The sequence below is a fragment of the Methylomicrobium sp. Wu6 genome (genome assembly GCF_035916875.1).
In the GTDB taxonomy this organism is placed as follows: domain Bacteria; phylum Pseudomonadota; class Gammaproteobacteria; order Methylococcales; family Methylomonadaceae; genus Methylomicrobium.
On record NZ_JAXUHN010000090.1, the window covers coordinates 1 to 55557 of the forward strand.

Annotated in this window: 60 protein-coding genes, 2 tRNA genes and 1 pseudogene (1 of these 63 only partly in view); 24 read left to right on the plus strand and 39 right to left on the minus strand. The window is 53.0% G+C overall.

Annotation, left to right across the window (positions count from 1 at the left end):
- The 9 genes from U2W12_RS15650 to U2W12_RS15690 all read right to left on the minus strand — a co-directional run.
- On the minus strand, positions 1-487 hold a 487-nt coding region (locus U2W12_RS15650; RefSeq protein WP_326501630.1), incomplete at its 3' end, for a DDE-type integrase/transposase/recombinase.
- A 339-nt stretch (positions 488-826) separates the two neighbouring features.
- Positions 827-2206 carry an L-serine ammonia-lyase gene (locus U2W12_RS15655; protein ID WP_326501631.1) on the minus strand — a complete coding sequence of 460 codons (1380 nt, stop codon included), beginning with the start codon at positions 2204-2206 and terminating at the stop codon, positions 827-829.
- A 297-nt stretch (positions 2207-2503) separates the two neighbouring features.
- Positions 2504-3199 (minus strand): DUF2959 domain-containing protein, encoded by a 696-nt coding sequence (locus U2W12_RS15660; RefSeq protein WP_326501632.1) that lies wholly within the window; start codon positions 3197-3199, stop codon positions 2504-2506.
- A complete protein-coding gene (locus U2W12_RS15665; RefSeq protein WP_326501633.1) occupies positions 3192-3743 on the minus strand; it encodes a uridylate kinase in 552 nt (183 codons plus the stop codon). Before U2W12_RS15665 ends, U2W12_RS15660 begins: the two co-directional genes overlap by 8 nt.
- On the minus strand, positions 3740-5119 hold the full coding sequence (gene pabB / locus U2W12_RS15670) for an aminodeoxychorismate synthase component I (RefSeq protein ID WP_326501634.1): 1380 nt from the start codon (positions 5117-5119) through the stop codon (positions 3740-3742). Before pabB ends, U2W12_RS15665 begins: the two co-directional genes overlap by 4 nt.
- Positions 5120-5400: 281 nt before the next feature.
- Positions 5401-6807, minus strand: coding sequence for a C13 family peptidase (locus U2W12_RS15675; RefSeq protein WP_326501635.1), 1407 nt, complete (start codon positions 6805-6807; stop codon positions 5401-5403).
- A 77-nt stretch (positions 6808-6884) separates the two neighbouring features.
- The gene (locus U2W12_RS15680) at positions 6885-7355 is read right to left on the minus strand and encodes a hypothetical protein (RefSeq protein WP_326501636.1); all 471 of its coding nucleotides are present in this window, start codon (positions 7353-7355) and stop codon (positions 6885-6887) included.
- A gap of 129 nt (positions 7356-7484) precedes the next feature.
- Positions 7485-7859, minus strand: a complete 375-nt coding sequence (locus U2W12_RS15685; protein ID WP_326501637.1) for a DUF3368 domain-containing protein — start codon at positions 7857-7859, stop codon at positions 7485-7487.
- A gap of 7 nt (positions 7860-7866) precedes the next feature.
- Positions 7867-8106: a UPF0175 family protein gene (locus tag U2W12_RS15690; protein ID WP_326501638.1), complete on the minus strand. Its 240-nt coding sequence runs from the start codon at positions 8104-8106 to the stop codon at positions 7867-7869.
- Positions 8107-8775: 669 nt separating this feature from the next.
- On the opposite strand from U2W12_RS15690, the gene U2W12_RS15695 reads away from it, so the two are divergent.
- Positions 8776-9249, plus strand: a complete 474-nt coding sequence (locus U2W12_RS15695; protein ID WP_326501639.1) for a cyclic nucleotide-binding domain-containing protein — start codon at positions 8776-8778, stop codon at positions 9247-9249.
- A gap of 443 nt (positions 9250-9692) precedes the next feature.
- Here the strand turns inward: U2W12_RS15695 and U2W12_RS15700 are convergent, their stop codons facing one another.
- The 10 genes from U2W12_RS15700 to U2W12_RS15745 form a co-directional block, all read right to left on the minus strand.
- Positions 9693-10811, minus strand: coding sequence for an alkene reductase (locus tag U2W12_RS15700; protein WP_326501640.1), 1119 nt, complete (start codon positions 10809-10811; stop codon positions 9693-9695).
- Between the two features lie 17 nt (positions 10812-10828).
- Positions 10829-11410: an HdeD family acid-resistance protein gene (locus tag U2W12_RS15705; protein WP_326501641.1), complete on the minus strand. Its 582-nt coding sequence runs from the start codon at positions 11408-11410 to the stop codon at positions 10829-10831.
- 246 nt (positions 11411-11656) lie between these two features.
- Positions 11657-11962 carry a DUF3240 family protein gene (locus U2W12_RS15710; RefSeq protein ID WP_326501642.1) on the minus strand — a complete coding sequence of 102 codons (306 nt, stop codon included), beginning with the start codon at positions 11960-11962 and terminating at the stop codon, positions 11657-11659.
- The gene (locus tag U2W12_RS15715) at positions 11959-15018 is read right to left on the minus strand and encodes a CusA/CzcA family heavy metal efflux RND transporter (protein WP_326501643.1); all 3060 of its coding nucleotides are present in this window, start codon (positions 15016-15018) and stop codon (positions 11959-11961) included. Before U2W12_RS15715 ends, U2W12_RS15710 begins: the two co-directional genes overlap by 4 nt.
- Complete coding sequence (locus U2W12_RS15720; protein WP_326501644.1) at positions 15018-16175, minus strand: efflux RND transporter periplasmic adaptor subunit; 1158 nt, start codon at positions 16173-16175, stop codon at positions 15018-15020. The genes U2W12_RS15715 and U2W12_RS15720 overlap by 1 nt, the downstream gene beginning before the upstream one ends.
- A complete protein-coding gene (locus U2W12_RS15725) occupies positions 16172-17473 on the minus strand; it encodes a TolC family protein (protein WP_326501645.1) in 1302 nt (433 codons plus the stop codon). The genes U2W12_RS15720 and U2W12_RS15725 overlap by 4 nt, the downstream gene beginning before the upstream one ends.
- Positions 17474-17608: 135 nt before the next feature.
- Positions 17609-18007 carry a hypothetical protein gene (locus tag U2W12_RS15730; RefSeq protein ID WP_326501646.1) on the minus strand — a complete coding sequence of 133 codons (399 nt, stop codon included), beginning with the start codon at positions 18005-18007 and terminating at the stop codon, positions 17609-17611.
- A gap of 206 nt (positions 18008-18213) precedes the next feature.
- Positions 18214-18801, minus strand: a complete 588-nt coding sequence (locus tag U2W12_RS15735) for an HD domain-containing protein (protein ID WP_326501647.1) — start codon at positions 18799-18801, stop codon at positions 18214-18216.
- Between the two features lie 115 nt (positions 18802-18916).
- Entirely contained in the window at positions 18917-19462 is a 546-nt protein-coding gene (locus tag U2W12_RS15740) for a Slp family lipoprotein (protein ID WP_326501648.1), read from the minus strand.
- Between the two features lie 94 nt (positions 19463-19556).
- A complete protein-coding gene (locus tag U2W12_RS15745) occupies positions 19557-19793 on the minus strand; it encodes a hypothetical protein (RefSeq protein ID WP_326501649.1) in 237 nt (78 codons plus the stop codon).
- 398 nt (positions 19794-20191) lie between these two features.
- Here U2W12_RS15745 and U2W12_RS15750 point away from each other — a divergent pair, with 398 nt between their 5' ends.
- The 7 genes from U2W12_RS15750 to U2W12_RS15780 all read left to right on the plus strand — a co-directional run bounded on the left by U2W12_RS15750 (position 20192) and on the right by U2W12_RS15780 (position 25924).
- Positions 20192-20314 (plus strand): hypothetical protein, encoded by a 123-nt coding sequence (locus tag U2W12_RS15750; RefSeq protein WP_326501650.1) that lies wholly within the window; start codon positions 20192-20194, stop codon positions 20312-20314.
- Between the two features lie 155 nt (positions 20315-20469).
- The gene (locus U2W12_RS15755; RefSeq protein ID WP_326501651.1) at positions 20470-20685 is read left to right on the plus strand and encodes a hypothetical protein; all 216 of its coding nucleotides are present in this window, start codon (positions 20470-20472) and stop codon (positions 20683-20685) included.
- A gap of 225 nt (positions 20686-20910) precedes the next feature.
- Positions 20911-23319, plus strand: coding sequence for an endopeptidase La (gene lon, locus U2W12_RS15760; protein WP_326501800.1), 2409 nt, complete (start codon positions 20911-20913; stop codon positions 23317-23319).
- Positions 23320-23510: 191 nt separating this feature from the next.
- Positions 23511-23783: an HU family DNA-binding protein gene (locus U2W12_RS15765; RefSeq protein WP_326501652.1), complete on the plus strand. Its 273-nt coding sequence runs from the start codon at positions 23511-23513 to the stop codon at positions 23781-23783.
- 13 nt (positions 23784-23796) lie between these two features.
- Positions 23797-23872, plus strand: a tRNA-Val gene (locus U2W12_RS15770).
- A 6-nt stretch (positions 23873-23878) separates the two neighbouring features.
- A tRNA-Asp gene (locus tag U2W12_RS15775) sits at positions 23879-23955 on the plus strand.
- Positions 23956-24043: 88 nt separating this feature from the next.
- On the plus strand, positions 24044-25924 hold the full coding sequence (locus U2W12_RS15780; RefSeq protein WP_326501653.1) for a SurA N-terminal domain-containing protein: 1881 nt from the start codon (positions 24044-24046) through the stop codon (positions 25922-25924).
- Positions 25925-26001: 77 nt separating this feature from the next.
- Here the strand turns inward: U2W12_RS15780 and U2W12_RS15785 are convergent, their stop codons facing one another.
- Positions 26002-26784 carry an enoyl-ACP reductase gene (locus U2W12_RS15785; protein ID WP_326501654.1) on the minus strand — a complete coding sequence of 261 codons (783 nt, stop codon included), beginning with the start codon at positions 26782-26784 and terminating at the stop codon, positions 26002-26004.
- Between the two features lie 125 nt (positions 26785-26909).
- Here U2W12_RS15785 and U2W12_RS15790 point away from each other — a divergent pair, with 125 nt between their 5' ends.
- From U2W12_RS15790 to U2W12_RS15805, 4 genes are all read left to right on the plus strand, one after another.
- Complete coding sequence (locus tag U2W12_RS15790) at positions 26910-29105, plus strand: ABC transporter substrate-binding protein (protein ID WP_326501655.1); 2196 nt, start codon at positions 26910-26912, stop codon at positions 29103-29105.
- Entirely contained in the window at positions 29102-30079 is a 978-nt protein-coding gene (locus tag U2W12_RS15795) for an ABC transporter permease (RefSeq protein WP_326501656.1), read from the plus strand. The genes U2W12_RS15790 and U2W12_RS15795 overlap by 4 nt, the downstream gene beginning before the upstream one ends.
- A 187-nt stretch (positions 30080-30266) precedes the next feature.
- The gene (locus tag U2W12_RS15800; protein ID WP_326501657.1) at positions 30267-30653 is read left to right on the plus strand and encodes a cupin domain-containing protein; all 387 of its coding nucleotides are present in this window, start codon (positions 30267-30269) and stop codon (positions 30651-30653) included.
- Positions 30653-31531 carry a TraB/GumN family protein gene (locus U2W12_RS15805; protein WP_326501658.1) on the plus strand — a complete coding sequence of 293 codons (879 nt, stop codon included), beginning with the start codon at positions 30653-30655 and terminating at the stop codon, positions 31529-31531. The genes U2W12_RS15800 and U2W12_RS15805 overlap by 1 nt, the downstream gene beginning before the upstream one ends.
- Before the next feature lie 8 nt (positions 31532-31539).
- Here U2W12_RS15805 and hslO read toward each other — a convergent pair whose 3' ends face one another.
- On the minus strand, positions 31540-32406 hold the full coding sequence (gene hslO, locus U2W12_RS15810) for an Hsp33 family molecular chaperone HslO (protein WP_326501659.1): 867 nt from the start codon (positions 32404-32406) through the stop codon (positions 31540-31542).
- An 84-nt stretch (positions 32407-32490) separates the two neighbouring features.
- Between hslO and msrA the strand changes: the two genes are divergently transcribed.
- The 3 genes from msrA (at position 32491) to U2W12_RS15825 (ending at position 35721) form a co-directional block, all read left to right on the plus strand.
- The gene (gene msrA / locus U2W12_RS15815) at positions 32491-33132 is read left to right on the plus strand and encodes a peptide-methionine (S)-S-oxide reductase MsrA (protein ID WP_326501660.1); all 642 of its coding nucleotides are present in this window, start codon (positions 32491-32493) and stop codon (positions 33130-33132) included.
- 659 nt (positions 33133-33791) lie between these two features.
- A complete protein-coding gene (locus tag U2W12_RS15820; RefSeq protein ID WP_326501661.1) occupies positions 33792-35180 on the plus strand; it encodes an ATP-binding protein in 1389 nt (462 codons plus the stop codon).
- The gene (locus U2W12_RS15825; RefSeq protein ID WP_326501662.1) at positions 35173-35721 is read left to right on the plus strand and encodes a response regulator transcription factor; all 549 of its coding nucleotides are present in this window, start codon (positions 35173-35175) and stop codon (positions 35719-35721) included. The genes U2W12_RS15820 and U2W12_RS15825 overlap by 8 nt, the downstream gene beginning before the upstream one ends.
- Positions 35722-35864: 143 nt before the next feature.
- Here the strand turns inward: U2W12_RS15825 and U2W12_RS15830 are convergent, their stop codons facing one another.
- The 8 genes from U2W12_RS15830 to atpD are packed head-to-tail and all read right to left on the minus strand — an operon-like array spanning position 35865 to position 41892.
- Positions 35865-36668 carry a FoF1 ATP synthase subunit gamma gene (locus tag U2W12_RS15830; RefSeq protein ID WP_326501663.1) on the minus strand — a complete coding sequence of 268 codons (804 nt, stop codon included), beginning with the start codon at positions 36666-36668 and terminating at the stop codon, positions 35865-35867.
- Positions 36652-38139 carry a F0F1 ATP synthase subunit alpha gene (locus U2W12_RS15835; protein WP_326501664.1) on the minus strand — a complete coding sequence of 496 codons (1488 nt, stop codon included), beginning with the start codon at positions 38137-38139 and terminating at the stop codon, positions 36652-36654. The genes U2W12_RS15830 and U2W12_RS15835 overlap by 17 nt, the downstream gene beginning before the upstream one ends.
- On the minus strand, positions 38096-38851 hold the full coding sequence (locus U2W12_RS15840) for a F0F1 ATP synthase subunit delta (RefSeq protein ID WP_326501665.1): 756 nt from the start codon (positions 38849-38851) through the stop codon (positions 38096-38098). The genes U2W12_RS15835 and U2W12_RS15840 overlap by 44 nt, the downstream gene beginning before the upstream one ends.
- An 18-nt stretch (positions 38852-38869) precedes the next feature.
- Positions 38870-39136, minus strand: a complete 267-nt coding sequence (locus U2W12_RS15845; protein ID WP_326501666.1) for a F0F1 ATP synthase subunit C — start codon at positions 39134-39136, stop codon at positions 38870-38872.
- Entirely contained in the window at positions 39133-39837 is a 705-nt protein-coding gene (locus U2W12_RS15850; RefSeq protein ID WP_326501667.1) for a F0F1 ATP synthase subunit A, read from the minus strand. Before U2W12_RS15850 ends, U2W12_RS15845 begins: the two co-directional genes overlap by 4 nt.
- Positions 39834-40109: an AtpZ/AtpI family protein gene (locus U2W12_RS15855; RefSeq protein ID WP_326501668.1), complete on the minus strand. Its 276-nt coding sequence runs from the start codon at positions 40107-40109 to the stop codon at positions 39834-39836. Before U2W12_RS15855 ends, U2W12_RS15850 begins: the two co-directional genes overlap by 4 nt.
- Before the next feature lie 5 nt (positions 40110-40114).
- Positions 40115-40522, minus strand: a complete 408-nt coding sequence (locus tag U2W12_RS15860) for a F0F1 ATP synthase subunit epsilon (RefSeq protein WP_326501669.1) — start codon at positions 40520-40522, stop codon at positions 40115-40117.
- Positions 40519-41892, minus strand: a complete 1374-nt coding sequence (gene atpD, locus U2W12_RS15865; RefSeq protein WP_326501670.1) for a F0F1 ATP synthase subunit beta — start codon at positions 41890-41892, stop codon at positions 40519-40521. Before atpD ends, U2W12_RS15860 begins: the two co-directional genes overlap by 4 nt.
- A gap of 303 nt (positions 41893-42195) precedes the next feature.
- On the opposite strand from atpD, the gene U2W12_RS15870 reads away from it, so the two are divergent.
- Positions 42196-42537, plus strand: a complete 342-nt coding sequence (locus tag U2W12_RS15870; protein ID WP_326501671.1) for a zinc ribbon domain-containing protein YjdM — start codon at positions 42196-42198, stop codon at positions 42535-42537.
- A 199-nt stretch (positions 42538-42736) separates the two neighbouring features.
- Here the strand turns inward: U2W12_RS15870 and U2W12_RS15875 are convergent, their stop codons facing one another.
- Positions 42737-42997, minus strand: a complete 261-nt coding sequence (locus U2W12_RS15875; RefSeq protein WP_326501672.1) for a hypothetical protein — start codon at positions 42995-42997, stop codon at positions 42737-42739.
- A gap of 96 nt (positions 42998-43093) precedes the next feature.
- Positions 43094-44026 carry a histone deacetylase family protein gene (locus U2W12_RS15880; RefSeq protein WP_326501673.1) on the minus strand — a complete coding sequence of 311 codons (933 nt, stop codon included), beginning with the start codon at positions 44024-44026 and terminating at the stop codon, positions 43094-43096.
- A 116-nt stretch (positions 44027-44142) separates the two neighbouring features.
- Here U2W12_RS15880 and U2W12_RS15885 point away from each other — a divergent pair, with 116 nt between their 5' ends.
- From U2W12_RS15885 to U2W12_RS15900, 4 genes are all read left to right on the plus strand, one after another.
- Positions 44143-44463, plus strand: coding sequence for a multidrug efflux SMR transporter (locus tag U2W12_RS15885; RefSeq protein ID WP_326501674.1), 321 nt, complete (start codon positions 44143-44145; stop codon positions 44461-44463).
- Complete coding sequence (tusB, locus tag U2W12_RS15890; RefSeq protein ID WP_326501675.1) at positions 44463-44753, plus strand: sulfurtransferase complex subunit TusB; 291 nt, start codon at positions 44463-44465, stop codon at positions 44751-44753. Before U2W12_RS15885 ends, tusB begins: the two co-directional genes overlap by 1 nt.
- Positions 44744-45076 (plus strand): TusE/DsrC/DsvC family sulfur relay protein, encoded by a 333-nt coding sequence (locus tag U2W12_RS15895; protein ID WP_326501676.1) that lies wholly within the window; start codon positions 44744-44746, stop codon positions 45074-45076. Before tusB ends, U2W12_RS15895 begins: the two co-directional genes overlap by 10 nt.
- Positions 45077-45459: 383 nt before the next feature.
- Positions 45460-45816: a hypothetical protein gene (locus tag U2W12_RS15900; protein WP_326501677.1), complete on the plus strand. Its 357-nt coding sequence runs from the start codon at positions 45460-45462 to the stop codon at positions 45814-45816.
- An 804-nt stretch (positions 45817-46620) separates the two neighbouring features.
- On the opposite strand, the gene U2W12_RS15905 is transcribed toward U2W12_RS15900, so the two are convergent.
- The 4 genes from U2W12_RS15905 to rraA form a co-directional block, all read right to left on the minus strand.
- Positions 46621-49539: a hypothetical protein gene (locus U2W12_RS15905; RefSeq protein ID WP_326501678.1), complete on the minus strand. Its 2919-nt coding sequence runs from the start codon at positions 49537-49539 to the stop codon at positions 46621-46623.
- Between the two features lie 341 nt (positions 49540-49880).
- A complete protein-coding gene (locus U2W12_RS15910; RefSeq protein WP_326501679.1) occupies positions 49881-50279 on the minus strand; it encodes a S4 domain-containing protein in 399 nt (132 codons plus the stop codon).
- A complete protein-coding gene (gene ispH, locus U2W12_RS15915) occupies positions 50280-51230 on the minus strand; it encodes a 4-hydroxy-3-methylbut-2-enyl diphosphate reductase (RefSeq protein WP_326501680.1) in 951 nt (316 codons plus the stop codon).
- A 36-nt stretch (positions 51231-51266) separates the two neighbouring features.
- Positions 51267-51752, minus strand: a complete 486-nt coding sequence (gene rraA, locus U2W12_RS15920; protein ID WP_326501681.1) for a ribonuclease E activity regulator RraA — start codon at positions 51750-51752, stop codon at positions 51267-51269.
- 79 nt (positions 51753-51831) lie between these two features.
- Here rraA and U2W12_RS15925 point away from each other — a divergent pair, with 79 nt between their 5' ends.
- Positions 51832-51972, plus strand: coding sequence for a hypothetical protein (locus U2W12_RS15925; RefSeq protein WP_326501682.1), 141 nt, complete (start codon positions 51832-51834; stop codon positions 51970-51972).
- 10 nt (positions 51973-51982) lie between these two features.
- Here U2W12_RS15925 and dtd read toward each other — a convergent pair whose 3' ends face one another.
- Positions 51983-52423 carry a D-aminoacyl-tRNA deacylase gene (gene dtd, locus U2W12_RS15930; RefSeq protein ID WP_326501683.1) on the minus strand — a complete coding sequence of 147 codons (441 nt, stop codon included), beginning with the start codon at positions 52421-52423 and terminating at the stop codon, positions 51983-51985.
- Positions 52420-52653 (minus strand): annotated as a pseudogene (locus U2W12_RS15935) (gamma-glutamylcyclotransferase family protein); the annotation flags it as partial. The gene dtd and the pseudogene U2W12_RS15935, both read right to left, overlap by 4 nt.
- Positions 52654-52728: 75 nt before the next feature.
- Between U2W12_RS15935 and U2W12_RS15940 the strand changes: the two are divergent.
- On the plus strand, positions 52729-52953 hold the full coding sequence (locus U2W12_RS15940; RefSeq protein WP_326501684.1) for a hypothetical protein: 225 nt from the start codon (positions 52729-52731) through the stop codon (positions 52951-52953).
- Here the strand turns inward: U2W12_RS15940 and U2W12_RS15945 are convergent.
- Positions 52950-53993, minus strand: a complete 1044-nt coding sequence (locus U2W12_RS15945) for a P63C domain-containing protein (RefSeq protein ID WP_326501685.1) — start codon at positions 53991-53993, stop codon at positions 52950-52952. The genes U2W12_RS15940 and U2W12_RS15945 overlap by 4 nt on opposite strands.
- A gap of 145 nt (positions 53994-54138) precedes the next feature.
- On the opposite strand from U2W12_RS15945, the gene U2W12_RS15950 reads away from it, so the two are divergent.
- A complete protein-coding gene (locus tag U2W12_RS15950) occupies positions 54139-55020 on the plus strand; it encodes a DDE-type integrase/transposase/recombinase (protein ID WP_326501686.1) in 882 nt (293 codons plus the stop codon).
- A gap of 4 nt (positions 55021-55024) precedes the next feature.
- On the opposite strand, the gene U2W12_RS15955 is transcribed toward U2W12_RS15950, so the two are convergent.
- Entirely contained in the window at positions 55025-55213 is a 189-nt protein-coding gene (locus tag U2W12_RS15955) for a gamma-glutamylcyclotransferase (RefSeq protein WP_326501687.1), read from the minus strand.
- A gap of 81 nt (positions 55214-55294) precedes the next feature.
- Between U2W12_RS15955 and U2W12_RS15960 the strand changes: the two genes are divergently transcribed.
- Positions 55295-55557: the beginning of a thermonuclease family protein gene (locus tag U2W12_RS15960; RefSeq protein WP_326501688.1), read on the plus strand. Its footprint extends 559 nt past the window's final position; only the first 263 of its 822 coding nucleotides appear in the window; the start codon lies at positions 55295-55297; the stop codon falls past the right edge of the window.

Here is a 55557-nt window from a genome sequence, read left to right on the forward strand (position 1 = left end):
TGGAACTGAAAGCCGCCTTTAGGCGGCTATTGAACTGGGGCCGCGTTAGCGACCCCACGTACCGCTTTGAGCGGTTCACAACATAAAGCCCCCGGCTTTGCCGGGGGATATTTACTTGGCGACTACCCTGGTCCGTGTTGACGATCTCGGGTGTGCCGTACCGTCTGAACGTTTCCTCAAGGAGATCGACAACATGACAGGCTTCGAGGGTAATCGCCAATTCGGCCGCCAAGACTTTGCGACAGGCCCAATCCACCACCGCCGTCAGGTAAGCGAAACCTTTGGTGAGACGAGTAGGGGGCGTATCCAGAGTCCAGACCTGATTGGCGCGATGGGTCGTCATGCCGAACAACAAGTAATGATAGATTTCACGTCCCGTCCGCTTCTTACGGGTGGGGCTTGCGATACAACGCCTCAATACCCATCCATTGCACTTGTGTACTGTGGGCTCAGGGCTCAGGGTTTCGACATACTTGCGAGTCGCCACACGATGCCTTGCGCATGCCATTAATCTGGTAACAGTCTGGCACCCATTAACGGGTGTTTCAATACAGTCATCCAATTGACGCACTTGAGCCCTTTCGGTATCACGCCCAAATTACGGTCCGAAACGGGCTTGGGCAAATAATAGACGCTCCCTCAAATGCTATTGAGTGAGTCTGCTTGACGACGAACGAAAGTATCGAGTGATGGTCTATCATCGCTTTGCGCTTAGCAATCCCGTCTTGTTAAGAGCACTAACGTCCTTCTGGACATGTTAAAGTAACAAGAATTCCACTTAACCGTCTGTTCAATTCTTCGGCGCCACCTCTGCCAACGCAGGCTTTCAACATTCGATCAAATTCACCGCCAAACCTCCACGCGAGGTTTCTTTGTATTTGGTTTTCATATCGGCGCCAGTTTCGCGCATCGTCTTGATGACCTTATCCAGCGACACGAAATGTGTGCCGTCACCGCGCAATGCAATCCGCGCGGCGTTTATCGCCTTGACCGACCCCATCGCATTGCGCTCGATGCAGGGTACCTGCACAAGGCCGCCAACCGGATCGCAGGTCAGGCCCAGATTATGCTCCATGCCGATTTCGGCCGCATTTTCGACCTGCTCCGGCGTGCCGCCCAGCACTTCCGCCAAGGCACCGGCGGCCATCGAACAGGCCACCCCCACCTCGCCCTGGCAGCCGACTTCGGCCCCGGACAGCGACGCATTCTCCTTGTATAAAATCGCGATCGCGGCCGCGGTCAGCAAAAAGCGGATTACGCCGCCTTCGTTCGCGCCTTCGCAAAACCGCCAGTAATAATGCAGTACCGCCGGGATAATGCCTGCCGCACCGTTGGTCGGCGCGGTCACGACACGTCCGCCGGCGGCGTTTTCCTCGCTGACGGCCAGCGCGAACAGATTGACCCAGTCCAGCGTTCCGACCGGCACGCCCGGCGTCTGCCGGGGGATTTCGCCGATCAATTGCCGGTAAAGATTCGCGGCCCGGCGCTTCACCTTCATGCCGCCCGGCAAGGTGCCTTCTTCATGCATGCCACGCTCGACGCAGGACTGCATCACCCGCCAGATGTTCAGTAGGTTTTGACGAATTTGCTCCTCGTTCAGCCAGGCCTTTTCGTTGCTCATCATCAACGCGCTGATCGGCATGTCATGCGCCGCGCAAAGCTTTAACAGCGCATCGCCGGTTCTGAACGGGTATGGCAGACGGGTGTCGTCATGGGTCAACCTGTCAACTGCCGCATCCGCGCCGGTCACCACGAAGCCGCCGCCAACCGAGTAATAATCGGTTTGCAGCAGTTCCCTTCCGGTTGCGTCGAAAACGTTGAAGCGCATACCGTTGGAATGATAAGGCAAGGCCTTGCGGTGAAACAGCAAATCGGCCTTCTCGTCGAAACGCACCGGATAGCGCCGCAACAGTCGAATGGCTCCGATCTCCCGGATCGCCGCCAGCCGTTCCGGAATGATCGCGGTATCGATCAGATCGGGCGCCTCGCCCTCCAGACCGAGCAGCACCGCCTTATCGGTGCCGTGCCCCTTGCCGGTCGCGCCGAGAGAGCCGAACAACTCAACCTGGAGACGATCGACTTTGTCGATGATGCCTTGCTGCTCCAGCTTATTCGCGAAGGTCATCGCCGCCCGCATCGGTCCGACCGTATGCGAACTGGAAGGGCCGATTCCGATTTTAAAGATATCGAAGACGCTAATCGCCATGATTGCCCTCTGAATGCTGCAATAAAGAGAAGGGATTCAATAAACTGAAGTGTGAATTCTACAAATGTAAAGGCAATGATCATGCCATTGTAGAGAATATATTGAATCTTAGACCAAGCCGCGCCGGCGAGTTCCCATCAAAAATCTGGGCGGGATGGGGTTTGAAACTCCGTCCCAAACGTTTTATCGGTGCCATTATTTTTGAGCACCACGAAAACTCTGTGGACGGGGCAGCCCGCCGCTTCGGCTCCGCTCAACTAACGGCAAGAAAGAAGGCAAAAGCCTTCCGCCATCAACTTACGGGCTCGGCAACGCTTTCCGGTCAGACAGCACCGCCACAAAACTGCTGGCTTCGGCAATCGTTTTTTCCATCGCCTGGATCAATTGCGCGATGTCGATGCCGATTTCGATGAATTCATGTTGCAGCGCGGCGATCGCCTGCGCGTTCAGATTATGTTTAAGATACAGCACCTGATCCTTGAACGCGGACAGCACCGGCTGGATCTTCGCTTCGGCCATGCGCAGCGCCTTGATAAGCCGGGCATAATTCTGCCGGGCCAGCTTGAGCTGCTGCTTACTGTGATTTTTCAGTGCACGGTTGCTGTATTCGTCCAGCTCCTTGTCCCATTCGGCAAACAGCGCCTCGCTAACTTCCTCGATCGCCCGGATACGCGCGCTGACCGCTTCGGACTTCGATTTGCAGAACAGGTATTTGCGGTTCAGCTGATGATAGCGGTGTTCGAGCGCCGCATCGTTCACGTTGACCAGCATCTTGAAGCGCTGCAACGCATCCTCGAATTCGTTGCGGGTTTCCTGCAGATTGACGCAGGCCTGTTCGACTTGGTGCACCACGATCGATCGTTTGTGATCGCCGCCGATCGATTCCCTGGCATTGTAATAAACAGATTTGATTTGTTTTACAAATAAGCGCCGGATAAACGACAAGGCATAAGTCACCAGATCGCCGCTCTCCGTTTTGTTTGGTTCAGCCATTCAATGTGTGTTGATTAATTATTGTAATTTTATAACGCGCTTCCGCTGAGTAATCGCAAAACGCCTTATCGAGAATCTGCCGCGCCGTCAGTTCCGACAGACCTTCACTCCCCTCTATCGCGGCAGATTTTACCAAAATTAATTCGCCGGCCGATACCTGACCCGCAAGCCAGGCCGCAAGGCTGTCGGAAGTGATGTCCCAACTGGCGGCGACGCCGGCCCGATCGAGTTCATTCGGGTCCGGCGACCAAATCCGGATTGACGGCAGGTTTTGCAGATCGGCAACTCGCCGGACAATCGGCCAATGCGGTTTCAATCCGTTGAACAATAGCGCCATCTGCTGCATCGCCAACAGCGCCATCCGATGCGCGGTCACATCGTCGAACCGCCATTGCCGCTGCGCGAGTCTGACCTGATCCGCAAACAGCCCGCCGCCCGGAACCACGACGACCGCACTGCCCGCGAATTTCCGCTCGATCGAATCGAGACAGTTCGCCAAGGTGCCGGCCGCCGCGAGACTGCCGCCGAGCTTCAGCACGATCATCGTGTGGCCGTAAACTGCCTGAGCAGATCGAGTAAGGCCGCCGCCTTGTCGAAACACTCCTGATATTCCTCTTCGGCAACCGAATCGTTCACGATGCCGCCGCCGGCCCAGAAGCGGATCTCGCCGTTCGAATGCACGAGCGTCCGGATCACGATATTGCTGTCCATGTTGCCGTCGAAACCGATATAGCCGATCGAGCCGCAATAGACGCCGCGCCGGCAGGGTTCGAGTTCTTCGATGATTTCCATTGCACGAATTTTCGGAGCGCCGGTAATCGAGCCGCCAGGAAAACAATGTTTCAACAAATCAAGCGCATGTTTGCCGTCCGCTAACAATCCAGTAATCGTGCTGACCAGATGATGCACGGTTGCATAAGATTCGACCGCAAAAATTTTCGGCACCTTGACCGAACCCTGCTTGCAGGTCTTGCCGATGTCGTTACGCAGCAAATCCACGATCATCAAATTTTCCGCACGGTCCTTCGGGCTGTTGCGCAAAACGTCCATTTGCAGAAGATCTTCGTTCGGGTCCGCCTTGCGCGGCCGCGTTCCCTTAATCGGTTTAGTGGTGACCTTGCCATTGATCAACCGTAAAAAGCATTCGGGCGAGGAACTCAACACCTGCACGTCTGGCAGATTCAGATAGGCGCTAAACGGCGCGGCATTCAGTTCGCGCAATTTACGATAAGCCGTCCACGGAGCGCCCGCGCACGGCGCCGAAAACCGTTGCGATAGATTGATTTGATAGCAATCGCCTTCGGCCAGGTAATGTTTGATTCGATCGAAAGCCCGGAAATAACCGGTCTTGTCCATGTTGGTCTTGATCTCGCCAAGTACCCGGAACGGTGCTTCCGCACGCGGATTCGGCAACACGCTGAACTGATCGATCAGCTTCTGCCAATATTCCGGATCGTGCGCGATGCCGGCCAGATAGCTTTTTTGCTTGCGATGATCGACGACGACCGCCCATTCGTAGATGCCGACGGCCATTTCCGGGATGTGCTCCAGATCGGCCGCAATCGAATCCAGATGCTCGAGCCGTCTGGCCAGATCGTACGCGAAATAGCCGATTGCTCCACCTTTGAACGGTAACTCATTTTTTGACTGCTGGATTTTACCCAGTTCATGCTTGACCAGCTCAAACGGATCGGCCGGCGATTGGACGCTGTGGCCGTCACGGGTAATTTCTGTGATGCCTCCGCGCGTGACTAATGTGCATATCGGTTCAGCCACCAGAATATCGTAGCGATCCAAAGCACAAGCCGGATAACCGCTATCCAAAAAGACCGACCAGGGCTTTCCGGCGATCAGCGAAAATAATGCGGCACTGTCCGCGAAATACGGCAAGGAATCCTTGCGCAAATTAGCTTGAAGCATTGAGGCGGCTGGCTCTGTTAAGGCTAACGCAGTTGGATTGAGCTGGAATCGGGCTCATTATGCAATATAACGCAAGGTTTGATGAATGTTTCTGATCTGATGGCATCGAGGGTTCAGTGCCTCCTGCAACGCAACCGCAAATTTTGGAATCAGAAGTGTCGGCAAAGAGGCTTGAATTGGCGGCAAAGCGCAAGCGGTATGATGAAAGCGGACGATCGCGTGTCGTGAATGGCGGCTATTGTAACATTGTTTGGCACAATGCTCGACGCCGGTTCGCGCATTCAGCACGCCTTCGCCTTGTCCCGCTCGGCTCCGCATTGCAGCTGTGTTAGCGATTTTTCGAGCGCGGCAAGATGCGGCGCTATCGATGGACCGACCGACAATTGGGGTTTGGACGCTTCCAGTTGCTCATGCTGCTCGCGCTTGGCGATCGAAACCGCCGCGTCCCTGAACGCCGAAATCAACGAAAACCGATTCTGCAACTGCTCCTTGAACACCGCTTCGCCGAAATAGGTGAAATCCGATTCGGAACCGCAGCCGAACGAGGTGCGGTCGGCGGCCGCGGCGGTCGCGACTAGCGTGTTCGGCCCTTTCAGCGCATCGACAAAGCCGCCGGAATAACAGGCCGACACCACGATCACCCGCCATTTGATGCCGGCCCGATCGAGCATCGCCTTCAACCGTTCGGGCGTCAGGTCGTGCAACGGCAGCGGCCAGAATTCGACCGAGAGCGTATGATCGCTGCTGCCGTGGCTGGTCAGGTACAGGAACAGCACGTCTTCATCGCGGTTCATGATCTTGCCGATCCCTTTCAAGGCGACTTCAAGATTGGTAGTGGTAGCCAGCGGCGTATCCGCGAGCGTGTCGAGATGGTTGACCAGATTCAAGGAATGCCCTGCGGTGTCGAAACGTTGATCGAACAGGCGTTTGATGTAATCGACCTCGATCGAAAACACGTCCTCGGTCGCGAAGCCCGCAAAGCCGACATAAAACAGGTCGACATGTTTTTTACGCTCGGGCCGCAGCCGGTTCAGCGCCTCGCCAAGCAATGCCGGCTGCCGGTACAGCAGCGCTTCGGCGTCCAGGTCCTTATACTTTACATAGGAGTCGCTTCTTTCCGAATCCTGTTCGTCGGGCGGATACCAAAAATCGCGGTAATCGGCAAACCACCATTCGGCGGGATCGATGGACAAGAGCACCAGCACCACGCTGATCGCGGTGGTCGGCAGCCGGTCGCAGACCAGATACAATCCTCGCCCGAGCAACACCAGAAGATAAACGGCAGCCGTCCCCCCAACCCACAGCCCGAGGTCCGGCCAGCCGGCAAACTCATGCTCATTCAAATAGCGCGACAGTGTCTGCAAAACGATCAGCACCGGCGCCAGGCTGTATATCACGACAGCGATCTGCAACACCGCGTTCTCACGCCGGATGATCTTCGCGACCAAATAAATCGCGATCAAAAAACAGGCCAGATCGAAGGTATAGACCGGCAATGCATATATCTGAAACGTCGGCGCCGGCAAATTCAATAAATAGCCGGAGCCGATTTCGAACAGCAGATCGAGCCCCAGAAGCAGCAAAAACTGGTCGTGGCTGCAAATAAAGCCTTCGAGTTTGCATTGACGGAAAAACGCCAGTCGTAAGCCGTTTTGCAGATTGGCCAATAAGATTGGCAAGGGATTCATACGAAGATCGGTAAAATGGCCGTTGGCGGCGGTTTATGCATTGCGATCTATTTTAACCGCTCGCGCCGCCGATTCGATCATTTTTCCTCGCGGAGTGACCGACCGACGACGACATACCGAGTCGTCCCTTTGATGCTCGGGCAGCACGAGGCGTCGTCCGGGCCATTGGTCAACGTATCGAGACGGATGCCGTTACCATCGACCGCGGCCAATTCTACCGAGCGCAGCGATTTACCGCCGACCTCCGCGTGCGCCAGCGGCACCAGCCTGCCATGCCGCCTTGCGAAGACAGCCAGGTATTGCCCGAAATTATTCGTTCCCTGCTGGCTCTCGATCGTGTACAGAACCACCGCGTCGGCCGCGCCATCGCGGTTAACGTCGCCATCGATCCGTTGCCGCGCCTCTTTATACTCTTCGCCGCGTTGTTGCCGTGCTTGCTTCGAAATATAGGCGTCTATCGCCTTGGCTTCTTGGTCTTGTTGGGCAAAGGCAGTAGAGACGAAGCCGGCGATGGCGAGCATGATCGAAGCTGAAATTGTGCGTTTCATGGTGGATTCCTCTGCGGCGAAATATGACCTTAATCGCCCGATCTGATTCCAAAACTTCGTAAACCAGATGGTGTTGTTTGTTGATATTCGATTGTTGGATTTGATGCAGCAACGTCGCAATTTCCGTAATTAACCTGTTTCTTTTGCGACCAGCAGAACGCCTAGCGAACCAATGGTACTGATTCGGTTGATCTTAGCGACTTTGCGGCCGCACCGATCATCGATCAACAACTTATCGGCGTTCAGTTGTTTATAAAGCAGCATCGCCTCGGTTTCGCCTGCGTCGGCAAACGCATCCAAAAACACATAAGACTGCAAATCGACCTGCCGTACCTTGCCTTGCAAAAAGGCTTTCAGTACTTGGGCTTGTTTCTTATCGGGCTGGACCGCTTCGTTATAAACGGTTTCCGGCACAAAAACGGAATCAAACAACCGTTCCAGCAAACTCAAACCATCGCAGACCGCCAGCGCGATCAGCGCGGAACAATCCGCCACCAGAATCATAGCGATCTCATGCCGGCCGCTCTTCTTGCAATTCCTCCTTGCTGATATCGATCACCGCCACTTCGTTCTGTTTACAGGCTGCCATGAAATCGTAAATATTCAGTCCCATCAACTCGGCCGCTTTCGCCAGTGTCACCCGGCTGTTTTTGAACAGACACAGGGAATAACTAAAGCGCATGTCTTTTTCGATGTCGGCAGCGGATTGGAACGCGACAAAATCACTCGGTAAATTGACGGCGATTTGCATGGGTTTTTCCTTTAATTTCTATGACAGTAACAATAGGATTCGGCTTTTTCCAATAATGCTTTGTTTTTCGGGCGCGGGTTCTTTGAATGGGTTCAAAATAAATGAGACATACAGATATTAAGTGCTTCGCAAGAGGTTCGTTTGCAATCGTAATTCGATAAATCAATGGGTTACGCTACCCAGGTAACGCAAACGGATTTTCTGCTGGCCACTTATCTCGGTTTGACTACGCTATTTCCGCCTGCTTGAGCAAATTTTTTCCGTGGCAAGCAATGCCATGTCCGGAGGATAGCCGAATTGCCGCAAAGTCCGTTTCACGATGACTTGTAGCTTGGCTCTGACGCATTCTTTAATCGTCCAGTCAATCGAGGCATTTTCCCTGACCTTTTGCGTTAAGATCACCGCCAATTTTTAGCAAAAGACAAGACCGGCTTTCTCTCGAAGCCGACTGGAATGACTATATGTCGGCAATGACGGATGCGGGAATTCTGCACAACTCCGGGTGAAATTGAATTTGGTGCGTCAGGTATGCAAACGGCCGTTTCTTGTTGTCCGGCGTTGACTGATAAATCGGTGGCAGGGAAGAGTTACCTGTCAGGCTTTCATAATCAATAAGGGTACGTTAGAATTCCGTTATCCATCCAAATCATTCATTTTTGAAAATAAACAATGAGCAATCAATCAACTGCCGAGTATCTATCGTCCCACGAGTTTTTTTCCGAATTAAACGATGACATTTTGAAATTCCTGTGCGAGTGCTCAAGCATTCGCGAGATTAAAAAGGGGGAGATCCTGTTTCGCCAGGGCGAAAAAGCGGACAAGTTCTATGTGATCAGAAAAGGTTTCATCTCCATACAGATTCCGGCGATCATGGGCCCGGCCCTGGAGATCGAGACTTTGGGCAGGAACGATGTCCTGGGGTGGTCCTGGATGATTTTACCCTATAAATGGCATTTTCAAACCAGGGCGGAAGAGGATTCGGAATTGCTTGCCTTTGACGGAGCCGCCATACTGATACGCTGCGAGCAAGATCCGAAATTCGGTTACGAATTGTTAAAGAAATTTGCGGGATTGATGTCGGTGCGTCTGAATGCGGCACGCCAGAAGATGATGGAAGAATGGAACCCGACCGGGTTTGCTTAGGGGCTGTTGCCGTTTTACATAGGTAACCAAAAGAGAGCGCAGGCTAGAGCGATACTGCTTTCAAAATTGCGTTGAACGAGTACAGGAAACGTAACGGTAGTGGAGCGGTGTACGACGTCCCCCTCCCCCCGTAGCCGTAGGGGGCGGGTGTTTTGACGAAATTGGAGCGCGAGCGGAAGCGGAGTCAAAATACAAGGCCATCCGACACGGCGTCAAGTCATTGTGGGAGCCCATGGATGGCCCACGGCGAACCCGGAGGGGAGTCGTGCGTCGTGGCGGACACAGGACGAACGCGGGCCGCCGAAGGCATTAACCGCCAGCAAATTTTTCGCTACTGAAATCGGACGGATCCCATTTCAGCTTTCGCGAAAAATGCTGGCGCTCCTGTTTGTGATTTCATGGCAGTGAATCCTCAATCGGATTGTTCTTGAATCGAGCTTAAACTACGAGGCGTTTGCATCAAGCAGCGGCCAATCGGTGTAGCCGTGTTCATCGCCTCCGTACCAGGTTTCCCGCGGGGCTTCGGTCAATGCGGCACCGCTCTTCAGTCTCTCCACCAAGTCCGGGTTGGCGATAAACGGACGGCCAAAACAGATCAGTTCGGCTGTGCCGTTGCGACGCGCGGCCAGCGCAAGCTCAAGCGTGTAGCCGTTATTGGCCATGTAAGGGCCCAGGAACAGTGCGCGCAATTTTTCAAGACTGATACCCTCCGGCACTTCGCGCGACATGCCGGTCGCGCCTTCGACGAAGTGTAAATACGCCAGATTGAAGCGGTTCAGTTGTTCTATCAAATAACCGTAAGTGGCCATCACGTTGCTGTCCAGCGGCGTATTGCCAGTGTTCGGGGTGACCGGCGCCAAGCGTATCCCGACCCGACTACCATCGCCCCAGATCGCGACCACGGCTTCGACGACTTCCAGCACCAGACGTGCCCGATTCTCGATGCTGCCGCCGTATTGATCTGTGCGTCGGTTAGTGGAATCCCGGATGAACTGATCGAGCAAATAGCAATTGGCGGCATGTATTTCGACCCCGTCGAAACCAGCTTGTTTGGCGCATGCTGCGGCATGGCGATATTGCTCGACGATGCCTGGCATTTCGCCGGTTTCCAGTGCTCGCGGCGTGGGTACCTTGCGCAGGCCTTGTTCGGTAAAAGTCTCGCCTTCCGGCGCAATTGCCGAAGGCGCGACCGGCAATGCGCCGTCGGGTTGCAAGGAGGGGTGCGAGAAACGCCCGACATGCCAAAGCTGACAAACGATTTTGCCGTGTTGTTGATGCACGGCATCGGTGACCTGTTTCCAGCCGGCAACTTGTGCGTCGTTGAAGATACCGGGCGTGAACGCATAACCGCGCCCTTGCGGGGAGATATTGGTGGCTTCGCTGATGATCAAACCCGCGCTGGCGCGCTGCGCATAATAGGTGGCTTGCAAAGCGCCGGGAATGCCATCGTTCTTAACCCGGCACCGCGTCAGCGGCGCCATCACGATACGGTTAGCCAGTTGCCAGGCGCCTATTGTGACGGAGTCGAATAAGTCGGTGTCGGCATGATAGGTCTTAGTCATCTTCATTGCTCCGGAAGTTAATGAATTTCTTTGTGATGCAGGCTGATTTTAACCAGCGACGCCCCCAGGAAAATCATATTAATCCCTAGGAACAAACCCAATAGCCAATGCGATGTTTCAGACCAACTGATCGCGATGATCAGCGCAAAAACCAAAGCCGTCATGCCACTGAAAAGAATTAAACCCCAGTTGGCCAAAGGACGCATCATGAATGCCAAAGAAATTTTAGCAATGCCTTCAAAACCAAAAAATAGCGCCATCAGCATCGTTAACGTTAAGATGCCATTGGCTGGCTGAGCAATAAACAAATAGCCCACGACAACTTGCAAAATGCCCATGAATAGCCATGATCCAAAACCGGGCATATCGGAAAATAGTAGGGCTCGACCGATGTGAACGGCGCCACCAAACAGAAGGAGCCAGCCCAAAAAGATAACGATGGCCACGGTAAAGAACTGAGGGATCACGACCGCACAAAATCCAAGCAGGATAAAAAAAATGCCTTCCGCCAAAAACAACTTCCAATGCGTTTGAAAATAATTCAGCATTTGTTGTTGCATGCGTTTGATTTCAATATCGATGTTTTCTCTTTTGTTCATGTTCCCCTCCTAAAATTATCGGCAATGTAACAGAAATCTTGCACGGCCGGGTTTATGCAATACTTTATTTATATGCAATGAATAAAATAAGCGACTTGGTATGACTATTAATGCTTAACGCCTCTTTGTCAACCCGGACTTACAACACGACAACTTGCGCAGAGGGTGAAATCCTCGGTAATCAGCGTTTATTTTCTGGGGATTGCCTACTGAACAGGAGCCTGATAAGGAACATTAACTCATTGCTCATATAACGCCATTATCCACTACCGGCAGCACCCAATACCTAATCCCAGCGCCGGAAAACTCCACTCTCAGGCGCGCCAATAAAGCGGTCAAAACATCTTCCTCGACATACATCTGAAATCGCAGGCGTTTCTGCCGGCCGGAGACCTGTTCGGCGAGCGATAGGCCTTCGTTGCGGTGGTCGTGAGCATATACCGGGAAGCTGCTGAATCCGTGTTCGGATTCGAAGGTCAACAGACAATCGACGATCACTTCTTCAAGGCTAGTCGGCACGTTCAGGGTGACAAGAAATTCTTTTCCGCTCATGCTTGCTCCGGGGTGCGGCCAAATAGTTTGAAAAGGATCGGCAACAGGAAGAGGGTTAAAAAGGTCGACGAGACGAGGCCGCCGATCACGACGATTGCCAAGGGGCGCTGGATTTCGGAGCCGGGGCCGGTCGCGAACAATAGCGGAATCAGGCCAAACGCGGCGATGCTGGCGGTCATCAGGACTGGCCGTAAACGCCTGGCGGAGCCGATCACGACGACCTTTGCGAGATCCATGCCGGTGTCCAGAAGCTGATTGAAATAGCTGACCATCACCACGCCGTTCAGCACCGCGATGCCGAGCAGCGCGATGAAGCCGACCGAGGCTGGCACCGACAGGTATTCGCCGGAAATCCACAGCCCGAACACGCCGCCGATCATCGCCAGCGGAATGTTCGATAATACCAACACGGCCTGGCGCACCGAGCCGAAGGTCGAAAACAGCAGCAGGAAGATCAATCCCAACGACACCGGAACCACGATCGACAGGGTCGCGGCCGCGCGCTGCTGGTTTTCGAACTGGCCGCCGAATTGGACCGTGTAGCCGGTCGGCAGTTTGACTTGTTCCTTGACCTTTTGCCGAGCTTCGTCGACGAAGCTGACCAGGTCGCGGTTCTGCACGTTGCTGCGCACGACCGTAAAGCGCTGGCCCTTTTCCCGGCCAATCGCGACCACGCCTTCGACTTTTTCGAGTTTGGCGATGCCGGTGATCGGCACATGGCCGCCGCCGGGCAGGGCGATCTGCAGGTTGTCGAAAGTGGCGGTATTGCTGGCGCCGCGCAGCAGCAACGGCGTGCGCTTGATGCCTTCCTGCACAATACCGAGTTTCAGCCCTTCGATTTGCGAACGCAGCAGCGTTTCGACCGTATCGCTGTCGAGGCCCAAACGGCCCGCGCGCGCCTTGTCAATGGTCACTTGCAGAAATTGCATGCCGCTGTTTTGTTTGACGAAGACATCGGATGAGCCGTCGATATGGCGCAGGATATCGCCGATTTGCTCGGCCTTGTCGCGGAGTACCGTTAGGTCGCTGCCGAACAGTTTGACCGCCACATCGCCGCGCGTACCGGTCAGCATCTCGGAAACGCGCATTTCGATCGGCTGGGTAAAGCCGAAGGCGATGCCCGGCGTTTCGGCCATCACTTGGCGGATTTTCTCGACCAGCTCGTCCTTGCTTTGCATCCGCCATTCGGCTTTCGGCTTCAGCACCAGGAATGTGTCGGTTTCATTCAGGCCCATCGGGTCCAGGCCGAGTTCGTCGGAGCCGACGCGCGAGACTATCGTGCCGATCTCGGGAATTTGTTTGAGCAAGTTTTTCTGTACCTGCCCATCCAGAGCCACCGATTGTTCCAGTGAAATCGATGGCAGTTTTTCGAGCTGCACGATGATGTCGCCTTCGTCCATCGTCGGCATGAAAGTGCTGCCGATCTGGGTAAAGACGATCACGGTCACTACCAATAAACCGCCCGCCGCGCCGAACAGCTTTTTGTAATTATCGAGACACCAGGCCAGCAAGGGTTGGTATAGTTTCAATAATTGCCGGGGCAGCCACGGCTCTTCATGAGATACCTGCTTGAGCAGGAATGACGAGACGACCGGGATCGCCGATAATGACAATACCAGCGAGCCGCTCAGCGCGAAGACGATGGTCAATGCGACCGGCGTGAACAATTTGCCTTCGAGCCCTTGCAAGGTCAACAGCGGCAGGAACACGATGATGATGATCAGGATGCCCGAGGTCACCGGCGCTGCGACTTCGCGCGCGGCACGGTAGATCACGTGCAGACGCGGCAAGCGCCGGGCTTTTTCGGTGTGTGCGAGATGGGTGATGATGTTTTCGACCACCACGACCGCCGCATCGACCAGCATGCCGATCGCGATCGCGAGTCCGCCAAGGCTCATCAGGTTTGCCGACATACCCATTGCATTCATCAAGATAAACGTGAACAGCGCGGCCATCGGCAAGGCCAGGGCGACGGTGACTGCCGCTCTGAGGTTACCCAAAAACGCGATCAACAGGATGACGACCAGCGCGATTGCTTCCAGTAACGCATGCAGCACCGTATCGACGGCCTTGTCGACCAGATTGCCGCGATTATAAAATACCTTCACGTCCACGCCGGGCGGAAAGCCGGGACGGATCTCGGCCAGTTTGTCTTCTATACCTGAGATCGTTTGTCGGGCATTCGCGCCGCGCAGGCTCAGTACCAATCCGGTGACCGATTCGCCCTTGCCGTTTTTACTGACCGCGCCGTAGCGGGTCAAAGCGCCGATTCTGACGTCGGCGACATCGCCCACCGTGACCGGAATGCCGTTTAGGTTATCGATCACGATGCCGCTAAGATCGGCGAGCGTTTTGATGCGGCCTTCGGCGCGCACGATCAAGGCTTCCTCGCCGGCGTCCATTCTCCCTGCGCCGTCGTTGCGGTTATTCGCCTCGATCGCATGCGTCAATTTGTCGATCGAAATACCGCGTGCGGTCATCCGGGTGTTGTCCGGGATCACTTCGAAGCTTCTGACCATACCGCCAAGCGAGTTTACGTCCGCGACTCCCGGCACGGTGCGGAGTGCGGGGCGAATTACCCAGTCGAGCAGGTCGCGCTTTTCCATCAAGTTCAAATCGCCGCCTTCGATCGAAAACATGTACATCTCGCCGAGCGGCGTGGTCATCGGCGCGATGCCCCCTTCGACGCCCGACGGCAGAGAGCCCCAGAGTCCGTTTAAGCGTTCGGCGATCTGCTGGCGCGCCCAGTAAATGTCGGTGCCTTCGGTAAAATCGACCGTGATGTCGGTCAGCGCATATTTGGCGATCGAGCGCAGCATCACCTGATGCGGGATGCCGAGCAGTTCGATTTCGATCGGCGCGGTGATGCGCGCCTCGACTTCCTCGGGCGTCATGCCCGGCGCCTTCACGATCACCTTGACCTGCGTCGGCGAGACTTCGGGAAAGGCGTCGATAGGAATATGCGTGAAGGCATGGTAACCCGCGCCCGCGAGCAGCAGCACCGATAATAGAACCAGGATGCGCTGGCTTAGTGCGAATTGAATCAGGCTGGCCATTATTCGCCGCTCCCGAGGCCAAGCCAGTTCGCCTTCAGTGCGACCGCGCCTTTGATCGCGATCTCTTCGTTTCCGCTCAATTCGCCGCTGATCACCGATTCTTCATTCTGTTTGCCGATAATCGTAATCGGCGTGACCCGAAAGCCATCTTGCGTGCGGACAAACAGATACGATTTGCCCTCGTTTTGCGCGATTGCCGCATTCGGTACTTTGAAGGCCGGTGTTGCGGTGGCCTGCATGATCTGAATAGTGATGCGCTGTCCCGGACGAATGGACGATTGTTTGCCGTCAATGATCGCTCTAGCCGTGACAGTCTGGTTTTCCGGATTGACGTTCTGACTCAGTTGGCTGATTTTGGCGGTAATTTTCTCGGCGGCAGGGTCGGTATTCTCGGGCTGTACATTGTCGCCGATTTTGACCTGGGCCGCGCGTTCCTGAGGAATATTGATTTCGAGCCAAAGGACGTCCAGATCGGCGATGCGATATAACGGCGCCAGCATATCCACCCGCGATCCGGCGACACCCATTCGTTCCAGCACCGTACCCGAAATCGGGGAGAGTACATTCAGTTTGCTGCTGAGCCGGTGCGTGCTTTTCAAACGGTTGATTTCCGCATCGGTCATACCGGCGATTTCAAGCAACTGCCGGTGTTCGTTGGCTTCGGAAGCGAAAGCGATGTATTGACTATGCGTTTCCTGCCAGCGGCGCTCGGCGATCACGCCTTCTTCAAACAATTTTTTATCGCGTTGGTTAGACAGCAATCCCAACTGCAATTCGTTTTCGGCTTTCAAATACAGGCGCTGCATCGATAGCAAATCGGGGCTGTTCAATTCCGCCAACACTGCGCCTTTCTTTACCATGTCGCCGATCGAGGCGTTCAATTGGGTAATTAAACCCGCTTGCGAGGCGCTGACCAGATATTCGTGCGCCGACGGCACCATGACTTTGGCTGGCGCGGTCAGCATCGGAATTTGCGCGACGGACTCGAGTTTACCCAAAATCACGCCTAAGTTATTGAAGCGGTCGGTGGATATCGTGACGCGCATTTCAGCGTTGGCGGTAGTCGCCAGACCGGCAGAGGGATGCAACATGACGAAAGGCGCAAGGCAAGCGCTTATAAAAACAATCATCCGGCGTTTTAGTATTATTTTTTTCATGGCATTACTCCAACAGCCTGATTATAAAGTGCAATATCGCGTTGAAGCATCACCAAACGCTCCTTCGCGTTTAGGATGGCTTGCAGGGTTCTTGCCTTGACCCTTAACAAGTCCATCAGATTGATTTCGCCGACCGAGAAGCTGATCTCCATCATTTCCATATGTTCCTCGGCGACTCTTTTCATTTCTTCGGCGATTTTCAATTCCTCCTTGTTGACTTCGAGGTTGTGTTCCGCTTCGTGATGCGCGAGTTCGAGATTGCGATAGAGTTGTTGATACTCGGACTGCAACTTGGCCGTTTCCACCTGGACGGCAGCAATATGCGGTTGGATGTGCGCATTGCCGCCGAAAGGCACCGTTACGGCGATATTGAAACTTTCCGTGTTATTACTGCGGGGATCATGGTTGCTGGGCCTATCGCTGTTGATGCCAACTATCAGGTTCGTTTGACCGGAACCAATCAGTTTCAGCGATTCAATCTCGGCTCTTTTTCGTTCGATTTGGCCATTTAACGCGGCCAGAGCTGGGTGATTCTTCCCGATTTCATCGAGACTGATCAGATTTTCTTTGAACTCGACGGGCACTTTGGTGGTTTGCGTGATGCTCGTATAGCGTTTCCGCGCATGCATCAGTTCGGCTTCCACCAGTGTCAGCGCGGCACGTTTTTGCAGCAATTCGGTTTGCGCGAGCAATTCGTCGGCGCGAGGCAGGTCGCCCAATTCGACGCGGCGTTGAATCTTTGCAAACAGCTGTTCGTAATTGCTAACCTCTGCCTGAGCCTGATCATAGCGGACTTTTTGCAAAGCCATATCCCAGAGCGCTGATCTAACCAGACCGGCCACGCGTAACTTGGTCGATTGGGATTGCGATCCTGCGCTTGCTTGGGCGCGGTCGGCCAGACTGCGTTCTGCATCGCGCTGGCCGAAGTTCCATAACGGCACCTCCACGACAGCGTCTACATAATGTAGGGTGCCGCTCGTAGCTTCCTGGAAACGCAGTCCGGCTTTTGATGCGCCGGAAGTCCAGCTTTTGCTGCGCTCCAAGATCGCCGCCGCTTCCGCTTCCTGCGCATCCAGCCAGACGATGTCGGGAAATTTTTCCATCGTCATATCGACAACTTTGGCAAGATTCAACGCGGCATCGGCTTCGACCGGGTCGTGATGGTCGACGATCGGTTTGACATCCGGATATAACTCCGGTGGCCGGTCGATGTCTTCTGGCTGTGCGGCAAAAGACAGCAGCGAAGCGCAGAGCGCCGCGATGACGCGGCCGCAGCGGTGAAAATTCAATGCAGTCATAATAATAATACTTAATGCGGCGACAGCGCCGCTCTGGATGACACAGACAACTCTATGTGCAACCGCGCGAAAAAACGCAAGATTCACTAAAAAGTCTGACGGTTTTGTCTTCCGTTTTAGGAAGACCGCAGATCGTTAGCTGATTGGAGGGGCGCGCGGAGACAGCGCGGGTGAACGCGGACGCGACAGTAGGAGTGGAGGCTGAGGAAATTCAGCGCTGGAGTTTGACGCCGCGGGCGTTTTCAGAATCCAGGTCAGAACAGGCAGGCAGTCGCTTGCAGAATGTTCTTCCGACTGGATGCGTTTTTCCCGCATGCCGTCATCGATCGCGACGATACAGTCGCCGGTATTCGAGACATGCAGCTCGGGTTGGACTGACATGGCGGCGGCGGAGGTGCTGCCGAATGACTCAAGCCCTGGAACATGCAAGCCGAAATGCGTTTGCTGCGCGCCGGTATGCGCATGCAGCAACGGTGCAAAAAATTGCAGTATGACCAATAACAACGGCAATAATGAGCGGCTTGATAACGACATGGCGGCGAGAGTGAAAGTCAGCGGCTATTATACCCGGTAAACTTAATCGAATATGAATTTTAAACGACGCATCCTTTAGCCGGATGCGTTGAAGTAGGCACTATGAAGGCGCACGCAAAAGGGACTCGCGTCACAAAAAGCGCCGATCGGGTCGAATTGTAAAGTCTGATAATGACATCTCCCCAGTCTTGCCAACGCGTTAGATTTTATACTAATGCACTATAAATGGATCTCTTGGGCGCTGAGAAAACGCGGTGGACCATCGGGGCGAATTCATCCAGCCGCATCGGTTTTCTATTCGGATCAAACGCCGGATTGTCATACTTTTCGCAAAACGTGGCGGTGCGTTCAAAGCAGGGATGGCCTCGAAACTGCTCGCGCAGATTCCGGTCCAGGCCCAGGTGGTGAAAAAAATAATAACCCTGGAAAATGCCGTGATGCTGGATCATCCAGTGGTTTTCCTCGGAGACGAACGGTTGCAGTATCGCGGCGGCGATGTCCGCATGATTATAGCAGCCGAGCGTGTCGCCGATGTCGTGCAGCAGTGCGCAGACGACATACTCTTCGTCCTCGCCGGCCTGATGCGCGAGCGTCGCGGTTTGCAGCGAATGTTGCAGCCGATCGACCGGAAAGCCGCCGAAATCGCCGTTCAGCAGCTTCAGATGATCCAGGATGCGGTCGGGCAGGCCGGTGGCGAGTTGCTGGAAATGTGCGCGGAGAATCTTCCAGTCCTCGACGGTACTGTCCTTCAATGCGGTAAAGCTGACGACATCATGCGTTTCATGATTGTTCATCGAAACCTCCGGGTGAAGTGCGATTGGGCCCTGTCGGGAATTTATCATAACCGATGCGGCGACACCAGTCCCGGAAGACTCGCGGCGATGGTAAGCGGCGCACGCCGTGCCATGACTAATAACGCGGAAAACCGTAGTAACCGCCCCAATAATACGGATAGCCGTAGTAACCGTAGGGATAAAAACCGCCGGGGCCGAATCCTCCATTGTAATAATAGGGTGTGGGTTCATAGTCCGGCCACAGATGGAGCGTGGTGGTTTCCAGCACCGGCAGTCGCAGCAGCTTATTGCCGATCATCAGTTCTTGGTCGCCGGTCAGGACGCCGGCCGCGGTGATCTCTTTATCCTTCTTGTACACGGCCGGATCGAGAAACTTGCGGCTGTCGAGATAGAAGCGTCCTTGATAAGGTTTTTCCCGATTCGGCCGTCCGTAACTGTTCAGCGGATAGGACAACACTTGCAGCCGGGTGTAGTCCTTCTCGTTCTGCACGTCGATGATCACGCCGCCCCAACGCACCGGTGCGCCTTTGTAGCGCGCTATGTCAACGCTCGCTTGCGGAAACGATATGTCTACCGCAGGCGGATCCTTGATCGCCGGCGGCAGCGTCGAGCAGGCGTTCAACAACGAAGCAGATAAAAGCAGTAAAACTCGAATGTTCATGATTTGACTCCTCTCGTAACGCCGGTCTCGGGTCGCGGCATCGCGTATCAAACGAGCGTTCCCGCACCGGATGCGCTGGGGAAGCGGGGTTATCTCAACGGCCGTCTTGTCGTCTGGCGATCAACGCATTCAATGGGTGTTTTTGGGACAAATACGTTTTGTCTATCGCATACACCTTGCGGCCGATTTCGGGGGTGGCAAGGTAACGCCATTCTATCTCTTTGATGTGTTTCGGCAACGTGTATTCCGGCATCAGCGCGATGCCGAGGGCGAAGACGACCGCATATTTTTCTTCATAGAGCAGCGCGGAGGGATAAGGTTCACTGAACAATTGCGCGGGCGAGGAGATGACAAGATCAAGTAGAACGGATTCGAGTTAATGCAACAAGATGCTTTCCTGATCGATGATCAATTCGAGTTCGATCTGCGAATGTGCATGCTGATAGCTCGCCAGCAGCGGGCCTAAGCGTTGCGCGCCGATAGTCCGCATCAGCCCGAGTCGGAGGCTTTTTGTTCGCCTGTGTCAGCGAAGGCTGGGAGATAAAGCAGAACTGCGCGGCGCGCGTGAATCGCACACGACCAGGAAATAGCGGATTTAATGCGTCTCCACGTAGCGTTCCTTTACCTATAGGCGGAACCTATTATTTCGTAGAAAGTTGCTATTTTACAAATAGCATAAAAAGGCCAGGGCATAGCGCCAAACGATGCAATTATCCATTTGAAAAAGCTATGATATTAGCCGAACCGATCGTGGCTCATTTGGTTCCGTATGATGTCGCCGGATTGGAACAGGGCCTTGCGGAAGCCCTGAAGCCTTTGGCTCTGATATTCCGCCAAGACGCGCCCGCCTAGCTTTATAGAGAAGCACTCATGTCCTATCTATCTTCAAGTCCTGATTTGGCTGATTTGTCCGGCATATCCCCACCGCGATCGCGCCGAGCGCTGCGGGCATTACCTGAGAGAACTTCAGGGGCCGCAGTTGCCCGAAACCCTTGCCGGTAATGGTGATGCACAGCAAAAACGACAAGTTGTTTCCGGGGTTCGACAAGCAAACGATCGGCTGGTGGTCAGCCTGCAACGACCGCGCCGGCAGCGCGGACGCTCCTGAAACCGGCTGTATTGCCTATACCGGCTGCAAAAACGGCGTGGCGACCTGGTATTGCGAAGGCGAAGGGCCGCATCCCGTTTGGCCCGGCAACAACAAAGCCATTCAAATTTTTTAAAACCGTTCACTGAGTCGTCTCCTGACGGTTTTTTCACAACACCGCACTCATCTTCGATTTGAACGGACAAATAAAGTATCGTCCGTTCTCCGGGCGGGTTCAGCGTCCTCTTGACTTATTATTAATTTTTTTCGAAAGCTTGCTATTTTCGTGTGCATCCCCATAATCATTATTCCAAGAACAGTGTTGAAGGTTCCTTGAATGGACACACAGAAAGATTTAGACATACAACCACCCCTGTCGCTGGTTCCGGTCCTGCCGTTGCGCGATGTGGTGGTTTATCCCCACATGGTGATCCCTTTGTTTGTCGGCCGCGAGCGCTCGATCGACGCGCTGGATGCCGCGATGAAGGACAATAAACAGATTTTGCTGGTCGCGCAGCGCGAAGCCGAGGTCGATGAGCCGGAATTCGACGATCTTTACCATATCGGCACGCTGGCGAACATTCTGCAATTGCTGAAACTGCCCGACGGCACGGTCAAGGTGCTGGTTGAAGGCAGCGAGCGCAGTCAGGTTTTGAAATATATCGAAACCGGCAGCTATTTTTCGGCTCAGGTCGCCACGCTGGAAGACCAGTTGACCTTGTCCGAACAGGAGCAGGAAGTCTTACAGCGCACCGCAATCAGCTCGTTCGACCAATATGTCAAGCTGAACAACAAAATTCCGCCCGAAGTGCTGAACGCGCTGGCCGGCATCGATGACCTGAGCCGTCTGGCCGATACCATTGCGGCGCATATGGCCTTGAAAGTGAACGAGAAGCAGACGATTCTCGAAACGATGGATACTGGCAAGCGTCTTGAAAGTTTGATGACCTATATGGAAGGCGAGGTCGATCTTCTCGAGATGGAAAAACGCATTCGCGTGCGCGTGAAACAGCAAATGGAGAAAAACCAGCGCGAATATTATCTGAACGAGCAAATGAAGGCGATTCAGAAGGAGCTCGGCGAAATTGAAAATGCGCCGAATGAAATCGAGGATCTCGAAAACCGGATCGAAGACGCCGGCATGTCCAAGGAAGCCAAGAGCAAGGCGCTGGCCGAACTCAACAAGCTCAAGCTGATGTCGCCGATGTCGGCCGAAGCGACTGTCGTTCGTAACTATATCGACTGGATGGTCAATGTGCCGTGGAAACAGAAAACCAAGGTGCGCCACGATCTGAAAATCGCCGAGCAGGTGCTCGAAGAAGATCATTTCGGTCTCGAAAAGGTCAAGGAACGGATTCTCGAATACCTGGCCGTGCAGCAGCGCGTCAAACAGTTGAAAGGACCGATCCTGTGCCTGGTCGGACCGCCGGGCGTCGGCAAGACTTCGCTCGGCGAGTCGATCGCGCGCGCAACCAACCGTAAGTATGTGCGGATGGCGTTGGGCGGCGTGCGCGACGAAGCCGAAATCCGCGGCCACCGGCGCACCTATATCGGTTCGATGCCGGGCAAGATTCTGCAAAATCTGGCCAAGGTGAAGACGCGCAATCCGATGTTCTTGCTCGACGAAATCGACAAAATGGCGGCCGATTTCCGCGGCGATCCGGCGTCCGCCTTGCTGGAGGTGCTGGACCCCGAACAGAACCATACTTTCTCTGATCATTATCTGGAAGTCGATTTCGATCTGTCCGATGTGATGTTTGTCGCGACTGCGAATACGATGAACATTCCGCCGGCGCTGTTGGACCGAATGGAGGTGATTCGTCTGGCCGGTTATACCGAAGACGAAAAAATCAATATCGCGATGCGTTATCTGATTCCGAAGCAGATCAAGAATAACGGTTTGAAACCGCAGGAAATCGAGATTACCGAAGCGGCCGTGCGCGACATGATCCGCTATTACACCCGCGAGGCGGGCGTTCGGGGCTTGGAACGCGATATTTCGAAGGTTTGCCGTAAGGTCGTCAAATCGCTGCTGTTGCAGCCGGCCGAGCAGAAAACGGTGGTTACCCAGGAAAACCTGGATAGCTATCTGGGCGTCAGACGTTTCGATTTCGGTTTGGCCGAGGAACAGGATCAGGTTGGTCAGGTTACGGGGCTTGCCTGGACCGAGGTCGGCGGCGAATTGCTGACGATCGAAACAGCTGTGATTCCGGGCAAGGGCAAGCATTCCTCGACCGGCAAACTCGGCGAGGTGATGAAGGAATCGATCGAGGCGGCGATGACCGTGGTCAGAAGCCGCGCGGAAGTTCTCGGCATCGACAGCGATGTGTTCCAAAAGAACGACATCCATATTCACGTACCCGAAGGCGCGACTCCGAAAGACGGGCCGAGCGCGGGTATCGGCATGTGCACAGCGATTATTTCCGCGTTGACCAAGATTCCGGTGCGCGCGAACGTTGCGATGACCGGCGAGATCACGTTGCGTGGCGAAGTGCTGCCGATCGGCGGGCTGAAGGAAAAATTGCTGGCCGCGCATCGGGGCGGCATTACAACCGTGTTGATTCCTGTGGACAATGCGAAGGATTTGGCGGAAATTCCGGAAAACATCAAACAGAATCTCGATATCAAGCCAGTGCACTGGATCGATGAGGTGCTTGCGGTTGCGCTGCAATATATGCCGTCGCCGGTGACCAAAAACGAAGTCGATGACAATGCGAAGGCCGAATTGGATCCGGTCAAAATCAAAAATCAGGGATTGACCGCGCATTGAAAGGCTTTCTTTTTGTGACGGATGCACGGAGATGCAGTCATTCTGCGCTCTCCGAGCTTGACAGTCGGCAACAGCGCTTGATATAACTGTTGCCTTTCTTGTGTGGTTATTGATCCCAAGAAATAGGCTCGGGCTATTGCTGAACGAATATCAACATATATAAAAATATAGAATTTCCTAAAGGGGGAATAATGAATAAATCGGAATTAATCGACGCTATCGCACATTCTGCTGAATTGACCAAGGCTGACGCCGGCCGTGCTCTGGACGGTTTTATCAAAGCCGTGGAAGACTCCTTGAAAGCAGGTGATTCGGTCACTTTGGTCGGTTTCGGAACCTTTTCAGTGAAGGAAAGAGCCGAGCGCAAGGGCCGTAATCCGCAGACTGGAGAAGAAATTACGATCAAGGCTGCAAAAATGCCTGCATTTAAAGTTGGCAAATCTTTAAAAGATGCTGTACAATAGTGATCTTTAAGTCGGGTGCTTAGCTCAGCTGGGAGAGCATCGCCCTTACAAGGCGAGGGTCGGGGGTTCGAACCCCTCAGCACCCACCAGACTTTGGAGCGGTAGTTCAGTTGGTTAGAATACCGGCCTGTCACGCCGGGGGTCGCGGGTTCGAGCCCCGTCCGCTCCGCCAAAATAAGAAAGCCCCGTACCAATCGGTCCGGGGCTTTTTTTTTATCGGATTTTGCCTACAATCACAGGATTTCTTTAGGACAGAGCATATGCTGACGACAATCAGAGAAAAGGCGCAAGGCGCGTTCGCGTGGGTCATCTTGCTGGCGATCGGTATTCCGTTTGCGTTATGGGGTATTCAAAACTATTTTGACGCCGGGAAACTTGCGCCGGTCGCTTCTGTTGGCGATAAAGATTTTTATCAGAACGATGTGAACCGTGCCTATGAGCAGTACGCCCAGCAATTGCGCGGGATGGGCATTGACGAAGCCACGCTAAAGGCGCAGGCGCTCGATAAACTGATCAAGGACGAAGTCCTGCTGCAATACGCGCATGCGACGGGTTTGGTCGCGACCGATCAGGAAGCGCGCGACTTCATCAAGGAACTCGATTATTTCAAGGTCGACGGCAAGTTTAATGAAGATCGTTATAAATCATTGTTGAATTCGCAGAGAATGACTTCGAACGACTTCGTTGCGCGGATCAAGAATGCGTTGATCATGCAGCAGCTGCAAGGGGGCGTTACCGATACCAGTTTCGCGACATCCTACGACGTCGAGAGCTTTTTCAAGATTCAGAATCAGCAGCGCGATTTCGATTATGTGACCGTGGCATTGCCGAAATTGACCGAACAGCCTTCCAACGAAGAGATCAATGCTTACTATCAGCAGCATCAGGATCAATACAAAACGCCTGAGCAGATCTCGGTCAGTTATGTCGAACTGTCGCTCGATGCGATCGCGCAAAAAGTCGAAGTGACCGATGACAAGCTGAAAGCTTATTATGCGGAGCAAAAGGAACAGTACAGCACGCCTGAGCGCCGGAAGATCAGCCATATTCTGTTTGCGGTCAACGCGCAAACCGACGACAAAACCGCACTCGCCAAGGCCCAAAAAGCCAAAGCCGAACTGGCGAGCAGGGATTTCGCGGCGCTGGCCGCAGAAGTGTCGGACGACAAGCTGACCGCGAAGAACGGCGGCGATTTGGGGCTTTTCAATGCTGGCGCGATGGATAAATCGTTCGAGGAGGCAGTCGGCAAGCTCAAGCTGGGCGAAGTGTCGGAGCCGGTCAAATCCTCGTTCGGCTATCATCTGATCAAAGTGACCGAGCTGGTGTCGGGCGAAACGAAACCGTTCGAGAGCGTGAAGGCCGAGGTGACGAAGGCCTATCAAAAATCGCAGGCCGAAACGGCTTTCTATGATTCCGGCGAAAAACTGGCCGAGTTGAGTTATGAAAATCCGGACAACCTGGATGCGGTCGCGAAAGCTCTGGGGCTGGCAGTCAATAAGACCGCTTTCTTTACCAAGGCTGCCGGCACCGGCATCGCGGCAAATCCGAAAATCCGCGAAGCGGCATTCTCCGACGAAGTGTTGCAAGGCAATAACAGTACACCGGTCGAAATCAGCGCCGAGCATGTGGTCGTGCTCCGCAAACTCGATTATAAGCCGGCCGCGATTGAAGCGCTGGACAGCGTGAAAGCCGGGATCAGCGCGCAACTGCTAATCGAAAAAGCCAAGAAGCAGGCGCTTGAAAAAGCGCAAAAACTGAAGGATGCGTTGAGAGCCGGTGAAACGCTTGCGAACTTGGCCGCGAACGAGAAACTCGAAGTGAAAAAAATGACCGGTTATACGCGCGGCAAAACGGAGATTTCTGACGCACTCAGCGATGCGGTATTCAAGGCCGCGAAACCAGCGGGCGGCAAGCCGACGATTCTGGTGGCCGAACTGCCGGACGGCGCGCAGGCGGTGGTCAGTCTGAGCAAGGTCGCTCCGGGGGTGATCAGCGAGGATGACAAGAAAAAAATGGATCTGGCGACCAAGAATATCGCCAAAGCTTTCGGGCAAGCCGAGTTCAATGCGATGCTGCAAACGCTCGAAACGGATGCCGATATCGAGATCAACAAATCGGCTGACGAGGCCAAAACGCAGTAAATAAAAAAGGGAGCTTCGGCTCCCTTTTTTATTGCAATTGAGCGCCTAGAGGGTATGCAATGCGTACCCTCTAAGACTCAAGATGCCGCCAATCCCGCGATGTTGTAGCCACAATCGACATAAGTGACTTCGCCGGTGATGCCCGAGGCAAGGTCTGAACACATGAAGGCCGCGACATTGCCGACTTCTTCGATCGAGACATTCCTTTTCAACGGCGCGGTATCCGCCGCCTTGCTCAGCATCGCCTTGAAGTTGTTGATGCCGGAAGCGGCCAAGGTTCTGATCGGACCGGCCGAAATCGCGTTCACGCGCGTGCCTTCGGCACCCAGGGCCACCGCCATATAGCGTACATTCGCTTCGAGGCTGGCTTTCGCGACGCCCATCACGTTGTAATTCGGAATCGCGCGTTCGGCGCCGAGGTAGGTCAAGGTCAGCAGCGAACCGTTGCGGCCAGCCATCAGGCTTCTGCCGGCCTTGGCCAGCGCGGTGAAGCTGTACGAGCTGATGTCATGCGCGATGCGGAAATTTTCCCGCGTTGTCGCGTTCACATAATCGCCATCCAATGCATCGCGCGGTGCATAAGCGACCGAATGCACGATCGCATCGAGCCCGTCCCAATGCTGGCCCAGTACTTTAAATACATTGTCGATGTGCTCGTCGGAGCTGACATCGCATTCCACGGTGATGCTGGAGCCGCATTCGGCGGCCATTTCCTCGACCCGGCTTTGCAGCTTGTCGTTTTGAAACGTAAACGCCAGCTCGGCGCCTTCCCGATGCATTGCCTTGGCGATGCCCCAGGCAATCGAACGATTGCTCGCCAGACCGACAATCAAGACACGTTTGCCTTGCATGAAACCCATTCTGATCTCCCGTTGTTTTTGTGGATATACTTTGTGTTTGCTTGCTGCCTTGACGATAGAAAAGTCAGGTTTTGATGCGCAAACACGATAAAATAAGCCGCAAAGTATCCACGACCCATTCAGCGATGTCCAGTCTTTTGTCAATCAAGTTTTGCCGCGCCGATATTTTTCCTTCCGCTCTGTTTTGTCTGGCGGCTCTGCTGGTTGCGTGCAGCGATTCGCCCTGGAACGATCCTTATCCGAAGCAGGATGACAAGCAGGCGGTGCTGTATATGTCGTTCGCGGAGCGCCCCAAGCATTTGGACCCGGCGGTCGCCTACAGCGAGAACGAATATGCGTTCATCGCGCAGATTTACGAGCCGCCGCTGCAATACCATTATCTGAAACGGCCTTATCAACTGACGCCGTTGGCCGCGGCGCGTCTGCCCGACATTCGCTATTACGATCGGCAGGGCCATAAGCTCGGAGCGGATGCCGATCCGCAAGACATCGCCTACAGCGATTATCTGCTCGAAATCAAACCCGGCATCCGTTTTCAGCCTCATCCGGCCTTTGCTCAGGATAAAGAAGGGCGATACCGTTACCATCATCTCGATAAAAATGCCGTCGATGCTTTAGCGACATTGAACGATTTTGCCGAGACCGGCACGCGCGAGTTGACCGCCGAGGATTATGTTTATCAGATCAAGCGTCTTGCCTATCCGAAGACACAGTCGCCGATCGCGGAAATGATGAAAAACTATATCGTGGGGTTTGACGATTTCGCCAAAATAAGCGCCGACAAGTCCAAGGCAGTGCTCAAAACGCTGCCGATAGCCGGCGTCGAGGCGCTCGATCGATATCATTATCGGATTCGAATCAAAGGTAAATATCCGCAGTTCAGCTATTGGTTGGCGATGCCTTTTTTCGCGCCGATGCCCTGGGAGGCCGATGCGTTTTACGACCAGCCGGGTTTCAGCGACAAAAACATTACGCTAGACTGGTATCCGGTCGGCACTGGGCCTTATTTCCTGGCCGAAAACAATCCGAACCGGCGCATGATGCTGGTCAAGAATCCGAATTTCCATTTCGAGGCCTATCCTTCTGAAGGCGAGTCCGGCGACGCCGAGAAAGGTTTGCTGGCGGATGCCGGTAAGCCGTTGCCGTTCATCGATAAAGTCGTCGTGACGCTCGAAAAGGAAACGATACCGAACTGGAGCAAATTTTTGCAGGGTTATTATGATTCCTCGGGCATCGCGTCCGACAGTTTCGATCAGGCGATACAGTTTACCGGCGGCGGCGTGACCTTGACCGACAGCCTGAAAGAGAAGGGCATCCGCCTTTATACCTCGGTCGAAACCTCGATCTTCTATATGGGCTTTAACATGCTCGATGCAACAGTTGGCGGCGATAGCGACCAAACCCGGAAACTGCGCCAGGCGATTGCGATCGCGATCGACTACGAGGAATTCATTGCGATCTTCCGGAATGAACGCGGCGTGCCCGCGCAGGGCGCAATTCCTCCGGGCATTTTCGGCAACGAGCCGGGCGAGGCCGGCATCAATTCTTACGTTTATGATTGGGTGGACGGCAAGCCTCGGCGTAAATCGATAGAGACAGCCCGCAAATTGATCGCCGAGGCCGGCTATCCGAACGGCGTCGACCCGAAAACGAAAGAGCCCATGATTTTGTATTTCGACACGACAGCGACCAGCGTCGATGACAAGCCGCTGATGAGCTGGTATCGCAAGCAGTTTCAAAAGCTCGGCATTCAACTGGTGATCCGCGCGACCGATTACAACCGTTTTCAGCAAAAGATGAGCGCCGGCAATGCGCAAATTTATGTCTGGGGCTGGAACGCCGATTATCCCGATCCGGAAAATTTCTTTGCGTTATTGTACGGCTTCAATGGCAAGGTCAAACACAGCGGCGAGAACTCGGGCAATTACCAGAATCCCGAATTCGACCGCTTGTTCGAACAAATGCGCAACATGGAGAACGGCGAACAGCGCCTGCAAATCATCCGGCAAATGCAGGCGATCATACGCCGCGATGCGCCCTGGGTATTCGGTTTTCATCCCAAGACATTTTCACTCTACCATAGCTGGGCGAGCAACCTGAAACCGAATCTGATGGCGAACAACCGGCTCAAATATGTACGTATCGATCCGGTCCAGCGAGCCGAACTCCGCAAGCGATGGAACCGTCCGGTGTTCTGGCCGCTGGCCGCCGCCGGGGTGTTGGTCGCCCTGTTGTTCGCGCCCGCGGTCCAAGCCTATCGCCGCCGCGCCAAACGCTCCCTGCCTGCGGCACTGGCCAATCAAACGGAGGTATTACGATGATTTACTATATTATCCGCCGCCTGCTCTATGCATTTCCTATCCTGGTCGGAATCAACATACTGACCTTCGTGCTGTTTTTCATCGTGAACAGCCCTAACGACATGGCCCGGATGCAGCTTGGTCAAAAGCATGTTACTCCGGAGGCGATCGCGAACTGGAAGCATCAGCATGGCTATGATCGGCCGTTACTCTGGAACGAGCAAGCGCAGGGCGGGGCCAAAATCACCGAGACGATTTTTTATCAAAAATCGGTCGGCCTGTTTTTGTTCCGTTTCGGCGTCTCTGACAGCGGCCGCAATATCGGCGCGGATATTCAACAGCGAATGTGGCCGAGCCTGGCGTTGGCGATGCCGAGCCTGGTGGTCGGTTTGCTGACCAATATCGGTTTTGCCTTGCTGATGGTGCTGTTTCGCGGCAGTTATCTGGAGTTCGGCGGGCTGGTGTTGTGCGTGGTCCTGATGTCGATTTCGTCACTGTTCTACATCATCGGCGGCCAGTTCGTGATCGGCAAACTGCTAAAACTGGTGCCGATTTCCGGTTACGACGAAGGTTTCGGCGCACTCAAGTTTTTGATCCTGCCGGTCGTGATCGGCGTGTTTTCTGGCATCGGTTCCGGTGTGCGCTGGTATCGGACCTTATTTCTGGAAGAAGTCGGCAAGGATTATGTGCGCACCGCGCGCGCGAAGGGCCTTACCGAAACCCAGACGTTGTTCCGCCATGTGCTGCCGAATGCGATGATCCCGATTCTGACCGGCGTGGTCGTCGTGTTGCCGCTGTTGTTCATGGGCAGCCTGATCATGGAATCGTTTTTCAGCATCCCGGGTCTCGGCAGCTACACGATCGATGCGATCAACAGCCAGGACTTCGCGATGGTTCGCGCAATGGTATTTCTTGGATCGATCCTGTATGTACTCGGACTGTTGCTGACCGATATTTCGTATACACTGGTCGATCCGCGCGTCAGGTTGTCTTGACCGGCGATTCCGCGGGAATAATCGGCGCGTAGAGCAGGGAACGCGTTAGCGTTCCGACAATCGAAGCCGTGATGCTTCGAAGTGTGCCGCCTAATCGCTAACGCGGCAATGCGAATTTTTTTGGCCAGCCAGGTTAAAAAAATGGTTATCTCAAAATTTTCTATTTCATTCACAAGAGGAAAAATCTATGTCGATCCCCCCTGTTTTCAAAAAAGCGGCAATGCTGTCGTCAGTATTGTTCGTTGCGCAGAGTCATTCCGCGTTCGCAAGAGAAGCGTCTGAAATCAAGAGAACGGTGTTGTTGCAGCAACAGGCGACACTGCCTGGCCCGAACGTGAACGGCAAAGTGATTCGGGTTGACTTTCCGCAAGGCGTCAAAACCCCACGCCATACGCATGAAGGCCCGGGGCCGCGCTATGTGGTCAAGGGCACGCTGCAAGTGGTCGAAGGCGACAAGACCGGCATTTATTCGGAGGGTGAGGTTTTTTGGGAAACCGGCCAATCGATGACCGTCGAGAATATCGGCGGCGAGCCCGCCGAATTGATCATTTTTGAAATGGGGCCGGGGCATTGATGAGCGTACGATGGTTGAGTTTGCTGCTGCTGACGCTGTGTTGGGCAAGGGCTTCGGCTGAACCGCCGAAGCCCTTGCTCTGGCAAATCAGCGACGAGAACAATAGCGTTTATTTGCTGGGCTCGTTTCACATGCTGAAGGCCGAGGATTATCCGCCGGCGGCGGTTGCCAACCAGGTGTTCGATGATGCCGGCAAAGTGTTTTTTGAAGTTGCTCCGGAAGAGTTGAACAATTCCGGGCGGGTTCAAGCGGTAATGCAGACAGGCTTTATCTCCGGCGGCGGAACGCTCAAGCAAAGCCTGAAAGCCGGCACTTGGAAGCGGTTGCAAGACTATTGCCGGACCAACCGGTTGCCGATCGAGACGTTCCAGGCCATGAAACCGTGGCTGGCGGCGTTGACAATCGCAAATTTTGAAGTCACCAAGGCCGGTTTTCTGCCGGATTTGGGATTGGACAAGCATTATATGGAAATGGCGGCTATCGCCCGCAAGCAAACGGCGGGACTTGAAACCTTGAGTCAACAGCTTAAGGTTTTTGATGAAATGGATCAACAGGATCAGGAGTTGTTCTTGAACCAGAGCCTAAAAGACATGCAGGACCCCGCGCAGCTGCATCAATTGCATATGCGTTGGCGCAACGGCGACGCAGAAGGCTTGCTGCGGTTGCTGCGTCAGGATGGAATCAATGACATACCCGGATTTTACCGGCGTCTGAATAGCGATAGAAACCGCGCCTGGCTGCCGCAAATTTCCGCGTTTCTGCGCGAAAACAGTACGGGCAGCGCCTTGGTCGTGGTCGGCAGCCTGCACTTATTGGGCGCCGACGGTCTGGTCGAGCTGTTGAAACGTCAGGGATTTCGCGTGGTTCGCCTGGATTGAGCGAGCCGTCAATGCCGAGTATCCGCCTGATAAGGCGATAAATCGCCGGTCAGCAGTTTTTGCACATCGATCCGATCGAAGCGGTATTGCTTGTTACAAAATTCGCAGCCGACTTCGACAGCACCTTTTTCTTCCAGAATATGCTCAAGCTCCTGCTCGCCGAGCGAACGCAGGGCGTATTCGATTTTCTGCGTGGAGCAGGCGCACTCGAATTGCACCGGCTCGGTATCGAAGAGCCGGACTTTTTCTTCATGAAATAGCCGGTGGAGAAGCGCCTCGCAGTCGAGATTCAGTAACTCGGTTTTTGTCAGGGTATCGGCCAGCGTCACGATCCGTTCCCAGGCGAACTTGAAATCCTTGTGCGTCGGCAATTCCTGCAGCAAGAGCCCCGCCGCAACCTTATCATTCGCGAACAGCCACAAACGGGTATCCAGTTGTTCTGACTGGATGAAGTAAGTCTGCAAGGCGGCGGCCAGGTTGTCGCCCTTCAGCGGTACGATGCCTTGGTAGGGGTCGGAGTTATCCGGCCTGATCGTCAGTACCAATCGACCTTGTCCGAACATGGCTTCGAGCGGGCCCTGCTCGACTTCGCCGGCACAACGCACTTGGCCTCTGATTTTTCGGTCGTGCGTCGACTGCGCGACCAGGGTTCTGAATGCGCCGTCGCCCTGCGCCTGCATGATGATCGAGCCGTTGAACTTGATCGTGGCGGACAACAGCGCCGCCGCCGCCAGCGCCTGCCCCAAATTCTCTAGCACGGTCATATTGCCGTGCTGATTCTGCCTGGCGGATTGCCAACTGTCCGTCAATTTGACCCATTCGCCGCGCACACCGAATTCTTCGAAAATAAAACGGCGTAAACTATCTTCTTCCATCCTGTCTTTCCGGAAAAGTAAACACTTTATTATACCTTGCAATCGATGTAACCTAGCGTCCTGTTCATTTTAATGGTTTCGGCCATGATTTTTTCCTCGAAAAAGCTGTCGCTTCCAGACCCTCTGGACGCGCTGCCCGGCAATCCCGAACCGATGCGCGTGACCAATCGTCATTTTGTGAACGGCAATCCAATTTTGCCGCCGTTTCCCGAACATCTGCAACTGGCGATGTTCGGTCTCGGCTGCTTTTGGGGCGCCGAGCGCCGTTTTTGGAATCATCCCCACGTTTTCAGCACCGCGGTCGGCTATAGCGGCGGTGTTACGATTAATCCGACATATGAACAGGTCTGTTCCGGCATGACCGGACACAGTGAAGTGGTCAGGGTGGTTTACGATCCCGAGTTGACACCGTACGGCGAACTGCTGAAGCTGTTCTGGGAAGCGCACAATCCGACGCAAGGCATGCGCCAGGGCAACGATATAGGCACGCAATACCGCTCCGGGATTTATACCTATGACCAGCAACAATATGATCAGGCCATCGCGTCAAGGCTGGCTTTTCAGGAGCAATTGATGAGGGCGGGATTTGGCGCGATTACGACCGAGATTATTTTGCCGGCCGGCGAGTTTTATTATGCCGAGGATTATCACCAGCAATACCTTGCCAAGAATCCCGGCGGCTATTGCGGGCTCGGCGGCTTAGGCGTGTGCTACGCCGACAAATGAGCGGGCAAAAAAAAGGCGGTTGGGTAACCGCCTGAGAACTATTAGGAAGATTTCAACGCAACTTTCAGCTCACAGGCTCCGAAGAACCTCAAAAGTTAGGTTAATAATAACAACAGCGGACGCAAGTTAAAATGTGGCAAATTGTCGCATGGCAACAATGGTTGCAAAAAGGGGACAAAATGTTGCGCATGAATTTGAATGCTTAGGCGTAAAATCGGAAGGCAAAAAAAAGGCGGTTGGGTAACCGCCTCAGAACTATTAGGAAGATTTCAACGCAACTTTCAGCTCACAGATTCCGAAGAATCTCAAAAGTTAGATTAATAATAGCAACAGCAAAGTCAATTTAAAATGTGGCAAATTGTCGCACCCGTGCAACGATTATCAAAAAAGCGACAGCGACATTTCCAGAAGGCATTTCTGGCCTTGTCGGGTACGATTATAAAAAAAGGCGGTTGGTAAACCGCCTCAAAAAATTTAGGCAGATTTAAGCGTAACTTTCAGTCAACCTGCTCGCTAAACGCTGCAAAAAGTAAATACAATCATTGCGATGGCATTTGAAAGGGTAGTGCGACATGCTGTCGCAGTTCGCAATGTCTGCTAAATCGGCGACAATAACGCTAGAGACACAGATTGGTCAATTTTTTCGGTTATTTTGGAAAATGCTCACAAACGTTACCCCCAAGTCGGAATTCAACGCCAGACAAAATCTGAAATGGCTGTTTATCCTCAGAAATATGCTGATTCTGGCGGCTTCGCTGTTGGTGATCATCTCGGTCTATGGGTTGAATATCAAGTTGCCCGAAGAGCAATTGTGGCTGGTGGTCGTGTCGATCATCTCCGTCAATATGTACACGTCGATGCGTTTGCAGACCGAGGACCCGGTATCGGAGCTCGAAATTTTCTCGCAATTGACGACCGATGTGCTCGGGATTGCCGCGTTCATGTATCTGACAGGCGGCGCTTCGAATCCGATCATCTGGGTGTTCCTGCTGCCGCTGATTGTAACCGCGATCATGCTGCCGCAATCTTATGCCTGGTACATGGTCGTGTTGACCACCTCGATGTACACGATTTTGATTGCCTACAACATCCCTTTGCCCTCGATCGAGCCGCACATGCCCGATCCAGCGCAGCTGCATCCGGATATGGCGCATTACTCGATGCTGTTGAATGCTTATGCGGCTGGCGACCGGCACTATTACGACCTGCATATGTTCGGCATGTGGTTCGGTTTTGTGTTCAGCGCCGGACTGGTCGCGTTTTTCGTGGTCGAATTGGCGAAAACATTGAAAATTCAGGAACGCAGTCTGGCGATCGCGCGCGAAAATGCGCTCCGTGACGAACGCGTGGTTGCGCTCGGCACACTGGCCGCGAGCGCGGCGCACGACATGGGCACGCCCTTGGGCACGATCGCGATTGTCGCGCATGAATTACGGCAGGAATATCCGCTGCACCGCTTTCCCGATCTTCATGAACAAATCGACATCATGCAGGAACAGCTTGACCGCTGCAAAAAAGCGTTATCGGTGATGTCTGCTTCGGCTGGCGAAATTCGCGCCGAATCCGGACGCATCATGCGCGTGACCGCCTATATCGATGATGTGATCAATCTCTGGCGCACCCAGAAATCCACGGTCAAACTGAATTTTTTCATCGATCCGGACAATGTCGATGAAGCCGAAATTATCGCCGAACGCACGCTGACGCATGCCTTGATCAATATCTTGAACAATGCGGCCGACGCGTCCGGCGATAATCGCAAAGGCATTGAATTTCACGCTTTCTGGGATTTGCGGCTCATGCATATCAAGATTCGCGATTATGGCCCCGGTTTTCCGCCGGAAATGCTCGAGAGCGCAGGGAGAAAGCCGTTGATAAGTAAAAAGCACGGCTTGGGGGTCGGCCTGTTTCTGACATATTCAACTATTTACCGGCTTGGCGGCACGATCCGGCTTTATAATGCGGAGCCGCACGGCGCCTGCGTCGAGATCACGCTGCCGCTGTTGCATGCCGAAGTGAACGAAGAGGAGAATTCCATCAATGGATAACCGAGCGAGCGATAAACCGAGATTATTGCTGGTCGACGACGATGAAACCTATTGCCGGGTGCTCAAATCCGCGCTCGAAAAACGGAATTATGAAGTGCTGGTCGCCAACGATGTGCAGAGCGGCATCGAGCTTGCCGAACAGAATCTGCCCGAATATGCGGTGATCGACTTGCGCATCGGCCATGAATCGGGCCTGGAACTGGTAAAGAAACTGATTTCACTGGACGCGAATACCGCTTGCGTGATGCTGACCGGCTTCGCGAGTATCGCGACTGCGGTCGAAGCGATCAAGCTGGGCGCAATACACTATCTGACCAAGCCGGCCAACGCCGACGAAATTTTGGCTGCGCTGCATAAGAACGAAGGCGACGCGACCGTGTCGATCAGCGAAAGCCCCTTGTCGGTCAAGCGCCTGGAATGGGAGCATTTGCAAAAAATCCTGATGCAGCACGACGGCAATATTTCGGCCGCCGCCAGAGCTTTAAACATGCACCGGCGCACGCTGCAACGTAAACTCGAAAAACGGCCGGTCAGGGAGTAACAGTGATTCGCTCACTTTGTCGCGATGCCGGCATCTTTTGTAGCGATCGGGACATTCGTCATATGCGTTGCGATTGTTGGCAACCGTTCTTTTGTCCCTTGACCTCCCTTGAGGTAGATTCGCCATGGGGCTGGATCGACCGGTCATAGGGCTGTCGGTTTGCCGCTCGTCATCAATTCAATCTCTTCTACGATTTCCTCCTGCCTTAGGCGGTTACGCTGCCGCATCAATTCGCTGCCGCCTTCTTCGAGATGGCTGATGGCATTCTCCATTTGCATCAGCCGCATGTGATTTTCAACCCGGACCGAGCGCAATAAAAGCGCCACCATCTGGTGGAATAAGTAATGTTCGGCGATACCGGCGGCGGTTTCCGCGGGCGATGCGAAAACATAAGGAGGGTAGCCGGAAACGGCGGGGCGTTCGTCGGCTTGCGGCAATAGACGCTGGCTGCGCGCGCCGCGCTCATCGCGAAAGCAGGCGATCAACCCTGGCGCGCCCCGGTATTTTTGCCGCAAATCGGCAATGGCCGGCAGAATCCGCTCGATCGTCGCGGAAGCGTCGAGCCCTCCATTCGCGCCCGGCACGCGGAAGGTCAAGTCGTTTTCCGGGAGCAAATCGTGCAGACGCTCGCCGATCAGGATTACGGGTCGTTGTTCATCCGTTTGTTCTTGCCAGAAACGCAGTACATCCTCGTTGAAACTACCGCAAAATCCCCGCACCGAGCCGAACAGCAGCCAGATGTCGGCATCCGGTTTCTCGGCTGGAGGCAGGGCGAACGCGACGTCGTTTAGCGCTGCGGCCAGATTTTGCACGAGTTGCTGTTGAGTTGCCTCGCGTTTGCCGACCTTGCGCAATTCGGCCAGTGCAAAACTGCGCATCGCGCCGAGGATGCCCGACAAATCTTCATACAAGGCCAGGCGGGTTTCTATTTCACGCCGCTGGCTCATGCGTTTCGCTCAACCAAGATTTCAACATGCCCAGCCACTGCGGTTTAGGGGTTTCCAGTTTCAGGCCGGAATCCGTCAGTTGTTCGAAGAGTCGATGCAAACGTGCGCAGGCCTGTTCGGGCGGAATGCCATTCAGCAAGCCTTCGCCATACGCCAGTAGCCAGGCCAGATGCGCCTGTTCGGATAGCGGTTCGAGCCGGTCCTGTTTCAGTATCTCTCGTAGCAGGCGGCCGCGTTGCAGTTTTTCTTCAACGGCGGCGTCGAGCCGGGCGCCAAAGCGGGCAAACAGTTCGAGTTCCAGAAACTGCAAAAAGTCGAGACGGATACGCGCGGATGCCTCTTTGATTGCGGCATGTTGCGCCTTGCCGCCGATCCGTGATACCGAACGGCCGATGTCGATCGCCGGCAACATGCCGGCCGCAAACAATTTGCTTTCAAAATAAATCTGGCCGTCGGTGATCGAAATCAGATTGGTCGGGATATAGGCGGACAGTTCTCCTTGCCGGGTTTCGATGATCGGCAGCGCGGTCATGCTGCCGCCGCCGGATGACAGGCTCAGGACGGTCGAGCGTTCGAGCAGGCGCGAATGCAGGTAAAAAATATCACCGGGATAGGCCTCGCGGCCGGGCGGACGTTGCAGCAGCAGCGACAGCTCGCGATACGATTGCGCATGGCGGGTCAGATCGTCGTAGACGACCAGCGTATCGCGGCCCAGGCGCATCCAGTGTTCGGCGATTGCGCAGCCGGCGAACGGGGCCAGATAGCGGAAACCGGGCAGCGCATTCGCTTCAGCGACTACTACGACGGTATAGTCGAGGGCGCCGGCCGCGCGCAGGGTTTCGATCGTGCCGGCGACCGATGTTCGCGTCTGGCCGATCATCACGACGACGCAGTACACGCCACGGCCTTGCTGATTGATCACCGCGTCGAGCGCGAGCGTGCTTTTGCCGATGCCGTCGTCGCCAATGATCAACTGGCGTTGGCCCTTGCCGATCGGCACCAGCGCATCGACGATCTTGTTGCCGGTATATAACGGCTCCTTCACGAAGTCGCGTTCGATAATCGGCGGCGCAGAAGCTTCGAGTGAGTTGTACTGGCTACAATCCGGTTCGGGCAGGCCATCCAGCGCATTGCCTAGCGGATCGACGACACGTCCGAGCAAGGCTTTGCCGACGCCGATTTCGAGCTTGCGGCCGGTGTGCTGCACCGGCATGCCGGCGGTCACGCCTTGTGATTGCGACAATAGGATCGCGCCAAGCATCTCCTTGCCGAGTTGGAATACTAGCCCCGTACTGCCGTCATCGAAACCGATCAATTCGTCGAGCCGCGCCGAGGGCAGGCCGCGCACCAGCGCGATGCCGTCGCCGATGCCGGCGACGTGGCCGCGTTCGCTGAGCCTGAGGCCGAAACGGTAATCTTGCGGGAGCCTATCGGACATGATTGGCTTGCCGTCTGAAAAATTCCAGTTCATCGGCCAGATTCGCATGCAGCACGCATTCGCCGACAATCGCGCGCAGACCTGCGATCAATTCGGGGTCTTCCGAAAATGCCGCCGGCAAGATTTTGCCGCTGACCGTGACCAATGCGGTTTCGATCGCGGCGCGAGTCGCCAAATCCAGAGAATGCGCGGAAACGATCGTGGCCGCTTCATTTTCTTTCAGTGCGCCGGCGGCCTTGCAGAGCAGGGCGCGGTCGTTTTCCGGCAGCGCCGCCAAATCTTGCAGAAGCACAGCGGCGATGCGTTGCGTTAGTTCGGGCGAGGCGAGCCGGTTCAGCATCCGCGCCGCCTCCCCGTAAGCCTGGTTGGCTGCCGAACGCAGCAATTCGGCTTCGCGCGCGGCCAGCAAGGTTTCGTTGCGCACGCGCAATTTTTCTTCCTCATCGGCCAAGGCCTGTTTGAGCTTGGCCATTTCCTGAGTCTTCAAGAGCGCCAATTGCTCATTCAACTGGAGGCGGCTGTGCTCGCATTCCTGGTGCCAGTCGGCCAGACGCGATTCATAGTGCAGGCGCAGCGTTTCGGCTTCGTCATGTTGCTTTTGCGCTTGTTCGGAGGCCTCGCGGATCTTTTGCTGGCGGGCGGCGAGCAGGTCGAGAACCGGCCGGTACAGAAAACGTTGCAGTATCCAGACCAATACCAGGAAATTCAGGATTTCGAGGATGAATGTCGTCCAGTCGAGTTGCATGGCGTCGATCCTTGCCGTTTATTTCAGGAAATATTCGAGTAAAGGATTGCGGAACAAAATGATCAACGCAATGACCAGGCAGTAAATCGCCAGCGATTCGATCATCGCCAATCCGATGAACAGGGTGCGGGTAATCGTTTTTTCGGCTTCGGGCTGGCGCGCCAGGGCTTCCAGCGCGCTGGCGATCGCGCGGCCCATCGCAAGCGCGGGCAGCATGGTGCCGAGCGCAATGACGATGCCGGCGACGGCGGTCGAGAGCAGGCTGAAGAAATGCAGATCAGTCATGGTTTTTCCTTTGAAGAGGGTGAAGACGTGTCGGATTCGCCGGGCTCCAGGGCGCCTGCAATATAGATCAGGGCCAGCATGCCGAAAATATAGGCTTGCACGACCGCCTCGATCACATGCAGCATCAACAGCGGCACCGGCACCAGGAAGCCGGCGATCAGCAGTACCAGCAAAGCCGCCATTTCGAGGCTCATCATGTTGCCGAACAGACGGATCGCCAATGCCAGGGTGCGGGTGATTTCGCTGATGATGTGGAAGGGCAGCAGAATCACGCTCGGTTCGGTGTAATGCCGCAAGTGGCTCCTGAGGCCGCGGCCGCGAATGCCGTACCAGTGGCTGGCCGCGAAAACCAGCACCGCCAGCGCCGCGGTCGCGGACAGGTCGCGGGTCGGCGCATGCTGGCCCGGAATCAGCCCTGCCAGATTCGCCACCAGGACAAACAGCCACAGCGTGCCGACGAAAGGCAGCACCTGACGCACCGAGTTCTGCGGCAATACTTCCTTCAGCGCCGATTCGATCGCGATTACAATCGCCTCGATCGCGGCTTGTAGTCGGTCGGGTTCGGCGCGCAAGCGCAGGCGGACGATTAAAGTCAACAGTGCAAACAACAGCATGATGCCCCAGGTCGTCACGACCGTGCTGCTGATGCCGAGCGGGCCGATGCGCCAGACGATCTCGGCGCCGAGTTCCGAATGATTCATGTCCGGTCTCTCAAAAAGCGAAATACGTTGTAGCCGCCAACCGTGATGCCGAGCACGATCAGGCTGACGGTCCAGCGCACCGAGTAGCCGGAGGCCAGGGTATCGAGCCAGCGGCCGAGATAAGCCCCGGCGACGATCGGCACGACGAACAACAGGCCGAGCGTGCCGCCGTACAGCACAATGCCGATCCAGGTCGTGGGCCTGAATCCCCTGTTTTTCAGGCGTTCGATATCGCGCCGGGTGTGTTTGATCAATTTATCCCGATAGGGCATAACGTTTAACTCCCGCGGCGTTGATTGCTTAACTCGGCCAGCCGTTTGACCAGCGAATGTTCGATTTCGGACAGAGCGGCGCGCGCCCGGTGCACTTCCGAATCGGTCTGCTGCATGGCCGTTTCCAGGTCGGCGCAAATCGCTTCCCGGTCATCGCCGAGGAAATAACGCACCGTGGTGATCGTTAACTGATTATCGGCAAAACGCAAGACGCCGCCCGGCATTGCCAAATAACGCCAAATGCCGCAGTCATCGATGAAACGCGCAAGTCCGTAACGCAGCAGCGCGACCGTATGCGCATGGCCGGCTAGAATGCCGAAACTGCCGCCCTCATCGGCCGCAATAAATTGACGAACCCCTTCAAATCGGGTCATTTCGGCGGTGTCGATCAGGGTCAGGCCGAATGTTTTCATGCCGGCATCGCGCCTTTCATATAGCAGTCGGCCTCGCTGAACTGATCGTATTTGCCGTCGATGAAGGCCTCGCAGTCGCGGATCGTTTGTTCGAGGGGAACGCGTACGCCGGGTATGCCGGTATGATCGGCGACGGTGTTGAAAGGTTGCGTTAGATAGCGTTGCAGCCGCCGGGCGCGCTCGACGATGCGGCGGTCTTCCTTCGATAACTCTTCGATGCCGAGCATCGCGATAATGTCTTCGAGTTCGTGATAGCGCGACAAATGCTCGCGCACCGCGCGAGCAGTCTGGTAATGGCGGTCGCCAAGTATCCGGTGATCCATCATCCGGCTGCCCGAACGCAACGGATCGATAGCCGGATAAATGCCCTTCGCAGTTTGCTGGCGAGACAGAATCACCACGCTGTCCAAATGACCGAGGATCGTTGCGACCGCTGGATCGGACATGTCGTCGGCCGGCACATACACCGCCTGCACCGAAGTGATCGAGCCGGACTTGGTCGAGACGATGCGTTCTTCGAGCGAAGCGACTTCGGTCAGAAGGGTCGGTTGATAGCCGACCGTGGCCGGCATGCGTCCCAATAATCCTGAAATCTCGCTACCGGCCTGTACGAAACGGAAGATGTTGTCCATCAAAAACAGCACCTCCGCTTTCAGGGTATCGCGGAGATATTCGGCGTAGGCCAGCGCGGTATAGCCGACATAAAAGCGTACGCCGGGCGATTCGTCCATTTGGCCGTAGACCAATAAAGCTCGCTCCAATACGCCCGCGTCTCCCATTTCCTTCCAGAGTTCGTGGCCTTCGCGCATCCGTTCGCCGACGCCGGCATAGACCGACACACCCTGCATCGACAGACTGACCGCATGCATGAACTCCATCATCAACACGGTCTTGCCGACGCCCGCGCCGCCGAACAGGCCGGTCTTGCCGCCGCGCACGAACGGGCATAAGAGGTCGATCACCTTGATGCCGGTTTCCAGAATCCGGCTGGCCGGCAAGGTTTCCGAGAGCAACGGCGGCGGAGAAAGGATATTCCGATAGGTTGTTGCAGGTAAGGGCGGTCCGCCGTCCAGCGCTTCGCCGAATACGTTCAGCATGCGCCCGAGGCAGGACGGATCGACAGGCACATGCAGCGGCGCGCCGCGGTCGAATACCGTCATGCCCCGATATAGGCCGGAAGCAGAATGCAGTGTGATTGCGCGGACCAATTCGGGGTTAATGTGCTGTAAGACAACCAGTACATAACGCCCGGCGCCATCGACTACATCGAGTGCCTGACCGATTGGAGGCAAATAGTGGCAGCGCACCTCGACCACCGGTCCATGCGCGGATTCGATCCAGCCGACTGTCGTTTCGTTTGGCGGTAACATGCGCTCCTGCATCGTAATTAAATTCCGGCCGATTCTAGCATAATCCGGTTACTTGAATGGAGAAGGCTGCAACAGTTTGTTTGAAAATACCCCACGAATCAAGGAGTGTCCGGGCTAATTCAGGGGGTATGATTAATCGATTTTTATGTGGCAAAGAAGAACGAGTGCAAGTGAGAAATTGGGGAAAAGAGCCGCTTATTATATGGTCTAGACATTGGACAGCAAACGCCCGAATCTGGCATGATATGCGACCAATTGCCTTGGCTGCCAAGGCTCTGATAAATCACCATCAAGGAAAAAGCAATGAGTAATCTTCCCCCATGCCCGGCATGCGGCTCCGCATTCACCTACGAGGACAATGGCATCTTCATTTGCCCCGAATGCGCGCATGAATGGTCAATCGATGCAACGGTTGAAGATAGCGGCGAGGTTCGCGTGATCAAGGATGCAAACGGCAATGTGTTGCAGGATGGCGACACTGTTACCGTGATCAAGGATCTTAAAGTCAAAGGTTCGTCCCTGGTTGTGAAGGTAGGCACCAAGGTCAAAAACATTCGTCTGGTTGAAGGCGATCATGATATCGACTGCAAAATCGACGGCATCGGCGCGATGAAGCTGAAGTCTGAATTTGTGAAGAAAATCTGATCGGCTTTGCTTACGGCGATTCTAAACCATGGCAAGGCGCTGATAGTACGCTGCCGGTTGCTTGATGGGTTACCCGCATTTTGATAAGGGTGACTTTGTCCGGGAGGCATGCACCACAGCATGCCCTGCGCAGTGGAGACGGCCAGCAGGCGTGAGTTGGAAGGGTCAATATGCAGGCTGACAGCAACGGATTTCCCAATCAGGGGTTGACGTTCCAACTTGGAAAAATCAGCGGAATGCGCTTGACAGAATGAGCTGCCATTTTCGTGTAAAGGACGGGCACGTAGCCTGATAGCAACGATGCGGCAAGTGCAAACAGGAGCAGTCCAATAGTCAGGGGCTCGGCGGAGTTCTGCGCAAAAGCCAGAAAAACCGCGTAGATTCCTGCGACCGCAAGAAGCAGCGATGCGCCAACGACTTTGAACCGGTAGCGCCTAGGCTCGGAGGGAAATGGCGTCATTGGCGGGTTGATTGATAGCGTAGGATGAGGCTTGTTGAGTGATGTGGAATTTCATCATCATTCGGGAAGCTATTGTGAATAAATCCCAAGCGGTTTTCAAGCTCGCAGCAAGGCACCAACATGCGCGGCCACGCTTCGCGCCAGGGCTTCCAGGTTGTAGCCGCCTTCCAGTGCCGATACAATGCGCCTTTCGCAAAATTCGGCGGCGATGCCGGTTAATTCTTCGGTAATCCAGCGATAATCGTCTTCGACCAATTCAATGTCGGCGAGCGGGTCGTCTCGGTGCGCGTCGAAACCGGCCGAAATCAGCAGCAGCTCAGGTTTGAATTTGCGCAGTGCGGGCAGGGCGATCGTGCTGATCTTGTGGCGAAATTCGGTGCCCTCGGTGCCCGCGATCAGCGGGATATTCACGATATTGCCGACGCCGGTTTCGCTGGGGAGACCGGTGCCCGGATAATGCGGCATCTCATGACTGGAGATATAGAGCACCTCGGCTTGCTGGGCGAACGCGGCTTGTGTGCCGTTGCCGTGATGCACGTCAAAATCGACGATCGCGACGCGTCGGATATGATGCTGTTGCCGCGCATATTCGGCGGCGATCGCGACATTATTGAACAGACAGAAACCCATCGCGCGATTCGGTTCGGCATGATGGCCGGGCGGACGCACCGCACAAAAGGCGTTATTCGCCTTGCCGGCCATGACCTGATCGACCGCATCGCAGACCGCGCCGACCGCGCGCAAGGCCGCATTCGCGCTGCCGTGCGACAGATAAGTATCGGCATCGATGTATTGATGGCTGCCTTCGGGAATCATCCGTAAAGTCCGGTCGATATGCGCCTGGCTGTGAATCAGTCCTGCCTGATCGCGTTGTGCTTGTCCCAGCGGTGGCGATTTTCTGACCAGTTTGGCGAATTCGGGCGCTTGCAGCGCTTTTTCGATGCTGAGCAGGCGATTCGGCGATTCCGGATGACTAAAATGAGGCTGGTGCTTCAGAAAGTCTTCGTGGTAATAATAGAGTGTCGTCATAAAGCGAGAAAAATAAGGTACTTGGCAATGCATTGCAAAGCTTCCGCCGGGCTTCATCGAGATCGTTTGCTAAGGTAGAATAGCGGCTTTTATCTAAATAAATCAAGAGGCGCCGAATGGCCTGGATATTGCTCTTTACCGCGGGAGTCGCGGAGATTATTTTTGCGTTGAGTCTGAAATTTAACGAAGGCTTTACCAAATTGTGGCCCAGCGTAATCACTTGCGTCGCGGGATTGTGCAGTTTTTATTTGTTGATGTTGGCGATCAAGACCTTGCCGTTGGGTACGGCATATGCGGTTTGGACCGGCATGGGCGCGGTCGGGGTCGCGATCTTGGGCATTTTATTGTTCAAGGAATCGGCCGATGTGTGCCGGATGATGTCGATTTCGCTGGTCATTCTCGGCATCATCGGTCTTAAATTGACCGAAGCGCATTAATGCTGCATCTGATTTCGGCTTCGCCAATCCCAACGGCGGTATTGGAGCGGATCGATGCGGGCAGCAGCGCCGTGTTTATGGAAAATGCGGTGCTTTGGATTTTGCGCAATAGCCAGTTTAACGGTCGTCTGACAGGGATGTTGGCCGATCACCATTTGTATGCGCTGTCCGCCGATCTGATCATGCGCGGCATCGACGCCGATCAAATCGTGCCGGGTATCGATGTGATCGATTATGCGGGGCTGGTCGAGCTGACCGTTGCGCATCCGTTGATTCAATCATGGAGTTGAAGGTAAACGATGGGGTGTTGGCGACCACGGAGCAGGGATTTCTGGTCAATGCCTCCGAGTGGAACGAAGATGTGGCCGAAAAGTTGGCCGAGGCGAACCGGATCGAACTGAGCTCCGCGCATTGGGAAATCATCCGATTCATTAGAAACTATTATCTTGAGTTCAAACATTTGCCGAATGCGCGCGTGTTCGCGAAGGCGATCGCGAAGACACTCGGCGAGGACAAGGGAAATAGCCGCTATCTGCATCAATTGTTTCCGGATGGGCCGCTGAAATATGCCTGTAAACTGGCCGGCCTTCCGAAGCCGCCGACCTGTTTGTAGCCTCCAGAAGGCTTGGTAAGGCGAAAAAGCAAGGCGCGAAGAAAATAGAGCAATTGTTCCATGCCCGGTTGGGAGATGCTGCGCTTAGCCCATGCCCTTATACACAAATGCCGTCATACCCGCCGGGAAGCGGGTCGACTGCAGGGATGCAGGAGGTAGGGCAATGCAGGAGCAATTGCCGAATCCAGGGCCATGGATGGTAAGCCTAAAACGTCCCTGTGGCCTGGATTCCGGCAATCCACTTGTGCCCCAGAGGGTATGCCGGAATGACGGAGTTGTGTATAAAGGTATGCGCTTAGCCATGGCCTTGACCTCGGCCCGCAGCATCTTATCTGGAAACATGTGACTCGGTAAACATCTACTCATTTGAGCTTAAATTCTGAATGAAAAAAAACAAGAAAAATAAAAATCTTTGGCTGAAAGAATCGGAGATTGCAGTTGGCGATTTGTATTTCACTACGGCAAATCAATATCGCGCGGTCCTGGCAATGAAAGGCGATTTTTTAATCTATGCGCCAAGCTCCGAAGGAATGGAGCCTTTGAGTCCGGACTCAAAAATGCCATTCGATAATTCTCCGGTTAAGAAATGCCAAATCGCTACCTTTGCTCAAAAGGAATACCAAACATTTGAATGGCATAGTGTTACAGCAATCAAGCATCAATTAAATAACACGCAACTCGCCGAAGCCATCGCTCAATGTAATGCGAAGGCCGCTATTGAAGCCCTGTTAGCCGGATAAAAGTTTAGGGCAGTAGGCTGGGTTGAGGTAAGAAACCCAGCACCTCTGTCTCAAATCTGATCCGATCAGGCTATTCCCAATCGTAATTCTCAATTTCCACTGCTGCCGCCCAATTTTCAGGATATACGCATCGTTTTACCCATCGGTAAAACGATGAATACGGCCAGTCCTTGGTCTTTCGTACCAGTCCGTGTTTAACCGGGTTGTAATGAATGTAATCGAAATGGTTGTGATAATCTTGGTCGTCTCGAATCCAATGCTCCCAATAACGGCGCTGCCTACATGGATGTAGGCAAGGGGCGTGAGCAGGAGCGGAAGCTTTGCCAGATGCCTCTTTCTTGTTTTCGAAGGCGGCTTCGCGATATGGACTCAGCGTCCGGAATTGATCGTGAGAAATGTGATTTAATCAGCCGCCAGCGTGTGGAGTAATCGTGATCATTGGGAGGTAATTGCCATATGCAATGGGGGTGTTCCGGTAAAATTACGATGGCGTCGATCGTGAACGGATGATCGCCGCGAACCTGTCTGAATGCGGCGCGTAAATCGTTGACGTGACGAATCAGAAGATCATTATGCTGGCGCTCGGCAAGGTTAACGGTAAAGAAATAACAGCCGCCAGGGACTCGTAAGCGTTTATAGGTTCGCATTCGATAAGCATAGCAAGGTTTTGTGATGTACGGCTATGCTGGGTTTCGTGCCTCAACCCAGCCTACTACTACCGGGCTTGGCTTGAGTCAGGTCATAGGGTGCGGTGAGTTTACGAATCGCACCGATCGCGAACGATAATCAATGCATCCTATGCCCCTATAAGTTAAGATTTGGATCCCTTTCCGGCAAAACCCTTTCACTCACTATATTCTTAATGTGTTTTTTACTTGGCATTAAGTGTCCGATTTTATGATGCTTCGCTGCTGAAAGTTTTATAAGATACTCTAGTTCATCTAGATCACGCTTTGTAGAATAGCTATACCTATATTGCAGTCTAAGCGCCTGATAAATATCAAATAAATAAAACGAGTTTTTATCAATAGAGGAAATGTATTGTTCAATTTGAGTTTTCCAGTTGTTTGGTCGGTTATTAATAAAAATAATAGCCATTATATGCTTCTTTAAGACATTAATTTCCTGGTCAAATTGTTTTAATAATAATGGCCCCATTTTCTTTGAATAGAGATCATCTTGAACAAGAAAAACAGCATTATGGGGCAATGAAAGTAGAATACGTTGCATTCTCTCAAAAGGGTCTTTACCAAAATTACCACACAGGAGAAATCCTTGCCCCTCAAATGACGCTTCGCCCTCTATTGCAAGTAGAGGCATTAAAACCATCATTACTTTTACAATTTGTTCCCAACATTTTGTAATTTCATCAAGTAAAAGACACTTTATGTCACTGGGGGCGTAGTCACTATTTCTAAGAGCTCTTGAACCAGCTTTCATTGCTTGCATCATAATAACAAACGAATGCTCAGAAAATATATCCCTAATTTCTTGATTATATGGCTTGCTTCGATCATATTTCATATCGGCATAACCATCTTTAATAGTTTCGGGCAAGCTAGAACCTTGCACTCCATTCTTTATTTCATCTTTCATTTGCTCAAGAGCTTCCGAAGATGGCTGCCATTTTGCAAATCTATATGGGTTTAAACCATCAGGTAGACCACAGCGTTCCCGTACTCTTTCACAAGATGAACCGATATCCTGAATTAGCACATTCAACGCGTCACTTCTTCGACGATCAATGCCTGTGTAAAACTCAATAACTTCGGGAAATTTTGTGTAGCGTTTTTCCTCTAAAACATATTTCGCAAAATTTTCACAATGATACATTCTTTGAGCCAGAAAATAATAAATCCAATATGAAAATCTAAATCGATAAAAACCACAAGAATCAATAATTATATGATTCTCATATAGAACGTCAAACACCACATGAACTTCAAGGTCAATAAACTCTTCTCTGCAGTATGACTCCAAGTCATCAACAAATGTTTTTCTTGTGAACAAAAAATTGTTTTCCCTAAAAAGTCTTTCGCAAAATCTACCAAGCACAAACTCACAATCTTTCATATCAGGCCTTGGCTTATATGAAGGGATATTATCAACATTGAAAAGCAAAAATAAAATTTTGCTAATCATATCTGCTCTATTTACTGGGCTCTCATCAAAGCTTTTTTCAAAAATCTTTAGCAACGTTAGGCAGTTTAGTGGTGTTCTGTGAATATTAAGAACATCGATATCTGATATTATTCTTTCGATGACCAAATCTTCGTTGCCAATTTCTTTAAAATCATTGTACCCGCAAACAATTTGTCTAACATGCCCTCTTGGTAACGCCCAAAGATATAATGCATCAAATTTACGATCAATGTTACTACCATCATACTGGTTCAGTAATCTTATATCATCAACCGTCTGCATTACAATCAAAGGAATATCTTTAAAATATTCACTAATTTTACTTATTAACTTGATAGATTCCTCATCATTTCCCTTCCATGAGTCCAGCACGACACATTTAACATCTAATAAATATTTTCCTAATGCTCCTAAGGAGCTTGTAACATGTTTTTCAATTACACTTGTATGTGGCTTTAATTCATCTGCATCAAGATACAACCATAAGGAATGATTGGCATTTGCCCAAGCAGATACGATCAGATAGTGTGACAAACAGGTTAATCCAAATTCAGGAGGAGCCTTTATAACAACTGATCTTGGATTTTTTACAAATTCAAAAAGGTCAATTTTTCCCTCTAAAGAATCTCCTCTGGATAATTCAGAATTTTGAGAAACAGTCGGCTCCACCCAAACTATTGGTTGTGATGAAAATGCAGATAAAGCCAATTCAAGCCTGTTTTGAAAAAAATTTGAGATAAAGTCGCATTGATTTTCTCTAGTTATATCTACATAAAGCTCATCAGATTTATCAGGATTTTTAATGTTATCGATCCCAATATCATGAATATAAGCAAAATCTATAATAAACTTGCACAGTATCTTGTGCTGCAACTCAGTTGAAGATTTTGGCTTAGATATACTAATATGGTCTGAATTAGGTATCTTGAGTTGCTCCCCAAAATACCTGGCGCCAGAGAAAGGCTCTACCACTTGCTTTTTAAAAAAATTAGGCAAGATAACTGACTTGTCTTCAATTAACTCTTTTCCTTTTATTTCGAGTTTTTGAGATTCTTTTAGATTTAAAAAATTTTTATCTAAATCATTAAGCCATAAATTATTTTGGGCAAAACGTAAGACCTCAGCTTGATAGTTCTTTATTTTTAGAATTTTTGCCAATCCAGTAACTAAGTTAGCATAATCTGAGCCTAGCGACGGTGAAGCCACGAGAAAAATACCAACTTTGATTTCATTGCTAATCAGATCAGCTTGGCGATCAACAATATACTTCCTTGCAACAATTCCCCCCATGCTATGACAAACAAAAATGAGGTGGCATTTTTTTGTTATCACCGCATCAAGGCTTAATTGTTCTTTAAAGGAATCTACGACATCCCCAAGAGAATATGACCCACTAAAAACTCCAGTATTGTAACTAAATGTATATATTCCAGTCTTACACAAGGATTTGTTTTGCATTAAAAGTTCAGGCCAATTGACTCCATTTTCATTTTTCCAACATTCAGTTGCACTTGATAAAATTCCATGTACAAATATTACAACTACATTGTCTTGATTTTTTCTAATCCATCGTCCATTCATGTATTTGACCTAAGTTTAATGAAACTTAATATTTTCAATGTTGTAAGTTGAAATTGTAGGATGTCAATTATGTAGCTATTTGAGCCGCATATTAGGGGCGTAGACTGGGTTGAAGATAATAGAATCCAGCCTACTTGAGAAACATCCAATACCGGTTTATTATTAATTTGAGGACATTAGCAAAACTAGAGCGACCGTCGCCTAAAGGTCGTCAGCGGCCATACATTTTATTTTTATAGGGTGTTCCGTTATGGTGTTCTGCGTGCCGATGACGGGCTTTCTTTACGTTGGCAGCCACCCCTGATAATGAGTTCTTTCGGGTTGAATTCTACGGCGCGGTTTCAAAAATCCTGCTTGAAGCGGTGGATCATCCGCCGTTCCTTTTTGTTCGGACGGTGCTCCGGGCCGTTGTGCGGCATCAAGGCACGCATTTCGCGCTCGTCGATGATTTGTTGCTGGCGTTTGGCGTGGCTTTCGGGATCTTCTTCGTACAGCAGCACCGCATCCTTGGCGGGGCGGCGCTGTGCGGAGAGCGCGGTGATCGTGATGTCCCAGTGCAGACTGTCCTTGGTGATCGACAAACGCATGCCCGGCTTTACTTCCTTGCCGGGTTTCACGCGCTGGTCATTCACATGTACCTTGCCGCCGGCAATCGCTTCCTGGGCCAGATTGCGCGTTTTGAAAAAACGCGCGGCCCAAAGCCATTTGTCGAGGCGGAGCGAGTCGATTTCGGTAGGCAATTATTGCACCATGTGTTTTTTCAATTCCTTCGGCAACGAAAACACCACTTTTTCTTCGATGCCCGGCAGTTCGGTCGTGGTGACGCCGCCCCATTGCTTCAACTTGCTGATCACCTCCTGTACCAATACTTCGGGCGCGGAGGCGCCGGCAGTTACGCCGACCACCCCGATGCCGTCAAACCATTCGCGCTTCATGTCGTGCGCGGTATCGATCAGATAGGCCTGTTTACCGAGCTGTTCGGCAATTTCGCGCAGGCGGTTCGAGTTCGAGCTGTTCGGCGAGCCGACGACCAGAATCACATCGGCTTTTTTTGCCATGTCCTGGACCGCATCCTGGCGGTTTTGGGTCGCGTAGCAGATGTCGTCCTTTTTCTGTTCTTTAATGCCGGTGAAGCGTGCCTTCAACGCATCGACCATGATTTTCGTGTCGGTCATCGACAGGGTGGTCTGGGTCACATAGGCCAGATTGTCCGGGTTATTCACTTTAAGATTCGCGACGTCTTCAGGCGTTTCGACCAGATAAATGCCGCCGTTTTCGGTGCATTTTTCGTATTGGCCCATGGTGCCTTCAACTTCCGGGTGCCCCGCATGGCCGATCAGGATCACTTCGCGGTCCGATTTGGCGTGCTTGGCGACCTGGATATGCACCTTGGTGACTAAAGGGCAGGTGGCATCGAAAACGGTCAGCCGGCGTTCCTCGGCTTCCTTTTGCACTTGTTTGGAAACGCCGTGTGCGCTGAACACCAGATACGAGCCGACCGGCACGTCGTTCAAATCTTCGATGAATACAGCGCCCTTCGCTTTCAATCCATCGACGACGGTGCGGTTGTGCACGACTTCGTGGCGCACATAGATCGGCGCGCCGAAGGTTTCCAGCGCCTGATCGACGATTTCGATGGCGCGGTCGACGCCGGCGCAGAATCCACGGGGGTTGGCGAGTACGATTTGCATATCTTGACTTCTGTAGTGGGTAAATAACGTTTTATTTTAACTCAACATTCTGTCCGAGACGACGATTCCGTCATGATCGGCATATAAAAAATGATCTTTTTTGAAATTGACGCCGGCAAAAGTCAGCGGAAGGTCGCGGTCGCCGATGTTTTTTTGATGGCTTTGCAACGGATGCGCATGAAGGGCGCGGATGCCGATCGGCAGTTCGGCGAGCAGTGCGGTGTCGCGGACGCAGCCGTACAGCAACAGCCCCTGCCAACCGTTGGCGACCGCGAGCCGAGCCAGTTCGACATCGACCAATGCGCAGCGGTGCGATCCGCCGCCATCGACGACCAGCACTCGTCCATCGGCGGGCTCCTGCAAGGCGGTTTCGATCAGGGCATGGTCTTCGAAAGCCTTCAATGTCGTGATGCGGCCCCAGAACACGGGCTTTTCGCCGTAAGACTTGAACAGCGGTTCGACGATCTGGAAATGCGCTTCCTGAGCATGGGCATCGCAAAGGCGGGCGGTGGCAAATGTCATTCGAGTAAACTCCGGTCGGCTTTGATTGAGGTATGTTATAGTCTACCGGGTATCTGGCAGCAACTTAAAGGTTTGTTCGATGTGGATCATTTTATTCATTGTCGCTCTGCTGTTCGTATTGGGGAGCGCGTTGCTGCTGCTGCGATCGGCGAAAATTCCAAAAATTCCCGATCATGTCAAATCGCAACCTTATCAAAATGAGGACGACGGCGATGGGTAAAGCGTTAGAATCAATGCGACCGCAGCGTAAAAGTGACCGGGCCGTCGTTGATTAGCGCAACCTGCATGTCGGCCCCGAAACGTCCGAATTGTACGGACGGATAATTCTTCAACGCCAGCTCTTGCAAATAGCCGAACAGCCTTTTGCCATGCTCCGGCGGCGCGGCCGAGGTGAAACTCGGTCGATTGCCTTTTTGCGTGTCGGCGGCCAGGGTGAATTGCGGTACCAGCAGCAATCCGCCGTCGATGTCGCGCAGGCTCAAATTCATCTTGCCGTCCCCATCCGGAAAAATCCGGTAATTGACGATGCGTTCGAACAGGCGTTCCGCCTGTTTTTCGCTGTCTTCCTTTTCGACGGCGACCAGCGCCATGATGCCGGTATCGATTTTGCCGATGATTTGATTATCCACGGCGACATGCGCGGCCGTGACGCGCTGGATGATCGTGATCATGAATGAGTTTCGGTTTTTGAAAAATAGTCGTGGCCCAACAACGTCAGGTCATCCGTCGGGTGGTTGTAAAGATAAATCCAGGCTTCGCTCAAACCGCCTTCGAGCAGCACGGGCTGTAGCATCCGGACAAATTCATTCGGCTCGGGGAAGTCATCGCCGTATTCTTCATAGCGGTCGACTATAGGTAATAGTGTAGCAGGATCATCAAGCCGATAAACTTCACCCCGAACCCGGTGCGCGGGTAGTGGTTCAGTTTGAAAATTTGACCAGGTGAACTCTTTTTGTGGCTATGCTATCTTATCGGCATGACCAAGAAAACAAACCCACGCAAAGATTTTACACAGATCGCCTTCGATGTATTCCAGCAAGCTATTGGCGAAGCTGGGCCGGAAGAAGAATTGACCGGAAAGAAAGCCGATAGCCAGAAAGGCGGATTAAAGGGAGGAAAGGCGCGAGCTGAGAAGCTCACGCCGGAAGAACGGTCAGAAATTGCTAGGAAGGCGGCTAAAGCAAGATGGAACGCTGATTAAAGATTGTTATCTGAGCTGTTCTCTTCAAATGGCACTAGCAAAGTGTCACCATATCTTGGATGAACGACATCTAAATGCTGTAAGAACTGTTGGTAGTTCGAGCTGATTTTCATCAATGTGACTACAGACGTTAAATGATCTCTTAGCTTTGGATGCCCAACATCATCGGTTAGCTTTTGAAATAGCTTATGCTTATGTGATCCACTTTCATTTCTAGGGGTAGCTTTCTTTAGCTCATCAAGAACTTTAGGCGCAAGACGTCTATAAACAATATCATTAGTTAAATGCCCGAAATATTTCGGTCTACTAACAGTGTCTTTAGGGAATTTAAGCCCTCTTAATCTAAACAAGTTGCTGTAGAAGTCTTCTGGGAATGTTTTTACCCATGGCCTAAGCTCTTTTGCAATAAACTCCTCGAGAATTCTTTCTAAAGCATCCTTTGCTCTGTCTCGTTGAAAACCAGTAGCCTCGTCTACCAGCGAAATAATGCCGACGCTGGCTAATCCCCTCATTAAAATATCTGATGCCTTAATAATATGGGCGTATTGAGTCGGAATCTTTTCGTTCTTTGTTAATTTTGAATCTCTAAACTTTAAATACACCTCTGCTACTTGAGGCAGCAGTCTTGCATCGTAGCCAACACCCTTTGACCCTGTAACACTCCTATAAAAGATAGGAGTCGTCGACATGGCTAAGTCCTCAGAAATAAAGGGTTTTAACGCCTCAGCTTGCAGAAAAAACGGCAAGTCGTCGACGGTGCTTAATACCCCGGTCCCAGCCTTTGGTGACCGTGATCTACCAATTGACCTAAGAAATGTTGCTTGTGTAATGACGCGCAAGCCGCTTGGCAACACGGCGCACGACACCACTGAGTCTCCTAGCTTAAATTCACCCTCATGCGTTGCAATCGGAAGCTCTCCATCCCATCTTGATGCCGCTGCTTTTCTTGCTATCTCAGACCTGCGTTCTGGAGATAATGAAGCCGCTCTAGCTGCTCCTCCGATAGCTTTCTTACTGTCTTTCTTATCTTTCTCTATCATGATTTACCCCTAGTGAGATTTATGCTTGCATTATATTTATTGCAAGCATAATATGCAAGCATTAATAGGTTAATAAAATAATGCTTGCGATAATTATATGCAAGCATCATAATGGATCTGACTTTAATGCTTGAGTAAAAATAACATGAACAAGCTAAGCACAAAAGAAAGAGCGCAAATCCTCGCCGTACTCTGCGAAGGAATAGGCATCAATGCCGCCTCACGCATTACCGGCGCATCGAAAAACACAGTGCTTAAGCTATTGGCTGACGCTGGCGAAGCCTGCGCCCTTTATCAAGATGAAGCCCATCGACAATTGAACTTGAAGCGGATCGAATGCGATGAGATATGGTCGTTTGTAGGGATGAAGCAAAAGAATGTACCCAGAGAGTTAAAAGGCACGTTTGGCTACGGGGATGTTTACACATGGACTGCGATTGACGCCGAAACTAAGCTGATTCCTTGCTGGCACGTTGGCACTCGCGGCGCGGAATCAGCTAATTACTTCATCAAAGACTTGGCTGAACGCCTTGCCAGTAGAGTTCAGTTAACCACAGACGGACATAAAGCCTATCTTGATGCTGTAGAAGATGCTTTCGGCGCTGGGATCGATTTTGCTCAATTGATTAAGCTCTACGGCACGGAAGGACAAACTAAAGAAGATAGCCGTCGTTACAGTCCAGCCGATTGCACTGGTATAGAGAAGCGCCCTATTGAAGGTGATCCCGATCCTGCGCTAATTTCAACCAGCTACGTTGAGCGTCAAAACCTAACGATGAGAATGCACATGCGCCGGTTCACTCGGCTAACCAACGCATTCAGCAAGAAGATAGAAAACCACATGCATGCAATCAGCCTTTACTTCATGTTCTATAACTACTGCAAAATTCATAAATCGCTTCGGATAACGCCAGCAATGGCAGCAGGCTTAACGGATCACGTTTGGGAGTTGGCCGACATTGTTAATCTGATTCAAGAACCAGAACCACAAAAGCGCGGCCCGTATAAAAAGCAAAATTCAAACTGAACCACTACCGGTGCGCGGGATCCCTTGACGGCACCGCGCCGGGGTAAGCGCCAATATCGAACAGCAAACCGTGAAATTCTCCAAAACCCAGCCATTCCGCATTGTCGGCCAAATGCCTGGCGATGGGATGATCGCTACCGCGCCGCAGCGTGCCGTAAACAAAAAGCAGATGGTTGATCGGAGTAACTTTCATCGATAGGCTAAAATAAGCGATTGTTTGTAACACAGAGGGGCGGCTTCGGACGCCAGTTTTTTTCGCCTTTTAAGGAAATTCATGCGGCGTATTATATCGCTTTTATTGTTGTGTCTGGCCTATTGGGTCAACGCGGATATTTACGGCTGGCGGGACAACGCCGGCAACAAGCATTATTCCGACCGGCCGCGGGCGGCGGCGAAAGTGCTCGACATCAAGCCGGGCTATGGTTTTTACCCCGTCAAAAAAGTATTCGACGGCGATACGCTGATGCTTGAAGACGGCCGCAAGGTTAGGTTGCTGGGTGTGAATACGCCGGAGATCGAGCATCGTAATCAGCCGGA

Bases quoted from the DNA above. Each gene is read 5' to 3' on its own strand.
- U2W12_RS15655 (WP_326501631.1), bottom strand. From the start codon at position 2,206: ATGGCGATTAGCGTCTTCGATATCTTTAAAATCGGAATCGGCCCTTCC.
- U2W12_RS15660 (WP_326501632.1), bottom strand. From the start codon at position 3,199: ATGGCTGAACCAAACAAAACGGAGAGCGGCGATCTGGTGACTTATGCC.
- U2W12_RS15665 (WP_326501633.1), bottom strand. From the start codon at position 3,743: ATGATCGTGCTGAAGCTCGGCGGCAGTCTCGCGGCGGCCGGCACCTTG.
- pabB (WP_326501634.1), bottom strand. From the start codon at position 5,119: ATGCTTCAAGCTAATTTGCGCAAGGATTCCTTGCCGTATTTCGCGGAC.
- U2W12_RS15675 (WP_326501635.1), bottom strand. From the start codon at position 6,807: ATGAATCCCTTGCCAATCTTATTGGCCAATCTGCAAAACGGCTTACGA.
- U2W12_RS15680 (WP_326501636.1), bottom strand. From the start codon at position 7,355: ATGAAACGCACAATTTCAGCTTCGATCATGCTCGCCATCGCCGGCTTC.
- U2W12_RS15685 (WP_326501637.1), bottom strand. From the start codon at position 7,859: ATGATTCTGGTGGCGGATTGTTCCGCGCTGATCGCGCTGGCGGTCTGC.
- U2W12_RS15690 (WP_326501638.1), bottom strand. From the start codon at position 8,106: ATGCAAATCGCCGTCAATTTACCGAGTGATTTTGTCGCGTTCCAATCC.
- U2W12_RS15695 (WP_326501639.1), top strand. From the start codon at position 8,776: ATGAGCAATCAATCAACTGCCGAGTATCTATCGTCCCACGAGTTTTTT.
- U2W12_RS15700 (WP_326501640.1), bottom strand. From the start codon at position 10,811: ATGACTAAGACCTATCATGCCGACACCGACTTATTCGACTCCGTCACA.
- U2W12_RS15705 (WP_326501641.1), bottom strand. From the start codon at position 11,410: ATGAACAAAAGAGAAAACATCGATATTGAAATCAAACGCATGCAACAA.
- U2W12_RS15710 (WP_326501642.1), bottom strand. From the start codon at position 11,962: ATGAGCGGAAAAGAATTTCTTGTCACCCTGAACGTGCCGACTAGCCTT.
- U2W12_RS15715 (WP_326501643.1), bottom strand. From the start codon at position 15,018: ATGGCCAGCCTGATTCAATTCGCACTAAGCCAGCGCATCCTGGTTCTA.
- U2W12_RS15720 (WP_326501644.1), bottom strand. From the start codon at position 16,175: ATGAAAAAAATAATACTAAAACGCCGGATGATTGTTTTTATAAGCGCT.
- U2W12_RS15725 (WP_326501645.1), bottom strand. From the start codon at position 17,473: ATGACTGCATTGAATTTTCACCGCTGCGGCCGCGTCATCGCGGCGCTC.
- U2W12_RS15730 (WP_326501646.1), bottom strand. From the start codon at position 18,007: ATGTCGTTATCAAGCCGCTCATTATTGCCGTTGTTATTGGTCATACTG.
- U2W12_RS15735 (WP_326501647.1), bottom strand. From the start codon at position 18,801: ATGAACAATCATGAAACGCATGATGTCGTCAGCTTTACCGCATTGAAG.
- U2W12_RS15740 (WP_326501648.1), bottom strand. From the start codon at position 19,462: ATGAACATTCGAGTTTTACTGCTTTTATCTGCTTCGTTGTTGAACGCC.
- U2W12_RS15750 (WP_326501650.1), top strand. From the start codon at position 20,192: ATGATATTAGCCGAACCGATCGTGGCTCATTTGGTTCCGTATGATGTC.
- U2W12_RS15755 (WP_326501651.1), top strand. From the start codon at position 20,470: ATGCACAGCAAAAACGACAAGTTGTTTCCGGGGTTCGACAAGCAAACG.
- U2W12_RS15765 (WP_326501652.1), top strand. From the start codon at position 23,511: ATGAATAAATCGGAATTAATCGACGCTATCGCACATTCTGCTGAATTG.
- U2W12_RS15780 (WP_326501653.1), top strand. From the start codon at position 24,044: ATGCTGACGACAATCAGAGAAAAGGCGCAAGGCGCGTTCGCGTGGGTC.
- U2W12_RS15785 (WP_326501654.1), bottom strand. From the start codon at position 26,784: ATGGGTTTCATGCAAGGCAAACGTGTCTTGATTGTCGGTCTGGCGAGC.
- U2W12_RS15790 (WP_326501655.1), top strand. From the start codon at position 26,910: ATGTCCAGTCTTTTGTCAATCAAGTTTTGCCGCGCCGATATTTTTCCT.
- U2W12_RS15795 (WP_326501656.1), top strand. From the start codon at position 29,102: ATGATTTACTATATTATCCGCCGCCTGCTCTATGCATTTCCTATCCTG.
- U2W12_RS15800 (WP_326501657.1), top strand. From the start codon at position 30,267: ATGTCGATCCCCCCTGTTTTCAAAAAAGCGGCAATGCTGTCGTCAGTA.
- U2W12_RS15805 (WP_326501658.1), top strand. From the start codon at position 30,653: ATGAGCGTACGATGGTTGAGTTTGCTGCTGCTGACGCTGTGTTGGGCA.
- hslO (WP_326501659.1), bottom strand. From the start codon at position 32,406: ATGGAAGAAGATAGTTTACGCCGTTTTATTTTCGAAGAATTCGGTGTG.
- msrA (WP_326501660.1), top strand. From the start codon at position 32,491: ATGATTTTTTCCTCGAAAAAGCTGTCGCTTCCAGACCCTCTGGACGCG.
- U2W12_RS15820 (WP_326501661.1), top strand. From the start codon at position 33,792: ATGCTCACAAACGTTACCCCCAAGTCGGAATTCAACGCCAGACAAAAT.
- U2W12_RS15825 (WP_326501662.1), top strand. From the start codon at position 35,173: ATGGATAACCGAGCGAGCGATAAACCGAGATTATTGCTGGTCGACGAC.
- U2W12_RS15830 (WP_326501663.1), bottom strand. From the start codon at position 36,668: ATGAGCCAGCGGCGTGAAATAGAAACCCGCCTGGCCTTGTATGAAGAT.
- U2W12_RS15835 (WP_326501664.1), bottom strand. From the start codon at position 38,139: ATGAACTGGAATTTTTCAGACGGCAAGCCAATCATGTCCGATAGGCTC.
- U2W12_RS15840 (WP_326501665.1), bottom strand. From the start codon at position 38,851: ATGCAACTCGACTGGACGACATTCATCCTCGAAATCCTGAATTTCCTG.
- U2W12_RS15845 (WP_326501666.1), bottom strand. From the start codon at position 39,136: ATGACTGATCTGCATTTCTTCAGCCTGCTCTCGACCGCCGTCGCCGGC.
- U2W12_RS15850 (WP_326501667.1), bottom strand. From the start codon at position 39,837: ATGAATCATTCGGAACTCGGCGCCGAGATCGTCTGGCGCATCGGCCCG.
- U2W12_RS15855 (WP_326501668.1), bottom strand. From the start codon at position 40,109: ATGCCCTATCGGGATAAATTGATCAAACACACCCGGCGCGATATCGAA.
- U2W12_RS15860 (WP_326501669.1), bottom strand. From the start codon at position 40,522: ATGAAAACATTCGGCCTGACCCTGATCGACACCGCCGAAATGACCCGA.
- atpD (WP_326501670.1), bottom strand. From the start codon at position 41,892: ATGTTACCGCCAAACGAAACGACAGTCGGCTGGATCGAATCCGCGCAT.
- U2W12_RS15870 (WP_326501671.1), top strand. From the start codon at position 42,196: ATGAGTAATCTTCCCCCATGCCCGGCATGCGGCTCCGCATTCACCTAC.
- U2W12_RS15875 (WP_326501672.1), bottom strand. From the start codon at position 42,997: ATGACGCCATTTCCCTCCGAGCCTAGGCGCTACCGGTTCAAAGTCGTT.
- U2W12_RS15880 (WP_326501673.1), bottom strand. From the start codon at position 44,026: ATGACGACACTCTATTATTACCACGAAGACTTTCTGAAGCACCAGCCT.
- U2W12_RS15885 (WP_326501674.1), top strand. From the start codon at position 44,143: ATGGCCTGGATATTGCTCTTTACCGCGGGAGTCGCGGAGATTATTTTT.
- tusB (WP_326501675.1), top strand. From the start codon at position 44,463: ATGCTGCATCTGATTTCGGCTTCGCCAATCCCAACGGCGGTATTGGAG.
- U2W12_RS15895 (WP_326501676.1), top strand. From the start codon at position 44,744: ATGGAGTTGAAGGTAAACGATGGGGTGTTGGCGACCACGGAGCAGGGA.
- U2W12_RS15900 (WP_326501677.1), top strand. From the start codon at position 45,460: ATGAAAAAAAACAAGAAAAATAAAAATCTTTGGCTGAAAGAATCGGAG.
- U2W12_RS15905 (WP_326501678.1), bottom strand. From the start codon at position 49,539: ATGAATGGACGATGGATTAGAAAAAATCAAGACAATGTAGTTGTAATA.
- ispH (WP_326501680.1), bottom strand. From the start codon at position 51,230: ATGCAAATCGTACTCGCCAACCCCCGTGGATTCTGCGCCGGCGTCGAC.
- rraA (WP_326501681.1), bottom strand. From the start codon at position 51,752: ATGACATTTGCCACCGCCCGCCTTTGCGATGCCCATGCTCAGGAAGCG.
- U2W12_RS15925 (WP_326501682.1), top strand. From the start codon at position 51,832: ATGTGGATCATTTTATTCATTGTCGCTCTGCTGTTCGTATTGGGGAGC.
- dtd (WP_326501683.1), bottom strand. From the start codon at position 52,423: ATGATCACGATCATCCAGCGCGTCACGGCCGCGCATGTCGCCGTGGAT.
- U2W12_RS15940 (WP_326501684.1), top strand. From the start codon at position 52,729: ATGACCAAGAAAACAAACCCACGCAAAGATTTTACACAGATCGCCTTC.
- U2W12_RS15945 (WP_326501685.1), bottom strand. From the start codon at position 53,993: ATGATAGAGAAAGATAAGAAAGACAGTAAGAAAGCTATCGGAGGAGCA.
- U2W12_RS15950 (WP_326501686.1), top strand. From the start codon at position 54,139: ATGAACAAGCTAAGCACAAAAGAAAGAGCGCAAATCCTCGCCGTACTC.
- U2W12_RS15955 (WP_326501687.1), bottom strand. From the start codon at position 55,213: ATGAAAGTTACTCCGATCAACCATCTGCTTTTTGTTTACGGCACGCTG.